Origin of the sequence: Enterobacter cloacae complex sp. GYL001 (assembly GCF_049237125.1) — a bacterium.
Taxonomy (GTDB): Bacteria; Pseudomonadota; Gammaproteobacteria; order Enterobacterales; family Enterobacteriaceae; genus Enterobacter; species Enterobacter hormaechei_C.
In genome coordinates, this window is record NZ_JBMKGW010000015.1 from 57,521 (window position 1) to 98,395 (window position 40,875).

A 40,875-nucleotide genomic window follows, 5' to 3' on the forward strand; every position below is an offset into this window, starting at 1 on the left:
GCAGTGCCCAGCGCGTGCGAGGCGGTACCCATCGCCAGACCGCGTGCCGCTTTGGTCCGAATTTTCATGATATTCAGCAGCGTATGACCAAACACCGCGCCCAGGATACCGACGAAAATCACGCACACGGCGCTGATGGCCGGAATGCCCCCGATGCTGCCGCCCACGGCCATGGCAATCGGCGTGGTGACGGATTTAGGCAGGATAGAGGCGGCGATCTGCGGCGACGCGCCCATCAATAAGGCCACCGAGGTACCGGTGATCATCGCAACAAGGCTACCCACAAAGCAGATGGTAATGATGGATTTCCAGCGCGCGCGGATCTGATGCAGTTGCTCATATAAAGGAAACGCCAGCGCCACCACGGCAGGCTGCAACAAATCGTTGAGGATCTTGCTCCCGGCGAAGTAACGCTCATAAGGAATGCCGGTGAGCAGCAGAAAAGGAATAATCACCACCATGGCGACCAGCAGCGGATTGAGCAACGGCATTTTGAAACGCACCGCAAGCTTACGCGCAGCAAAGAACACCACCAGGGTTAACGGCAGGGACCACCAGATATTCGCCATCATTTTTTTGTTTTCTCCCCGACGACCTTGCGTTCGCCATGCACAATGTGTGAACTCCAGCTGACGACCAGGAATACCACCAGCGTACTGATGGCGCAGGAGACCACAATCGGGCCGAACTGCGCTTTAAGCACATCGTAATACTGCATCACCCCAACGCCGATAGGCACAAAAAGCAGGGCCATATAGCGAATGAGAACGAAGCACCCCGGATTAACCCATTTCGCGGGCAGCACCTGTAATGCCAGTAGCACAAACAGGATCAGCATGCCGATAATGCTGCCGGGTATCGTAATCGGCAGCAGCGAAGCGATAAAAATGCCGGCGTACAGGCAGGCATAAATGAGGACGAAGGCGCGAAGGTATTGCCAGATAGTATTCAGTGATTTGCTCATGGTGAAAGTCCTTGCTGAGACGTATTCATCATACAATTAAACCTGAAAATGTGCCACGGATCACATCATGAATTTTGGGCATACCAGACATTCCGCAATGGAACGCCGGGCTTTCAACATACATAGAGAGCAGCTACTATAGCGCGTCTTTTTTCACAGGTACTCAGAATGCGTGTTTTACTGGCCCCGATGGAAGGTGTGCTCGACTCTCTCGTGCGCGAGCTGCTTACCGAGGTGAACGATTACGATCTCTGCGTGACGGAGTTTCTGCGCGTGGTCGATATGTTGCTGCCAGAAAAATCATTTTATCGTCTCTGCCCGGAACTGCATCGTCAGAGCCGCACTCCGTCCGGTACGCTGGTGCGCGTCCAGCTGCTCGGCCAGTATCCTGAGTGGCTGGCTGAAAACGCCGCCCGCGCGGTAGCGCTTGGTTCGTACGGCGTCGATCTTAACTGCGGCTGTCCGTCAAAGCTGGTCAACGGCAGCGGCGGGGGGGCGACGCTACTTAAAGATCCGGAGCTGATTTATCGCGGCGCAAAGGCCATGCGTGAGGCGGTTCCATCGCATCTGCCGGTGACGGTCAAAGTGCGTCTGGGATGGGACAGCGACGACAAGCAGTTTGAAATTGCTGACGCGGTGCAGCAGGCGGGCGCCACCGAGCTGGTGGTGCACGGGCGAACCAAAGAGGATGGTTATAAAGCCGAGCGCATTAACTGGCAGGCGATTGGCGAGATCCGCAAACGGCTTACGATCCCGGTGATTGCCAACGGCGAAATCTGGGATTACGAGAGCGCGCAGGCCTGCCTCAAAGAGACCGGCTGTAATGCCGTGATGATTGGCCGCGGTGCGCTGAACGTGCCGAACCTCAGCCGGGTGGTGAAATATAATGAGCCGCGGATGCCGTGGGCGGATGTGGTGAAACTACTGCAAAAATACACGCGGCTGGAAAAGCAGGGCGATACCGGCTTGTATCACGTCGCGCGCATTAAGCAGTGGCTGAGTTATTTGCGTAAAGAGTACGACGACGCGCTGGGATTATTTCAGGAGATCCGTACGCTACAGACGTCTGCGGATATTGCCCGGGTGATCCAGTCAAAATCCTGAGCGAAGTGTGAAGTGTTTGCCCGGCGTGGAGCCGGGCAACAGAATCAGAAAATCATCTTGAATACGCCGGTTACCACCAGCAGCCCTATCAGAAATATAATCAAAATAACCCACAATAATATTTTCATTCGCCTCTCCTGCGTATGTCTGTCGAAGTAAGTGTAGCAGTCAATTCATAATTAGCATGAATACATGAAATTAAATCATTGTCTTGGGGAATAAATTTCCGGATATGAAAATGTATAACAATATGCGGATTGCCACGCGTTACTAAAAAACGGAACGTTAGTAAGCGTAAGTTGCGCCTTTATTTTTTTGAGTTCATGGCGTAATGAAACGTTCTCTTACTTTATCTCTGAGTGCTCCTCTTGTTTTTATGCTGGCCGCCTGCGCGCCGGAACATGCCACGGTGTCTCCAGTAAAAACGCAAGCCGCCGCCGCAGCTGTAAATACCCAACTGCGTCATGCCGACTGGCCAAAAAGCGAATGGTGGAAAGACTTTAACGACCCCCAGCTCAACGCGCTGATCGACAAAGCGCTGGCGGATGCGCCGGATATGCAAATTGCCCGTCAGCGTATTACCCTGGCGGAAGCACAGGCGAAAGCCGCTGTCGCTGCTGAGGGTCCACAGCTGGATTTTTCCGCAGATGTTGAACGGCAAAAAATGTCGGCAGAGGGGCTGATGGGTCCATTTGCGCTGACCGATCCGGCGGCGGGGACAACCGGCCCCTGGTACACCAACGGCACCTTTGGTCTGACGGCGGGTTGGGATTTGGATTTATGGGGTAAAAACCGCGCCCAAATTGAGGCCCGCATCGGTCAGGTGAATGCGCAAAAAGCGGAGCTGGAGCAGACCCGCCAGCTGCTCGCCAGCAGCGTCGCGCGGCTGTACTGGGACTGGCAGACCGAGGCCGCGGTGGGTGACGTACTCGCGCAAATCAAACGGGAGCAGGAAAATATCATCGGTGCCGATCGTGAGCTTTATCAGCACGGCATTACCTCCTCGGTGGAAGGCGTTGAAACGGATATTAATGCCAGCAAAACCGATGAGCAGCTCGCTGACGTGCACGGCAAAATGAAGGTCATTGAGGCGCGTCTGAATGCGTTGACCCATACCCCTTCAGTCACGCTCGCCCGGCATGCCTTACCTGATGCAGAGGCGTCGCTGCCGTCAACGCTCGGTTATGAACTGCTGGCTCGGCGCCCGGATTTGCAGGAGGCGCACTGGTATATCGAAGCATCCATGAGCGAAGTGGATGCCGCCAGAGCCGCGTTCTACCCTGACATCAATTTGATGGCATTCTTGCAGCAGGATGCATTGCACCTGAGTGACCTGTTCCGCTCATCTGCGCAGCAAATGGGCGTAACCGCCGGGCTGACGCTGCCAATTTTTGACAGCGGTCGGTTGAATGCGAACCTGGATATCGCCCAGGCGCAAAACAACCTCTCCGTGGCGAACTACAACAAGGCCGTGGTAGATGCCGTAAACCAGGTTGCCCGGACGGCCAGCGAAGTGGAAACGCTGACCGCCAAAAATCAGCACCAGCAGCAGATCGAAAAAGATGCGGCGCGCGTCGTTGCGCTGGCACAGGCGCGTTTCAGCGCCGGGATCATTGCCGGCTCCCGAGTGAGTGAAGCAAAAATTCCGGCGCTCAAAGAGCGTATTACCGGGTTCATGCTGAAAGGTCAGTACGTGGATGCCACGCTCCAGCTCACCTCCGCGCTGGGTGGCGGATATCATCACGGCTAACATTGCGCATTATCTATACTTACCTCTTTGCAGATTATCAGGAGGTGAATATGACGCGAGTCGCAATTGTTACCGCATCGGATTCAGGAATTGGCAAAACGACGGCCCTGATGCTGGCCGAACGCGGGTTTGATGTCGGAGTAACCTGGCATTCAGATGAGAAAGGGGCGCTGGCAACCTGCCGTGAAATTGAAGCGCGCGGGCAGCGTGCCGAGGCCATTCATCTCGACTTAAGCAATTTGCCGGAAGGCGCAAAGGCCATTGAAACCCTGATTACGCGTTTCGGGCGGCTGGATGTGCTGGTTAACAATGCCGGGGCGATGAATAAAGCGCCATTTCTGGACCTGTCGTTTGACGACTGGCGGCACATATTCACCGTTGACGTGGACGGCGCGTTTCTCTGCTCGCAAATCGCGGCGCGTCAGATGGTGAAGCAGGGGGAAGGGGGGCGGATCGTGAATATCACCTCGGTGCATGAACATACGCCATTGCCGGACGCCAGCGCCTATACGGCGGCCAAACATGCGCTGGGCGGGTTAACAAAGTCGATGGCGCTGGAGTTGGTTAAACATAAGATTCTGGTGAACGCCGTTGCGCCCGGAGCGATCGCCACGCCGATGAATGATATGGACGACAGCGAAGTGAAAGAAGGCGCAATGCCGGAAATCCCGCTGGCACGGCCAGGGCATACCAAAGAAATTGCCAGCCTGGTGGCGTGGCTGTGTGACAGCGACGCCAGCTACACCACCGGGCAGTCGTTTATCGTCGACGGCGGTTTTATGCTGGCGAATCCGCAGTTTAAGCCTGCGAAATAAGCATTCCCCTCACCCCCAAGGGGAGAGGGTGTATAGCGTTTGGGGAGAGGGGTAGGGTGAGGGGCAGCAGGCCGAACTCACTCTTCATCCCGCCGCTTTTCGCGATGCTTGAGCCACAGCCGTACCACAATCACCACTGCAACAACCAGGATCAACCAGGCCCAGTGTTTAAGATGCTGATCGAGATTATGCAGCCACGGACCTATTACTTCGCCACCCACGTAGCCAAGCGTGGTGAAAATCAGCGCCCAGGCAATCGCCCCGAGAATGTTCAGCGGCAGGAAGATTTTCGGCGGTAAGCGGCTCGCGCCAATCAGTATTGGCCCGATGATGCGAAAGCCATACATAAAGCGGGTACCAATCACAAACAGCCAGGGACGTCGCTGGATAAGCCGCTGAGCACGGCGAATTTTCTTTTGATGCTTAGCAAAACGTTGCAAAAGCGTTGGGCCAAAGCGCAGCCCCAGAAAGTAGAGCAGCTGATCGCCAATCATACCGCCCAACGCGACGGCGGCGACCACCAGCGAGAATTTCAGCAATCCCTGATGTGCGGCCACCCCGCCCAGCAGCGTGATGGTTTCGCCTTCCGCGACGCTGCCGATCACCAGCGCGGCGTATCCATATTGTTCAATAAGACCGTTGATATCCATTACGTAAACGTCATCTCCCTTACTGTGCCTGCGTTAATCATATACCCCATCCATCAACCACGCGGCAATCAACGGAAATTTCCCACTGTACATAAAATAATCTAAAGCCTGCATTATACTTAAGCTATCGCTGACGGGCCGACAACAAGGGGGCGTTATGAACCATGTCTGGGGACTTTTCTCCCATCCCGATCGTGAAATGCAGGTGATCCGTAACGAGAACGAAACGGTCGCGCATCACTATACCCACCATGTCCTGCTGATGGCAGCGGTGCCGGTGGTCTGCGCGTTTATTGGTACTACGCAGATAGGCTGGAACTTTGGTGACGGCACCGTGGTTCAGCTTTCCTGGTTTACCGGACTGTACCTGGCCATTCTGTTTTATGGCCTGATGCTGGCCGGGGTGGCGGTGATGGGGCGGGTCATCCACTGGATGGCGCGCAACTATCCGCAGCGCCCGTCGCTGGCACACTGTATGGTCTTCGCCGGATACGTCGCGACCCCGCTGTTTTTAAGCGGTATTGTCGCGCTCTATCCACTGGTCTGGCTGTGCGCGCTGATCGGTACGGTTGCCCTCTTTTACACCGGTTATCTGCTGTATGTAGGGGTGCCAACCTTCCTCAATATCAATAAAGAAGAGGGCCTGAGCTTCTCCAGCTCTACGCTTGCCATCGGCGTGCTGGTCCTTGAGGCGCTACTGGCCCTGACAGTGATTCTTTGGGGTTATGGATACCGTCTCTTTTAAGTTCCCTGCATTGCTGGCGTAAATGCCAGCAATGCAGCATCTGGTTATGATTCTCCGCTGGCGACAACGCACGGTGACCGCTATGATGCCGAAGCCAGCCTGTGTTTATCCGTTGACACAGGCGGTGTACGTCATAACGTGCGTGAATCATTATCAGAAGTCTCATCATGCTGAAATTTCGAGTGTCACTCCTTAGTCTTGCGCTGCTGCTGGGCGTCTCCGCTACCGCGCCAGCCATCGCCAAAACGACCGCAGTCGCCACCGCTGCTGCGCAACCCCAGATTGCGTCCGGCAGCGCGATGATCGTTGACCTGAATACCAACAAGGTGATCTACGCCAGTCATCCGGATCTGGTGCGCCCGATCGCTTCCATAACCAAAGTCATGACCGCGATGGTGGTGCTTGATGCACGACTGCCGCTGGACGAAAAGCTGAAGGTGGATATCAGCCACACGCCAGAGATGAAAGGGATCTACTCTCGCGTGCGTCTGAACAGTGAAATCAGCCGTAAAAATATGCTGCTGCTGGCGCTGATGTCCTCTGAGAACCGCGCGGCGGCAAGCCTTGCCCACCATTATCCTGGTGGTTACGACGCGTTTATCCGCGCGATGAACGCCAAAGCCAAAGCGCTGGGGATGAAAAATACCCATTTCGTAGAGCCAACCGGTCTGTCGATTCATAACGTCTCGACGGCGCGTGATTTAACCAAGCTGCTGATCGCCAGTAAGCAATACCCGCTGATCGGTCAGCTCAGTACCACGCGTGAGGAGATGGCGACATTCTCGAACCCGGCGTATACGCTGCCGTTCCGCAACACTAACCATCTGGTGTATCGCGATAACTGGAATATTCAGTTAACCAAGACCGGATTCACTAATGCGGCAGGGCACTGCCTGGTGATGCGCACCGTGTTTAACGGTAAGCCAGTGGCGCTGGTAGTGATGGATGCCTTCGGCAAATATACCCACTTTGCGGACGCCAGCCGCCTGCGCACCTGGATTGAAACCGGGAAAGTGCAGCCGGTGCCGGCTTCAGCGCTGGCGTATAAAAAGCAGAAAGCGGAACAGATGGCGACGGCGCAGAACGACTGAGCCGCCTGTCTGTGCCGGGTGGCGGCTTCGCCTTACCCGGCCTACGGCCCTAAAGCGGCCCCGATACGTAGGCCCGGTAAGCGAAGCGCCACCGGGCGAAAGCGCCTACTCCGGCAGCGTCCAGTCACCATCGTTGAGTGGACGCTGCATGATCAACGTATCCCGCCAGTCGCCCTTCTTATACCCCACGCTGCGCAGTTGACCGACAACCTCGAAGCCATGTTTTTTATGCAGCCGTAACGATCCCGCATTATTGTTTCCGTCACCAACCACGGCAATCATCTGCCGCCAGGGTCCTTGTTCACAACGGGCGATCAGTGCCTGGAGTAAGGCCGAGCCAAACCCGCGCCCGGTAGTGCTGGCATCCACATAGATGGATTCCTCAAGGGTGTACCGGTAGGCCTGGCGTGGACGATAAAACGTGGCGTAGCAGTAGCCGACAACAATGCCGCGATACAGCGCAACCAGCCACGTTAAACCGCTGTCGGTCACGCTCTTCATCCGCTGACGCATCTCATCGACGGTGGGAGGAACTTCCTCGAAGGACGCACGGCCATGAAGCACATGCCAGGCGTATATCGCCGAGATGGCATGCGCATCGTCAGGAAGGGCGTCGCGCACCTCGATTTCAGTTTCGGGGAAAATTTCTACAGCCGACATGTTCTGCCCGCTCCTTGTTTGGAAAGCCAGAGAAACGTTTCTCTGGCAACAGGCAGATACTCTAGTACGTTTGAGGAGGGCTTAACAATCTCTTAAATTTGGCTATAAGAGTTCATCAGAGGCTTGCGTATTGTGTTCCTCTGTTTCGGCACTCTCTTTCCAGTATTTCTTCCGCGTTGTCTTACCAATGCCCGGGTTCATACTGTTTGTAGGGTCATTTTTGCGATAAAACTGTTTAAGCGTCTCCGGCGCTTTGTACAGGTGTCCTACGTTGTGCTCGGCAGGATATTGCGCGCCACGCTCGTGCAGCAGCGCCAGCATCTGTTCTTTCAGCGCGTGTGCATCAACCCCTTTTTTGACGATGTAATCCTGATGGAAGACATAGCACATAAAGTGGCCGTAATAGAGCTTATGCACCAGCTTGCTGTCGATCTCCGGCGGCAGATGTTCAAACCACTCGGTATCGTTGCGACGCAGGGCGATATCCAGTGCCAGAATATCCTCCACCTCTTCGGAATGCACCGCCTGATAACGGATGGCAGCACCCGCCGCGGCGAAGCGGTGCAGGAAGGCTTTGCTGCCTTCTTCCGGCGTACAGGCAAAGAAATCCCCGTCGGCGGTTTTGAAGAATTCGGTGAGCCAGCTCTGCGCTTCGGCAATTCCGTCCCCGGCCATTTTCAGCAGCAGATGGTGCTCATACTTGTCGCGCCAGGTCTTCATCCGCTCCGGTAAATGCGCCGGGAAGACGTTACCCAGCTTCTGCATAAAGCGGTCGGTGAAGTGCGGTTTGAACAACGATACTTTCTCCAGCATCGCGTCGGTGCGGCCCTTCATAGTGAAGAAGAACGGCATTTTGTCGGTGCCGAGCTTGTCGATCATCAGGAAGGTATCTTTGCCGTAGCGCTCTGCGATGTCGTAAATGTCCCGGTGCATATACTCGCCTGCCACCGGCAGGTGAGTGAACTCGGCCAGAATATGACGACGGATCTCCGTCAGCACCTCCGGCTGATTGGTGCCGATGTAAAACACCTGCTGCTTTTTCTCTGCCGGGAAGGTATCGAGGCGCACCGCAAAAACGGCCAGCTTGCCCGCGCAGCCGGAGGATTCAAACAGGCGATCCGGATCGGCGTTATAGCGCGCCGGCGTATCGGCATTGATATCGCGCACGCGGGTGATGTAATCGTGGTCATGCGCGTGACGGCCATCGTGCTGAACGTCTTCGTCCTTTACGCGGTCATCGTCGAGTTTGCTGAGGATCTGCTCTGGCGTTACGCCCAGATCGATCCCCAGATGGTTAACCAGCGTCAGCTTGCCGTTTTCATCGATACGGGCGAACAGCGACATTTCCGTGTAAGCCGGGCCGCGCTGCACCAGCGAGCCGCCGGAGTTATTGCAGATCCCGCCGATCACCGAGGCGCCAATGCACGATGAGCCGATCACCGAGTGCGGTTCGCGTCCCAGCGGCTTAAGCGCTTTTTCCAGCGAGTAAAGCGTGGTGCCGGGGAAGGCGAGCACCTGTTCGCCCTTGTCCAGCAGGTGCAGTTTGTCGAGGCGCAGGGTGCTGATAATCACGATGTCACGATCGTAATCGTTGCCGTTCGGCGTGGAGCCTTCGGTCAGGCCGGTATTCGCAGCCTGCATTAAAATAATCTTGTCTGCCGCAACGCAGGCGCTGAGCACGCGCCACAGTTCGAGCAACGTACCGGGGAAGACTACCGCCAGCGCGTCGCCCTGGCCGGAGCGAAAGCCCTTCCGATAGCGGGCGGTTTTGGCCGGGTCGGTAAGCAGGTGAGAGTGACCAACCAGGCGAGACAGTTCGTTAATAAATGTAGTGTTATCGTCAGTTCGAACAGAAGACATCTTCCACTCCTTGTGGTGGGGCAAATTTCTCGCTGTAAAGCATAGCGCGATTAGCCGTTGAGCGGTCGGGTATTCATGAGAAAAATCAGAGAATAACCCTGCAAGGTTTTCAGGCTTTATGGCACACTGCGCTTTTCGCACGGTCTGGCCGGGTGCTTCCCGCGGTTATTGATGAGAGAGAATAACAACATGAAATGGCTATGTTCTGTAGGTGTCGCCGTCAGCCTGGCGCTGCAACCTGCGCTGGCAGAGGATTTGTTTGGTAATCACCCGCTCACGCCCGAAGCCCGCGACGCCTTTGTCACGGATTTACTCAAAAAGATGACGGTCGATGAGAAAATCGGCCAGCTGCGCCTGATCAGCGTCGGTCCGGATAACCCGAAAGAAGCCATTCGCGAGATGATCAAAGACGGGCAGGTAGGGGCCATTTTTAACACCGTTACCCGCCAGGATATCCGCAAGATGCAGGATCAGGTGATGGAGCTGAGCCGCCTGAAAATTCCACTGTTCTTCGCTTATGACGTGGTGCACGGCCAGCGTACCGTCTTCCCGATTAGCCTCGGCTTAGCCTCCTCTTTTAATCTTGATGCGGTGAAAACCGTCGGGCGCGTTTCGGCATATGAAGCCGCAGACGACGGCCTGAATATGACCTGGGCTCCGATGGTTGACGTCTCCCGCGATCCGCGCTGGGGCCGCGCTTCGGAGGGCTTCGGTGAAGACACGTATTTAACCGCCACGATGGGCAAAACCATGGTGGAAGCGATGCAGGGCAAAAGCCCGGCAGATCGTTACTCGGTCATGACCAGCGTCAAGCACTTCGCCGCCTATGGCGCGGTGGAGGGCGGTAAAGAGTACAACACCGTCGACATGAGCCCACAGCGCCTGTTTAACGACTACATGCCGCCATACAAGGCAGGGCTGGACGCGGGCAGCGGGGCGGTGATGGTAGCGCTGAACTCTCTCAACGGCACGCCTGCCACCTCCGATTCGTGGCTGCTGAAAGACGTGTTGCGCGACCAGTGGGGCTTTAAGGGCATTACCGTCTCTGACCACGGCGCGATTAAAGAGCTGATTAAACACGGCACGGCGTCCGATCCGGAAGACGCGGTACGCGTGGCGCTCAAGTCCGGCATCAACATGAGCATGAGCGACGAGTACTACAGCAAATACCTGCCGGGGCTGGTGAAGAGCGGCAAAGTGACGATGGCAGAGCTGGACGACGCCGCTCGCCACGTGCTGAACGTGAAATATGACATGGGGCTGTTTAACGATCCTTACAGCCATCTGGGGCCGAAGGATTCAGACCCGGCGGACACTAACACCGAAAGCCGTCTGCACCGTAAGGAAGCCCGGGAAGTAGCGCGCGAAAGCCTGGTGCTGCTGAAAAACCGTCTCGACACGCTGCCGCTGAAAAAATCCGGCACCATTGCCGTGGTTGGTCCGCTGGCCGACAGCAAGCGCGACGTCATGGGCAGCTGGTCCGCCGCAGGCGTGGCGGATCAGTCCGTTACCGTGCTGACCGGCATTAAGAGCGCCGTGGGTGATAATGCAAAAGTGGTTTACGCCAAAGGCGCGAACGTCACCAACGATAAAGACATCGTGACCTTCCTCAACCAGTACGAGGAAGCGGTGAAGGTGGATCCGCGCACGCCGAAAGAGATGATCGACGAAGCGGTGAACGCCGCGAAGCAGTCCGACGTGGTGGTCGCGGTGGTGGGTGAAGCGCAGGGGATGGCGCACGAAGCCTCCAGCCGTACCGACATTACCATCCCGCAAAGCCAGCGCGATCTGATCGCGGCCCTGAAAGCCACCGGCAAGCCGCTGGTGCTGGTGCTGATGAACGGGCGTCCGCTGGCGCTGGTGAAAGAAGACCAGCAGGCTGACGCCATTCTGGAAACCTGGTTCGCCGGTACCGAAGGCGGTAACGCCATTGCCGACGTGCTGTTTGGCGATTACAACCCGTCCGGCAAGCTGCCGATGTCCTTCCCGCGCTCCGTCGGGCAGATCCCGGTTTACTACAGCCACCTGAACACCGGTCGTCCGTATAACGCCGACAAGCCGAACAAGTACACGTCTCGTTATTTCGATGAGGCGAACGGCCCGCTGTATCCGTTTGGCTATGGCCTGAGCTACACCACCTTTAAGGTCTCTGACGTGAAAATGTCAGCGCCTACGATGAAGCGTGACGGCAAAGTGACCGCCAGCGTGGAGGTGACCAACAGCGGCAAACGCGAAGGCGCGACGGTGATCCAGATGTACATTCAGGATGTCACGGCCTCCATGAGCCGTCCGGTGAAACAGCTGCGCGGCTTCGAGAAGGTCAACCTGAAACCGGGCGAAACCAGAACGGTCAGCTTCCCGATTGACGTGAATGCGCTGAAGTTCTGGAACCAGCAGATGAAATACGATGCCGAGCCTGGCAAATTCAACGTCTTCATTGGCGTGGATTCCGCCCGCGTGAACAAAGCCGAATTCGAGCTGCAATAATCTTACCTTCCTCCCCATCCCCCGCCTGGCGGGGGATGCCTCTCATCTTGTACGAAAAACGGTTAAATTCGCTGTTTTAAGCTACGCTTTTGTCTCAAGCCTATGAAAAAGGCCACAAAATAATGAGGAAATCAGAATGACGATTATTAAGGGGATAACAGGATCGGCGGTGCTTCTGGCGGCTCTAAGCCTGCCGCTACAGGCCGCAGAGCCGGTTAAGGTGGGTTCCAAAATTGATACCGAGGGCGCGTTGCTCGGCAATATCATTTTGCAGGTACTCGAAAGCCACGGCGTGAAAACGGTCAATAAAGTACAGCTTGGCACCACGCCTGTCGTGCGCGGTGCCATCACGTCCGGCGAGCTGGATATCTACCCGGAATACACCGGCAACGGGGCATTCTTCTTCAAGGATGAAAACGATCCGGCATGGAAAAATGCCAAAGCCGGGTACGAAAAAGTCAAAAAGCTGGACGCGGAAAAAAATAAGCTGGTCTGGCTGACCCCGGCACCGGCCAACAACACCTGGACCATCGCGGTGCGTAAAGATATTGCCGAGAAAGGCAAGCTCACCTCGCTTGACGATCTCAGCCGCTACCTGAAAGAGAAGGGCGAGTTTAAGCTCGCGGCCTCGGCAGAGTTTATCGAGCGCGCTGACGCCCTGCCAGCGTTTGAAAAAGCCTATGATTTCAAGCTCGATCAGGCACAACTGCTCTCTCTGGCGGGCGGCGACACGGCGGTGACCATTAAGGCGGCGGCGCAGCAAACCTCCGGCGTCAACGCGGCGATGGCCTACGGCACCGACGGCCCGGTCGCGGCGCTTGGCCTGCAAACCCTGACCGACCCAAAAGGCGTTCAGCCAATTTACGCCCCAACCCCGGTCGTGCGCGAGGCGGTGCTGAAAGCCTACCCGGATATTGCGGAATGGCTCAAACCGGTGTTTGAAAAACTGGATGCGAAAACGCTGCAACAGCTGAATGCCAGCATTGCCGTTGAGGGGCTGGATGCCAAAAAAGTGGCTGCCGACTTCCTGAAACAACAAGGGCTTGTGAAGTAACGGGACAAGGCTGTGCCAATAAAATGCCATAACCGCGTTCTGCTGCTGTTGGCCTGTGTGGCCATCGCGGCGGTCGCGTTACCTTTTGTGAATGTCGCGCCAAACCGTCTGGTGTCGGGCGAACCGCGCGCGCTCTGGCAGATCTGGGCATTTACGCCGCTGCTGCTGGGCGCGGCGCTGGCGAGTACCGTTGCCTTAGCCTTCTGGCCGGGGCGAACCGCCCTGTGGCTGACGCTTCTGCTCAGCGAAGCGCTGTTTATCGTGCTGTTCTGGAGCGCGGGACAGGCGGCAACGCAGATGGCCTCGGTTGAAAGCCCGCTGGCGCGCACGTCGATCGGCAGCGGGCTGTGGCTATGGCTGGCACTTTGTCTGCTGGTCTGTAGCGATGCCATTCGCCGTCTGACGCCGCTACCCGTCTGGCGCTGGCTGCTGAACGCGCAATTCTGGGTTATCCCTCTGCTGATCCTCTTCAGCGGCGATCTGAATCAACTCTCGCTGTTAAAAGAGTACGTCAACCGCCAGGAGGTGTTTGACGACGCGCTGGCGCAACATCTGACGATCCTGTTCGGGACGCTGATCCCGGCGCTGCTGCTGGGCGTGCCGCTGGGTATAGGGTGCTACCGACATCCCAGCCGCCAGGGTGCCGTCTTTACCGTGCTCAACGTGATACAGACTATCCCTTCCGTCGCCCTGTTTGGCCTGCTGATCGCCCCCCTCGCCGGTCTGGTGAAATCCTTCCCTGCGTTGGCCGCGGCAGGCATTGCCGGAACGGGGCTGACGCCCGCGCTGATTGCCCTTGTGCTGTATGCGCTGCTGCCGCTGGTGCGCGGCGTGGTGGCGGGGTTAAGCCAGGTTCCGCCCGACGTGCTGGAAAGCGCCCATGCGATGGGGATGAGCGCGCGGCAGTGTTTCTGGAAAATACAGCTGCCGCTTGCGCTTCCGCTGCTGGTTCGCAGCCTGCGGGTAGTGACGGTGCAAACCGTGGGGATGGCGGTGATTGCCGCGCTGATCGGGGCGGGCGGCTTTGGAGCACTGGTGTTCCAGGGGCTGCTCAGCAGCGCGCTGGATCTGGTGCTGCTGGGCGTTGTGCCCACGATTGCGCTGGCGGTCGTACTGGATGCCCTGTTTGCCCTGTGGCTCGCGCTGCTCAGGAGAAGAGCCAATGATTGAATTTCATGATGTGAGTAAAACCTTTGCGGGCCGTCCGGCGGCAAGCCACCTCAATCTGCATTTTGCCGAAGGGGCGTTCTCGGTATTGATCGGGACGTCGGGGTCGGGAAAATCGACGACGCTGAAGATGATCAACCGGCTGGTGGAACACGACAGCGGGACGATTCGCTTTGCCGGAGAGGAGATCCGCAGCCTGCCGGTGCTGGAGCTACGGCGGCGTATGGGCTACGCCATTCAGTCCATCGGCCTGTTTCCTCACTGGACGGTGGCGCAGAACATTGCCACCGTGCTACAGCTGGAAAAATGGTCCCGGGGGAAGATCAATGAGCGTGTCGACGAGCTGATGGCGCTGCTGGGCCTGGACGCGTCGCTTCGCGACCGCTATCCGCATCAGCTTTCCGGCGGACAGCAGCAGCGGGTCGGGGTGGCGCGCGCGCTGGCCGCTAACCCGCAGGTGCTGCTGATGGATGAGCCCTTCGGCGCGCTGGATCCGGTCACCCGCGGCGCACTTCAGGCGGAGATGAGCCGTATCCACCGTATTCTTGGGCGCACCATCGTGCTGGTGACCCATGATATCGACGAAGCGCTGCGGCTGGCCGACCGTCTGGTACTGATGGATCACGGCGAAGTCGTCCAGCAGGGAACGCCGCTTGAGCTGTTAACCTCGCCGGCAAACGATTTTGTGCGTGAATTTTTTGGCCGCAGCGAGCTGGGCGTCAGGCTGCTCTCGCTGCGCACCGTCAGGGACTATCTGCGTCCGCAGGATGCGCAAATCGGTGGTGAACCGCTGCACGATGGGATGAGCCTGCGCGATGCTCTGTCGGCGTTTGTCGCCCGGCAGTGCGAGGTATTACCCGTTGCGGACGGGCAGGGGACGCCATGCGGGACGATCCATTTTCGCGATCTGCTGGCGGGGGAGGTGACGCGTGAAGTGGGTCCGTGATCCGTTACTCTGGCTGACAGGGCTGTTTATCGCCTTACTCTACCTGATGCCGCACAGCGCGGCGCTGTTTAATGCGCTTATTCCCGGGCTGCCGCGTCCGGTATACCAGCAGGAGAGCTTTGTTAATCTCACCCTGGCGCACTTCTGGCTGGTGGCGGTGTCAAGCGTGATTGCCATCGTGCTGGGCACAGGCGCCGGTATTGCGGTGACGCGGCCTGCGGGCAGGGAGTTCCGTCCGCTGGTGGAGACCATCGCCGCAACGGGGCAGACCTTCCCGCCGGTGGCCGTGCTGGCGATTGCCGTGCCGGCGATCGGTTTTGGGCAGGAGCCTGCCATCATTGCGCTGATTTTGTACGGCGTGTTGCCCATTCTGCAAGGGACGCTGGCGGGGATTGCGGCGGTGCCTGCATCGGTGCTGAGCGTAGCGGAAGGAATGGGGATGAGCGCCTGGCAGCGGCTGGTGAAGGTCGAACTGCCGCTGGCCGCACCGGTGATTATCGCTGGCGTGCGAACGTCCGTGATTATCAACATTGGTACGGCAACCATCGCCTCGACGGTCGGAGCCAATACGCTGGGAACGCCGATCATTATCGGGTTAAGCGGGTTTAATACGGCTTACATTATTCAGGGGGCGGTTCTGGTTGCGCTGGCGGCGATTGTGGTGGATCGCCTGTTTGAACGCCTGGCCGGATACCTCAGCCAACACCGCCGCGAACAATAAATGAATAACCTGCAAGCATAACGCCACCGATACCGCTGACGGCCATCAGTGCAAAAAGGGTAATTACGGCCAGTTTCGTTGCCTTCATCATGTGCTCCTGTTGTTAACGGAACAATTATACGGTGAAGCGCAGCTGTTAATGAACAATTAAATGCCGTTACGACGCATTTGGCCCCAGCGAGTAAACGGGATAACCATGTTCGCGCCATTCCGTCAGGAGCTGCTGCTGGGAAGCGGAGGGGACTTCGCCGCACCAGACCAGCAGCGTCTGTCCCTCAAACAGTTCCGGCCTGAGCTGGGCCAGGGAGTGGGCAAGCACGTCAACGCGCCAGCCCTGCTGGGTGGCAATCCAGGCTTCGAGCCACAGCCGGGTGGTATCGTGTACGTTCCAGCCAATCACCAGCGCATCTTTGCTGTTTTTATTCCGCGCTGAGGCAAGACAGACGGAAATATAGTTAATCAGCACGCCATCAAGCATGCTAAGCAACGCCTGTAGGGTGGTTTGCTGACACTGAAGCCGACGCCGTAAGGGAATAAAAAGATGGGTGATCAGGGTTTGCGCCGGGTAGTCTCGACCCTGTTCTTTGATCCAGCCGCGCAGACGCTGCAAATTGCCACTCTGCAACAGCCTCAGCAGCGTTTCCTGCTGCTCGCGCCAGAGATGCTGCGTATCTGGATCGTCCTGGCTCAGAAGCGATTTTACCTTGCCGACCTGTACGCCATTGTCGATCCAGCTTTTGATCTCGCGGATCCGGTCAATGTCCGCATCGTTAAACAGGCGGTGCCCGCCGTCCGTTCTTTGCGGCTTAAGCAATCCATACCGTCGCTGCCACGCCCGTAGCGTAACGGGATTGATATCACACAGGAGTGCCACTTCACCTATTGTGTAAAGCGCCATTTTCGCCCCCAGGCTTGCGCGTCCCCAGCTTAACTGTAGACCCACTTTGCGGAACCAGGAAGATTTGATTCTTTTTTGTACAAATTATACGAAAGACAGGTTATCTCCGGCAAAAGGTGTGATGGCGGACACGATTTATCGCTTTTTTGGCACGTTTCAAAGAAAGTTAACCGCTATCAGTGTATGTTACGCGTTTTTAGAATGTGCGGTTTGTGAGTATGTACGAGTTTAATCTGGTGCTGCTGTTGCTTCAGCAGATGTGCGTGTTCCTTGTCATCGCCTGGTTGATGAGCAAAACGCGCCTGTTTATCCCGCTGATGCAGGTCACCGTCCGTCTGCCGCACAAATTCCTCTGCTACGTCGTATTTTCCATATTCTGCATTATGGGGACCTGGTTTGGTCTCCATATCGAAGATTCCATCGCCAATACGCGCGCCATCGGCGCGGTAATGGGCGGGCTGCTCGGAGGCCCGGTTGTCGGCGGTCTGGTGGGGTTAACCGGCGGCCTGCACCGCTATTCGATGGGCGGTATGACGGCGCTGAGCTGCATGATCTCCACCATCGTCGAAGGGCTGCTCGGTGGTCTCGTCCACAGCTATATGATTAAGCGCGGTCGCCCGGATAAAGTGTTCAGTCCCTTTACCGCAGGGGCGATTACCTTCGTGGCGGAAATGGCGCAGATGGCGATCATCCTGCTGATCGCGCGCCCGTTTGACGATGCGTTACATCTGGTCAGCAGCATTGCCGCACCGATGATGGTCACCAATACTGTAGGTGCGGCGCTGTTTATGCGCATTCTGCTCGACAAACGCGCCATGTTCGAAAAATACACCTCGGCATTTTCTGCCACCGCCTTAAAAGTTGCGGCGTCGACGGAAGGGATCCTGCGGCAGGGATTCAACGAGGAGAACAGTATGAAGGTGGCGCAGGTGCTGTATAAAGAGCTGGATATCGGAGCCGTGGCGATTACCGATCGCGAGAAGCTGCTGGCGTTTACCGGTACCGGCGACGACCACCATCTGCCGGGCAAACCGATCTCCTCGGCCTATACCCTGCGCGCTATTGAAACGGGTGAAGTGGTGTATGCCGACGGAAATGAAGTGCCGTACCGCTGTTCCCTGCATCCGCAGTGCAAACTCGGCTCTACGCTGGTCATTCCCCTGCGGGGTGAAAACCAGCGCGTCATGGGCACTATTAAGCTTTACGAAGCCAAAAACCGCCTGTTCAGCTCCATCAACCGCACGCTGGGGGAGGGGATCGCCCAGCTGCTTTCGGCGCAAATCCTGGCGGGGCAGTATGAACGGCAAAAAGCGCTGCTGACGCAGTCAGAAATTAAGCTCCTGCACGCTCAGGTGAACCCGCATTTCCTGTTTAACGCGCTCAACACGCTGAAAGCGGTGATCCGCCGCGACAGCGATCAGGCCGCGCAGCTGGTGCAATTTCTCTCGACCTTTTTCCGCAAAAATCTGAAGCGACCCTCGGAGATCGTCACCCTCGCGGACGAGATTGAGCATGTAAACGCCTATCTGCAAATTGAAAAAGCGCGCTTCCAGTCACGTTTACAGGTGTCGTTATCCGTCCCGGACGATCTGGCGTATCAGCATCTTCCGGCCTTTACCCTGCAACCGATTGTAGAAAATGCCATTAAGCATGGGACGTCGCAGCTGCTGGGAAGTGGAGAGATTATGATTTCCGCTTCCCGTTTTAACCACCATCTGGTGCTGGATATTGAAGACAACGCGGGGCTGTATGAAGCTTCCGCGTCAGGCGGTCTGGGCATGAGCCTGGTGGATAAACGCCTGCGCGCGCATTTTGGTGACGACTGCGGTATCACCGTCGCCTGTGAGCCAGACCGCTATACCCGAATTACCTTACGATTGCCGCTGGAGGAGAACGCATGTTAAGAGTGCTGATTGTCGATGATGAGCCGTTAGCACGGGAAAACCTGCGTGTTCTGTTGCAGGAGCAGAGTGATATCGAGGTTGTGGGGGAATGTGCCAATGCGATTGAAGGCATCGGTGCGGTGCATAAACTGCGCCCGGACGTGCTGTTCCTCGATATTCAGATGCCGCGCATCAGCGGGCTGGAGATGGTCGGCATGCTCGACCCGGAGCACCGTCCCTATATCGTCTTTCTGACGGCCTTTGATGAGTACGCGGTAAAGGCGTTTGAAGAGCACGCATTTGATTATCTGCTGAAGCCGATTGAAGAGAAACGGCTTGAAAAGACCCTGACCCGCCTGCATCAGGAGCGTACCGTGCAGGACGTGACGCTGCTGCCGGAGCATCAGCAGCCCCTAAAGTTTATACCCTGTACCGGGCACAGCCGGATTTACCTCCTGCAAATGGACGACGTTGCCTTTGTCAGCAGCCGTCTGAGCGGGGTATACGTCACCAGCGCTGAAGGTAACGAAGGCTTTACCGAGCTGACCCTGCGCACGCTGGAGAGCCGCACGCCGCTAATCCGCTGCCATCGTCAGTATCTGGTGAACATGGCGCACCTGAAAGAGATCCGTCTGGAAGATAACGGCCAGGCCGAGCTGGTGTTACGTGCCGGGCAAACCGTTCCCGTCAGTCGTCGCTACCTGAAAAGTTTGAAAGAGGCGATAGGGCTGTAAAACTGGTACACTGCGCGCCATTGCATCATCGACATTCGAAGGCTCTATGCTAAGTAACGATATTCTTCGTAGCCTGCGCTACACCCTGAAAGCGAACAATAATGACATGGTGCGCATTCTTGCGCTCTCCGACATGGAATCCACGTCCGCCGGGTTCGACACCTGGATGACTAAAGAAGATGAAGAGGGTTTTGTTCGCTGCCCGGACATTATTCTGTCGGGCTTTCTGAATGGCCTGATCTACGACAAGCGCGGCAAAGATGAATCTGCGCCTGAGCTGGCGCTGGAGCGTCGGGTAAATAACAACACGGTGCTGAAAAAGCTGCGTATTGCTTTCTCCCTGAAAACTGACGACATTCTGGCGATCATGACCGAGCAGAAATTTCGCGTGTCGATGCCGGAAATCACTGCCATGATGCGCGCCCCGGATCATAAGAATTACCGCGAGTGTGGGGATCAGTTTCTGCGTTATTTCCTGCGTGGGTTGACGCAGCGGGTGCATAACCAGAAGGGGTGATTTTAGCCGGATGGCGGCTTCGCCTGACCCGGCCTACAAAACCCGTAGGCCCGTGCAAGCGTAGCGCCGCCGGGCAAAAAAAAGCCGGATTCTCATCCGGCTTTTTTATTACTTCACCTGCTGACCCGGCTTCGCGCCTTCGTCAGGGCTTAACAGGAAGATATCTTTCCCGCCCGGGCCTGCGGCCATCACCATCCCCTCAGAGATGCCGAAGCGCATTTTGCGCGGCGCCAGGTTTGCCACCATCACGGTCTGACGACCAATCAGCACCTGCGGATCGGGATACGCGGAACGAATGCCGGAGAAGACGTTACGCTTCTCGCCGCCCAGATCCAGGGTCAGACGCAGCAGTTTGTCAGAACCTTCCACGAACTCCGCGTTTTCAATCAGCGCCACGCGCAGGTCGACTTTGGCGAAATCATCAAAGGTGATGGTCTCCTGAATCGGATCGTCCGCCAGCGGGCCGGTCACCGGTGCGGCAGCCGCTTTCACCTCTTCTTTGGATGCTTCCACCAGCGCGTCAACCTGCTTCATCTCGATGCGGTTATACAGCGCCTTGAAGGTGTTCACCTTGTGGCCGAGCAGCGGCTGCTGGATGGCATCCCAGGTCAGTTCGGTGTTCAGGAATGCTTCCGCGCGGGCTGCCAGCTGCGGCAGAACCGGCTTCAGCCAGGTCATCAGCACGCGGAACATGTTCAGACCCATGGTGCAGATCGCCTGCAAGTCGGCGTCGCGGCCTTCCTGTTTCGCCACCACCCACGGCGCCTGCTCGTCGACATAGCGGTTGGCCACGTCTGCCAGCGCCATGATTTCGCGAATGGCTTTACCGAATTCACGGCTTTCCCAGGCTTCGCCAACCGCAGCGGCGGCGTCGGTGAAGGTTTTATACAGCTCAGGATCGGCCAGTTCGGCAGAAAGCACGCCGTCAAAGCGTTTGGCGATAAAACCTGCGTTACGGGACGCCAGGTTCACCACCTTGTTGACGATGTCCGCGTTCACGCGCTGCACGAAATCTTCCAGATTCAGGTCGATATCGTCGATGCGGGAAGAGAGCTTCGCGGTGTAGTAGTAGCGCAGGCTGTCCGCGTCAAAGTGGTTTAGCCAGGTGCTGGCCTTAATAAACGTCCCGCGAGATTTAGACATCTTCGCGCCGTTCACCGTTACGTAGCCATGTACGAACAGGTTGGTCGGCTTGCGGAAGTTGCTGCCTTCCAGCATTGCTGGCCAGAACAGGCTGTGGAAGTAAACGATGTCTTTACCGATGAAGTGATACAGCTCGGCATCGGAATCTTTCTTCCAGTATTCGTCGAAGCTTACGGTGTCGCCGCGCTTGTCACACAGATTCTTGAACGACCCCATGTAGCCAATCGGCGCATCCAGCCAGACGTAAAAATATTTGCCCGGCGCGTTCGGGATTTCGAAGCCAAAGTAGGGCGCATCGCGGGAGATATCCCACTGTTGCAGCCCGGATTCGAACCACTCCTGCATTTTGTTCGCGACCTGCTCCTGCAACGCACCGCTGCGGGTCCACGCCTTCAGCATTTCGCTGAACGACGGCAGGTCGAAGAAGAAGTGCTCGGAGTCACGCATCACCGGCGTCGCGCCGGAGACCACGGACTTCGGTTCGATAAGCTCGGTCGGGCTGTAGGTTGCGCCGCACACTTCGCAGTTATCGCCGTACTGGTCCGGGGATTTACATTTCGGACAGGTGCCTTTGACGAAACGGTCCGGCAGGAACATGCCTTTTTCCGGATCGTACAGCTGAGAGATGGTGCGGTTTTTAATGAAACCGTTCTCTTTCAGACGGGTGTAGATCAGCTCTGACAGCTCGCGGTTTTCGTCGCTGTGCGTGGAGTGATAGTTGTCATAGCTGATGTCAAAGCCAGCAAAATCGGTCTGATGCTCCTGACTCATTTCGGCGATCATCTGTTCCGGGGAAATGCCCAGCTGCTGCGCTTTCAGCATGATCGGCGTGCCGTGGGCATCGTCCGCACAGATGAAGTTCACCTCGTGGCCGCGCATTCGCTGGTAACGGACCCAGACATCAGCCTGGATATGCTCCAGCATGTGGCCGAGGTGGATTGAGCCGTTGGCGTACGGCAGGGCGCACGTTACCAGAATTTTTTTCGCGACTTGAGTCATAGTAGGCATTACTTCTTTTAACTGTGAAAAGGGTTTTCGATATTACCAAAAGGGGCATTATTAAGTAAGCACAAACCGCGGCCTTTCAGGTAAACTTGTTTGTCTAAGGTCTTATTCACAAGAACAAAGGAGTCGGGATGAGTTCTCAATCCCAGGCCAAATCACCGGAAGCCTTACGAGCAATGGTCGCCGGGACGCTGGCTAATTTTCAGCATCCAACCCTGAAGCACAATCTCACGACGCTGAAAGCGCTTCATCACGTCGCATGGCTGGACGATACGCTGCACATTGAGCTACAGATGCCGTTCGTCTGGACCAGCGCCTTTGATGCCCTGAAAGAGCAAACCAGCTCTGAGCTGCTGCGCATTACCGGCGCAAATGCAATTGACTGGAAGCTAAGCCACAGCATCGCCACGCTCAAGCGCGTGAAAAATCAGCCGGGCGTTAACGGCGTGAAGAACATCATCGCCGTCAGCTCGGGCAAGGGCGGGGTGGGTAAATCGTCGACCGCCGTGAACCTGGCGCTTGCGCTGGCGGCTGAAGGGGCGAAAGTCGGCATTCTGGATGCGGATATCTACGGCCCGTCCATTCCAAACATGCTGGGGGCGGAAAACCAGCGTCCAACTTCGCCGGACGGCACCCACATGGCGCCAATCGTGGCGCACGGTCTGGCGACCAACTCCATTGGTTACCTGGTTACGGACGATAACGCAATGGTCTGGCGTGGCCCGATGGCCAGCAAGGCGCTGCTGCAAATGTTGCAGGAGACAATGTGGCCTGACCTCGATTATCTGGTACTGGACATGCCGCCGGGCACAGGTGATATCCAGCTGACGCTGGCGCAGAACATTCCGGTTACCGGCGCCGTCGTGGTCACCACGCCGCAGGATATCGCGCTGATCGACGCCAAAAAAGGCATCGTCATGTTCGAGAAGGTGGAGGTGCCGGTACTGGGTATCGTCGAGAACATGAGCATGCATATTTGCAGCAACTGCGGGCACCATGAGCCTATCTTTGGTACCGGTGGCGCCGAAAAGCTGGCGGCGCAATACCACACGCAACTGCTGGGGCAACTGCCGCTGCATATCACACTGCGTGAAGATCTGGATAGCGGTAAGCCGACGGTGGTCAGCCGTCCGGATAGCGAATTCACGGAAATCTATCGTCAGCTGGCGGGGCGCGTTGCGGCGCAGCTTTACTGGCAGGGCGAAGTCATTCCGGGTGAAATCGCCTTCCGCGCGGTGTAACGCCTCTGCGCGTTAGTGCCGGGTGGCGGCTTCGCCTTACCCGGCCTACCTCGATTTTGTAGGTCAGGTAAGCGTAGCGCCACCTGACTTTACCCAAGCCGATAGTGCATCAAATAATACTCTCCGTCCGGAGAATCTCCCGTCGCCTCAATGTGCCAGCCGTGGCGCTGGTAAAACGCAACCGCCCGCTCATTCTTCACCAGACACTTGAGTGAACCCGTGCTGGTAAACGTCTTCTGCACGTGTTCAAGCAACACATGTCCGACGCCCAGGCTCTGATAGTTCGGATCGACAAACAGGTTGTGCAGAAAATTATCGTTCGTCGAGACTGAGGCAAAGCCAAGTCGGTGCCCATCCTGCTCCGCCACCCAAATCCCTTCGTCCAGGGTTGCCGTGTCAAAATCTTCAAGCTGCCACGCAGAACTGTCCAGCCACGGCCAGGCTTCACGTCGGGCGTGAAGGAAGAGCGTGCGCAGGAAAGGGCGATCGCTCTCCTGCCACGGACGGATTAGGATCGTATCAGCGGTGATAGAAAATATCTCCGTTATAGGCTTTGTAGATTTTGCCATCGGCATCGCCAATCAGAACATAATTCTCACCCATGTAGGTCCAGTGTGTACCGGCATCGGGCGCAGGAAGGTTACGCAACTGGTACTGTTTGATGGTGTACTCAGGCGTCTGATACTGCGCGGGCGCGGTGTCGCCAATTTTGAACTTCGTAAAATCGGCAATAAACTCTTGTTCTTCATAGGCCTTGATGCCGGAAGGCGCTGTCGACGCTTGCGGTGCAGCGTGCGCGGCCCCCGCCAGTGACACTAATACACCCAGAAGCAACAATTTACGCTTAGCCATTTTTTCTCCAGTCATATCGTTACTGATACTTTTTGTGTGCAGATCCGCAAACGGATGGCAGACAGTTCATTTTAAGTATCCTCACAGGGTGAGTTTGCAAAAAATGTAACAAAAGCGCACGGTTTTGTGTAGTCGCAACCGTCATTAATTATTACTTCGACGAATAAATATGAGCTTATACAGATAACATAATTATTGGTTTATTAATTAATTCTGAAAAAACATTTTCAAGGCAAATTTACTAAGATTCAGGCATGCATTCAACAAATAGAACATTTAAGATTGCCTGAAACCCTCTTTCCGAAAGCCTGATTAAGACAATGCAGGGCTGTAAAGTCTGCCCAAAGGAATGTCGTGTGGTTTTATAAATACTCTTTGTGTTTCTGTTAATTCATTGAATAACAGCAACTTGTGCTTGAGTGAAATGTTACTGTTTTATCCTGTATACGATAATCACTACTATAAAAGATATTATGTAATAAATGAAAAACACAACAGTTGTATCGATATTATTTTTAATTATTACCCCCTTATCTGGCTGCGTATTTTACCCTGGCCAGCATCTCGATCTCGCTGGGAAAAAGATAATTGCCGCAGAAGATGCAAATGATCGTCTTGAGAAACGGATTGATGTTTATCCTCTTACGCCTTCGTTAATTGAAAAATTGCGGCCATCGGTTTTGAAATCTCAGGCAAATCCTAATCTGGATGAACAGGTCAAAAACTGGGAATACCGTATCGGCGTTGGGGATATTCTGACCGTCACCGTCTGGGATCACCCTGAACTGACAACCCCGGCAGGGCAGTATCGTAGCGCCAGTGACACCGGTAACTGGGTCAATGCCGACGGCACGCTTTTCTATCCCTATGTCGGTAAATTGCCGGTGGCTGGCAAAACGGTCGCACGGGTACGCGAGGAGATCACGGCCCGGCTGAACAATGTTATTGAAAGCCCGCAGGTGGATGTCAGCGTCGCCTCTTTTCGCTCACAAAAAGCCTATGTGACGGGCGAGGTGGTGAAGTCAGGGCAGCAGGCTATTACTAATATCCCGTTAACGGTCATGGATGCCGTAAACGCCGCTGGGGGGCTCTCTGCCGACGCGGACTGGCGCAATGTCGTGCTGACGCATAATGGGAAGGACACGCGCCTCTCGCTATATGCGCTGATGCAGCATGGCGATCTCACGCAAAATAAGCTGCTCTATCCCGGCGATATTCTGTTTGTCCCCCGTAACGATGCGCTGAAAGTGTTCGTCATGGGCGAGGTCGTTAAACAGAGCACGCTGAAAATGGATCGCAGCGGCATGACCCTGGCCGAAGCGCTGGGCAATGCCGGTGGGCTGAACCAGAATATGGCCGATGCCACCGGAATTTTTGTCATTCGTTCGCTGCCGAAAAGCGAGCGTTCAGAAAAAATTGCCAACCTCTACCAGCTCAATGCTCAGGACGCATCAGCCATGGTGTTAGGCACCGAGTTTCAGCTTGAGCCCTATGACATTGTCTATGTCACCACTGCACCACTGTCCCGCTGGAATCGTGTGATATCACAGCTTGTTCCGACCATCAGCGGGGTGCATGACCTTACCGAAACGGTTCGTTACATCAGATCGTGGCCGCAATAATGTTCAAATCAATACTCGTGGTTTGCACCGGAAATGTCTGCCGTTCTCCGATTGGGGAGCGGCTTTTGCGCCAGCACCTGCCCGACAGATATATCGCCTCGGCGGGCATATTCGGGCTTGAAGGGTGCCCGGCGGATGACAGCGCCCAGGACGTAGCCTGGCGGCATGGGATTTCCCTCGACGGTCATGTGGCGCGAAGGCTGACACGCAATTTGATGCAGGGATCCGATCTTATCCTGGTTATGGAGCCGGAACATCTTCGCTTCATTGCGGCCATGGCGCCGGAGATTCGAGGAAAGTCGCTGCTTTTTGGGCAATGGCTGGAGCCGCAGGAGATCCCCGATCCCTACCGTCAAAGCCGGGAAGCGTTTGAATATGTGTTTGGGCTATTGGGTAAAGCCAGTCAGGAATGGGCACGTCGTTTAGGTCAGAAAGGAATGAAGCATTAATGTCGTCTTACACAACAGACAATTATGGTGCAGCGGCACCCCAACAACATGAAGTCGATCTCGTTCGTTTGCTCGTCGAGATGATCGACCACCGCACGATGATTCTGTGCGTGACGTTCCTGTTCATCCTGTGCGCCGGTCTCTATGCCTGGATTGCGCCACCTGTTTATCAGGCGGATGCCATGGTGCAAATTGAAAACAAACACGATAACAACCTGCTCAAAGGTTTGAGCCAGCTGGGCACCGATGTGTCGCCGGATGTTGCCCCTGAAATTTTACTGCTGAAATCCCGCATGATCCTCGGCGAGACCGTTGACAAATTAGCTCTGACACAGCAGGCAAAGCAGCGCGTTTTGCCTGTGGTGGGGCGTCTCTGGCAGCGTCTGCAAGGGCGTGAGCAGGGCAAAATCACGTTAGGCGAACTCCAGATCCCGCAGGTGGAAGGCAACGCGCAAGAGCTCACGCTGACCGTACAGGAAGCGGGAAAATATCACCTGACGGGCGAAAACATTGAGGCCGACGGCCAGGTTGGGAAAACGCTGGTTACGCAAGGGATCGTTCTGCTGGTGACGTCGATTGAGGCTGAGCCAGGCACGCAATTTTCGCTTAAGTCGTTGACGCGGCTTGAGACGATCAACGCGCTGAAGAAGCGTCTCACGGTTGCAGAATCGGAGAAACAGAGCGGTATCGTGACCTTAACCCTGACGGGCGAAGACCCTGACAGCATCGCCCGGGTGCTGAATGCAATTGCTGAAAATTATCTCCAGCAAAATATCGCGCGCCAGGAGGCTCAGGATTCTCGTAGTCTGGATTTTTTACAGGCGCAGTTGCCGAAAATCAGCGCGGACCTTGATCAGGCAGAAGCGCGGCTGAATGCCTACCGGGCGCAGCGAGACTCGGTGGACCTGTCTCTGGAGGCAAAATCTGTCCTGGATCAGGTTGTTAACGTTGAGAATCAGCTAAATGAGCTGACGCTCCGGGAGGCAGAGATCTCCCAGCTCTTTAAAAAAAGTCACCCTACCTATCGTGCATTGCATGAAAAGAGACAGACCCTTGAGCGGGAACGGGAGCGTCTCAATAACCGTGTGTCAGCTATGCCCTCCACGCAGCAGGAGATTTTACGCCTGAGCCGCGATGTTGAGTCGGGTCGCACGATTTATTTACAGCTATTGACGCGCCAGCAGGAGCTGAATATTTCCCGCTCCAGCGCTGTCGGGAACGTGAGGATCATTGATGAGGCTGTTACGCTGCCGGACCCGATAAAGCCGCGTAAAGCGTTAATCATCGTTCTTGGCGCGCTGTTCGGGCTAATGCTCTCAATGGGGACCGTGCTGGTACGTCAGGCGTTCAAACGTGGGATCACGCTTTCCGAACAGCTGGAAGCGCAGGGGATGCCGGTTCTGGCTACGTTGCCACGTTCACAGTGGCTGTGGAGTAAAACGCAGTTGCGCAGAAAAAATCCGTTTTCTCGTCGCTGGAAACACAAAACCTCGGATGTGCCTTTCCTGCCCGTCGATCGCCCTGCTGATATGTTTGTTGAAGCAGTACGCGGGCTGCGGACCAGTCTGCATTTCACCATGATGGAGGCTGAGAACCGCATTGTGATGATTTCTGGCCCCACGCAGGACTGCGGAAAAACGCTGGTGGCGACGAATCTGGCGGCCATCGCCGGGCAGAGCGGTCAGCGGGTGCTGTTTATTGATGCGGATATGCGCCAGGGCTATGTTCATAATATTTTTGGTCTGGAGAACCGCCACGGATTGTCCTGCCTGCTCGAAGGGAAACGCGACTTAGCGGAGGTCATTCAGCATGCTGAAAAAGGGGGAATTGACGTCATCACCTGCGGCCCGGAACCCCTGCGCCCGTTAGAATTGCTGTTAAGCGAACGATTCCTTTCCGTCATGTCCTGGGTTAACGAGCAATATGACATTGTCATCATTGATACTCCGCCGGTCCTGGCCGTCACCGATGCCGCGCTGGTCGCCAGAGCAGCCGGAACAACGCTAATGGTTGCCCGTTTCGATAAAACCAGCGTGAAAGAGATGGAGAATACCGTTAAACGGTTACAGCACGTTGGCGTGAAGGTCAGCGGCACAATCCTCAACGATATTGTTAAATCCGCAGCGCTGTATTACAGCTCGGGGTACAGCCAGTATGAATACGGTTATGCTTCGAGGAAAAAAGGGGAAAGGCGTTAGCGCGGGAAAAACAATCCCTCTCCCGGGTGGGAGAGGGATAAGTATTACTTCGCCATCACTTCCTGCGCGGTACGCTCAACCAGGGACAGCAGGATTTTTACGTCCTCCAGCGTCACGGTTGGGTTCAGCAGGGTCAGCTTCAGGCAGGTGATACCGTTATGCTCGGTCACACCGACGTTTGCACGGCCAGACTCCAGCAGCGCATCGCCAATTTTCTGGTTCAGCAGGGCAATACCGGCGTCATCCATCTGCGCCTGCGGACGGAATCGGAACAGCACGCTTGCCAGCTGGGGTTGCATCACCAGTTCCAGAGCAGACTGCTCTTTCACGTAAGCCGCAACCTGCTGTGCCAGCGTCACGCCGTGATCGATGATTGCCGCGTATTGCTCCTGACCCAGCGCTTCCAGGCTCATCCACAGTTTCAGCGCGTCGAAACGGCGCGTGGTTTGCAGAGATTTGGAGACCAGGTTAGGTACACCAGCTTCTTCATCGAACTCAGAGTTCAGATAGGCCGCCTGATAGCGCATCAGTTCATAGTGACGCGCTTCTTTCAGCAGGAACGCACCGCAGCTGATGGTCTGGAAGAACTGCTTGTGGAAGTCCAGGGTGACGGAATCCACCAGCTCGATACCGTCCAGGTAGTGACGATACTGCTCAGACATCAGCAGCGCGCCGCCCCAGGCCGCATCAACGTGCACCCAGATATTCTGTTTCGCAGCCAGCTCAGCAATAGCACGCAGCGGATCGATAGCACCCGCATCGGTCGTACCGGCCGTGGCCACAATCGCCAGGATCTGCTCGCCGTTCGCGTTGCACTGTTCGATTTTCGCCGCCAGATCGGTGAGATCCATGCGGGAGAATTCGTCAGTTTTCACCTGCACCACGGACTGGTAGCCCAGACCCATCAGCGCCATGTTTTTCTGCACGGAGAAGTGGGCATTTTCCGAACACAGCACGCGGATCTTACGCAGATCGCCTGTCAGACCGTCCTGCTGAACCGAGTGGCCCTGACGCGCAAAGAACGCGTCACGCGCCAGCATCAGCCCCATCAGGTTACTCTGGGTGCCGCCGCTGGTGAAGACGCCTGCGTCGCCAGCCTGATAACCCACGCGGGTACGCAGCCATTCGATCAGTTTGATCTCAATGATGGTTGCGGACGGGCTTTGATCCCAGGAGTCCATACTCTGGTTAGTGGCGTTGATCAGCACTTCCGCCGCCTGGCTAACCACCAGGCTTGGGCAGTGCAGGTGCGCCACACACTGCGGGTGATGAACGGACAAACTGTCTTTCAGGAAGAACTCCACGGCGCGTTCGATCGCCGCTTCGTTGCCCAGCCCTTTCGGGTTGAAATCCAGCTTAATACGGTCGCGCAGCTCCGCGACCGTTTTGCCCTGGTACATCTCAGGCTGTTTCAGCCACTGCATCACAGCCTGAGTGCTTTGTTCAATCGCCTGCTGGTAAGCTTCAATGCTCTGCGCAGAGGAGAACAAAATTGGGTTTGAATCAGACATCGTATTCAACAACTCCGGTTACGCCGGGCTAACGCCCGCAGCAAGCAGTGCCTGCTCGAATTTATCCAGGAAGACTTTCAGCTCGTCATCGCTGATCAGCAGAGAAGGCAGCAGACGCAGAACGATACCGTTACGGCCGCCACGCTCCAGAATCAGGCCGGCTTCGAAGCATTTCTTCTGGATCAGGGCAGACAGCTCGCCATCGCCCGGGAAGCAACCCATGTGATCGGCGGCTTCATGTGGCTTAACGATTTCAATACCGATCATCATGCCCAGACCGCGAACGTGGCCGATCACCGGATAGCGTTTCGCCATCTCTTTCAGCTGGCCTTTCAGCCATTCGCCCTGTGCAGCTACTTTGCCCGCGATGTTCTGGTCTTTCAGGATCTTCAGCGTGGTCAGACCGGTTGCCATCGCCAGCTGGTTGCCGCGGAAAGTACCGGTATGGTGACCTGGCGCCCATGCATCGAACTGCTTTTTGATACCGAGCACGGCCAGCGGCAGACCGCCACCGACTGCTTTAGACATCACGATGATGTCTGGCTCAATGCCAGCGTGTTCGAAGGCAAAGAATTTACCGGTACGGGCAAAGCCAGCCTGGACTTCGTCGAGGATCAGCAGGATACCGTGTTCCTGAGTGACTTTACGGATGCGCTGCAACCACTCAACAGGCGCCGGGTTCACGCCACCTTCACCCTGAACGGCTTCGAGGATCACCGCGGCAGGTTTACGCACGCCGCTTTCGACGTCGTTAATCAGATTTTCGAAGTAGTAGGTCAGCGCCTTCACGCCCGCTTCACCACCGATACCCAGTGGGCAACGGTACTCGTGTGGGTAAGGCATGAACTGGACTTCTGGCATCATACCGTCAACCGCTTCTTTCGGAGACAGGTTGCCGGTGACGGACAGTGCGCCGTGGGTCATACCGTGGTAACCACCAGAGAAACTGATGATACCGCTACGACCGGTCACTTTTTTTGCCAGCTTCAGCGCCGCTTCAACGGCGTCAGCCCCGGACGGGCCAGTGAATTGCAGGCAGTACTCTTTGCCCTGACCAGGCAACAGAGAGAGCAGGTATTCTGAAAACGCGTCTTTCAACGGCGTGGTCAGATCCAGGGTATGTAACGGCAAGCCGCTGGTAATGACATTTTGGATGCTTTTCAGCACATCAGGATGATTGTGTCCAAGCGCGAGGGTGCCTGCGCCTGCTAAACAGTCAAGGTATTCTTTATTATCTGCATCGGTGATCCACACGCCTTCTGCTTTCGTGATCGCTAAAGGCAATTTGCGCGGATAACTCCTGACGTTAGATTCAAATTCGGCCTGACGGGCCAGATAGGTTTCGTTGCTTTTGTGGGCATCTACGGTGTCAATACGGACTTTATCCGTCATCATATCACTCCTACAACCGCCGCTTCGTTATGAGCAACGATTGAATAAAAAGTTAAAAAACAGATGGGGCCTGAAAAAAACGCCGCCAATATAGAGCCTTTTGTCACCGGGCTCAATGGTTAATTTGCTTACTGTTTTGTGACACAGGGCACAGGGCAGGGAAGAACGCCGTTTGTATGGGGGAGATTGCACTTTATGCTAAATAAAAACAGTAGCTTACGTATGATTTATCCGCATTGTAAAATCAGACAAAAGAGTGTGACAAATCGTGCGATTGTCAGGTGAAAAGGAGGCAGTGAGCCTCCTTACGCTGTTTATTTCTGGCTAACGCGTAAAATACCGTGTTCGCGTCCCTTCGTTTTATTCCACGACGCGTCCGTAATACCGTTTTCATCCAGGCTTAGCGATATCACAAAACCATTACCACGGATCTCATAGAAATTCGCATTCAGGCGTTTAACGCTGGCTTTCTTGCCGTTAACGGTGGCGCTAAAAAAGCCGTTAGAAAGCGTGGCGTTAACCGTGTCCGACGAGAACGAGGCTTCACGCAGGGGATCGTGAACGGATGTCGCTGGTTCGTGTTGTGCCGCGTTTTCCGCTTTGGTTTTGCTGATATCACAAGAGCCATCGCCAGCGCTCATTTGCGTGCATCCCGAACGCTCTAATTGAGCGCGATAATGGGCGTTTATGGCGTGCGCCGGCGAGACACAACCTGCAAGCACGGTGGTACTTATAACGAACATCATTACTTTTTTCATTTTATCGCCTTAAAAACGACACAAATACCATGAGACATACATCACGCCGATCCAGATCCCGACCGAAATCAGCATCAGATACAGGGCTACCGAAATAAAAATATATTTAGACATCTTTTTGTATTAACAAAATGCCCATCCGCTAAAATGAGGCATTCTATTTTTCCCGATGATTATTTTACGCGTTAAAAGCCCATTCCAATCCCAACCGAAGCGCCCATATTATTCGCGGTATCATCTGAGAAGCTCACTTTCGCGATGACATGGGAATTAAAGTTAACGGATGCACCGACAGCAAGCGCGCTCTCGCTGTTGTAAGTCGCGCCGGCATCGCCTTTATCACCTTTCTCTCCATCTGTGCCGTTAGTCGCCACACCCTGTAGGGCCGTCTCACATCAGCAAGCGCACCGGCAAGCAACGCTTTCTGATGTGCGTCGTTAGCCATTTTATCCACGACTAACACACCTGGTTTTGTGGACTGAAGGTCGTCATTAACCTGCGTTAAGCGGTTATCCGTTGCGATATCACGGTTAATGCTATCAGCTTTGTTTTGTGCAATCTGATCCTGATGGTCATTTACAATATTAGTGATTTGCTGATCGTCCCAAACCGTATTCGCGGCTTCAGCCAGGCTCGTTGTACCCGCTAAGACAACGCCCATTACAAAAATAGCAATAAAGGTTTTATTCATAGATTTCATTTGAAAAGCTCACATCATAAACTGTTGAAAAAATACTGAAGCTGAACAGATTTATTTTCGGGATTCAAAAACGGTTGAACGTTGTCTAAATATTATTTAGTAACGCGAGTAAACTATCAATTAAACGCAAACCAATGATTTTGATCTAAGTCATAAATATTATGAATAGTTCCGACGACGTAAAATCATGTTGCGGTTGTTATTAATGTAAGCATTAAGGTGAGAATAACGTAGTGAATGAGATGGTTAAATTAAGTGTTTGACAGTAATGAAATTATGCAAGATAAATGTTTACATTAATATACGGGTTTGTTTCATACGAAAGAAGATGGGCTGTCTTATAAAAGTACTCCCGGTGCGTCATTATGGATAAAAATAAAATTTCTCAGCATAGCGAGTGAATAATATTTTTCATGAGTTCTTAACAAATCTGGCGGGATAATTAACTGAACAATAATGTATACATATCAAGGGTAGTTAATATCTTGTCGTTTATTGTTCGTTACAGGGGGTTAACGGACAGCCCAAAACCCCTTGCACCCGGGTTACCCCCCGGTTACACTACATGACTACGAATTGCCATTTCGTAAGTAACTGTTTTATAAGTAATTTGACTCGGGGTGCCCTTCTTTGTGAAGGCTGAGAAATACCCGTATTACCTGATCTGGATAATGCCAGCGTAGGGAAGTCAGATGCCTACCCGGTCATCGCTTCTTCACGCACGGCAGGAGCGAAATCATGCAGCCTGACCTGCTAGACTCACACGTTTTACATCAATTCCGAACCCGTTCCCCGCTCACGCACTGTATGACCAACGATGTCGTGCAGACCTTCACCGCCAACGTTTTGCTCGCGCTGGGTGCTTCCCCGGCAATGGTGATCGAAGCCGAGGAAGCGGAACAGTTTGCCGCGCTTGCCGATGCCCTGCTCATCAACGTGGGTACACTCACCGCGCCGCGCGCCCAGTCGATGCGTCGGGCCATTGAGAGCGCGGTAGCCGCGGGTACGCCCTGGGTTCTGGATCCGGTTGCGGTTGGCGCGCTGGCGTATCGCACCCGATTTTGCCAGCAAATATTGTCCCTCAAACCTGCGGCCATTCGTGGAAACGCCTCCGAAATCCTCGCCCTTGCCGGAATGAGTGCGGGCGGGCGCGGGGTTGATTCCACCGATACGGCGGCGAGCGCGTTGACCGCTGCGCAGACGCTCGCCCGCCAGACCCACGCCGTTGTGGTCGTCACAGGAGAAGTGGATCACATCACTGATGGTCAGCGAACCCGTACGGTCGCGGGCGGCGACCCGCTGATGACCCGCGTGGTGGGAACAGGCTGTGCGCTCTCGGCGGTCGTCGCCGCCTGCTGTTCGCTGCCTGGCGACAGGCTTGATAATGCGACGGCAGCCTGCGGCTTTATGAAGCGCGCAGGGGCAGCTGCACTGACTCACAGCCGGGGCCCCGGCAGCTTTGCCCCGGCGTTTCTGGATGCGCTTTACGCGCTGGAGGAGCTGGTATGACACGCATTAATGCCCTGACTATTGCGGGAACCGATCCCAGCGGCGGAGCGGGGATCCAGGCAGACCTGAAAACCTTCTCTGCGCTCGGCGCTTACGGATGCTCGGTTATCACCGCGCTGGTGGCGCAAAACACGCGCGGTGTACAGTCGGTATATCGTATTGAGCCGGATTTTGTCGCCGCACAGCTGGATTCGGTATTCAGCGATGTACGCATCGACACCACCAAAATCGGCATGCTTGCAGAGGCGGACATTGTTGAAGCGGTCGCTGAACGTCTCAAACGTTATCAGATAAAAAACGTGGTGCTCGATACCGTGATGCTGGCCAAAAGCGGCGATCCGTTGCTCTCCGCCTCTGCCGTCGACACCCTGCGTAAAAAGCTGCTGCCGCAGGTGGCGCTGATCACGCCAAACCTCCCTGAAGCCGCCGCGCTGCTGGATGCGTCACACGCGCAAAACGAACGTGAGATGAAAGAGCAGGGCAATGCGCTGCTGGCGATGGGATGCAGCGCGGTGCTGATGAAAGGCGGTCATCTTGATGATGCAGAAAGCCCGGACTGGCTCTTCACCCGCGATGGCGCTCAACGTTTCACCGCCCCGCGGGTACAGACCAAAAACACCCACGGCACGGGATGTACGCTCTCGGCGGCGCTGGCGGCGCTGCGTCCCCGAAACGCGAACTGGGCGGATACGGTGCAGGAGGCGAAGATCTGGCTCTCGTGCGCGCTGGCAAAAGCCGATTCTCTGGAAGTGGGTCACGGTATTGGGCCGGTTCACCATTTTCATGCATGGTGGTAAGCCGTATACTGGCATAAAACCTTATGCCAGAGAAAAACAGAGATGGAACAAGCGCATACCCGGTTAATTGCTCAACTCAAGGAACGAATTGCCGCACCGGACAACACGCCGTTGTACCTGAAATTTGCCGAAACGGTTAAAAACGCGGTACGCAGCGGCGTGCTCGCGCACGGTAATATTTTGCCGGGCGAGCGCGATCTGAGCCAGCTGGCCGGTGTGTCGCGCATTACGGTGCGTAAAGCGATGCAGGCGCTGGAAGAGGCCGGCGTCGTCACCCGCGCGCGTGGATACGGTACGCAAATCAACAATATCTTTGAATATTCGCTAAAAGAGGCGCGCGGGTTTTCTCAGCAGGTGGTGCTGCGGGGCAAAACGCCCAACACGCTGTGGGTTAATAAACGCGTCGTGAAATGTCCGGAGGAGATCGCCCGCCACCTTTCCCTTGCGCCGGACAGCGATGTATTTCTGCTTAAGCGCATCCGCTACGTGGATGACGATGCGGTATCAATAGAGGAGTCCTGGGTACCGGTAGGATTAATCCCCAATCCGGACGACATCGGCGTCTCGCTTTACGATTACTTCCGCAGCCAGAATATCTTTCCGCAGCGCACCCGTTCCCGCGTCAGCGCCCGGATGCCGGACAGCGAGTTTCAGGCGCATATCAAGATGGACGATAAGATACCGGTGCTGGTGATCAAGCAAGTCGCGCTCGATCAACAGCACCGGCCAATTGAGTACAGCATCAGCTACTGCCGCAGCGACCTATACGTCTTTGTGTGCGAGGAGTAGGGCCTCGCGCGTGGGGGCGCAGTCGCCACCGCGATGGCTGACTACCCAGGCGGCTACGGCATTGCCAAGCTGCACCGCCTCTGGCAGTGACCATCCCGCGGCCAGCCCGGCAAGGGTACCTCCCGCATGGCTGTCACCCGCGCCGATGGTATCGACCACGGTAGCAGGAAACGCCGGAACGTGTCCGGAAGCGTCACCGTCGTACCAGACCGCCCCGTCTTTATCATGGCGTACGATCAGCGCAGCGCCAAACCTCTGCTGCCACCGTGTGCCGAGCTCTTCCACGTTTACGCCAAGCCATTCGGCGGCAAGTTCCGCCTCCTGACGATTGAGCGAGACGATTGGTTTGCAGGCCATGATCCGCGCCATCAGCGGGTCGGGAATATCCGCGATGCGCGGACCGAAATCGATAAAGAGCGTCGCATCCTGAAGACTTTCCAGCCAGGCCGTCAGCAGCTCACCGCTGGGGGACGCCAGCTGGTAGCCGGACAAAGAGATCAGGCTCCCTGCCGGCACGCTTAACCCGTCCAGCCAGCGCTGCTGCCACTGGTTCTCCACGCCGCTAAACGACATAAAGGTCCGTTCACCGTCAGGCTCCACCAGCGCCAGGCACCAGCCGTTATCGCCCGTTTCCGCTTCCACGGCGCTGTGCAGATCCTGCTTCGCCATGGCGTTACGGATAATATCGGCCCACACGCCGTGGCCGACGGGAAGGGCGTTTTGCGCAGCAATGCCGAGCCGCTTCAGGGCGATGGCGATATTCAGCGCGCAGCCGCCAATATTCACTCCCTGTTGCTTCAGCTCGATATCACACCCGCGCCAGGGCAGGGCGTAGGCGTCGGCAATCACGTCGATGACCGCCGCGCCGAGTACCGTTACGGGGCGCGTGGCGTGAAGGGTTTCGAGACGGCGGGCAAAAGCACTCATACGCCCTCCCTTTGCTCCCGGAAGTGCAGCAGTTTTTCGCAGTAGTGGCCGAAATCGAGCCGGTTTACGGCATCAAGTTCGTTTTTGAGTGCCGGATCAATGGCCTGTACACCGTGCAGCGCGCCGCAGATGGCCGTTGCCATCGCGCCGATAGTGTCAGTATCACCGCCCAGGTTGGCGCATAACACCGCGCAGCGGTTCGGATCGGTACCCGCGAGTTCGACCATCGCAATCGCCGCCGGAACGGACTCAAGGGTGCTCGTGCCCGCGCCAATAAGCTGATAGATCTGCTCGCTGGCGGACTCGGTACCGTTGGCTTCGCGCACGGTTTTCAGGGCCAGCTCAATACGAGCGGAAAGCGATGCGCTGAAGGTGGTCGTGTTCGCCTCCTGCGCCGCACGGGCAATACCCGGCAGGGCATCGGCGATGTGATGCCAGCGCTCGCCGTCGATAGCGCGTGAAACCGCCCAGGCGATCACCACCGCACCGGCGATGGCGAGATCCGATTTATGGGTCGGGCTGGAGGCTAACGCAACCTGTTCCACAAAGTGCGCCAGACGCGTGGCTGGCAGGAGGCATCCCAGCGGGGAGGCGCGCATCGCCGCCCCGTTGGTGACGCCGTTGTTTTCCAGCTGGCTTACCGGCTTGCCGTCACGGATGGCGTTCAGGGCAATTTTGGAGGTCGGGCCGAGCACATTCTTATTGAACGCGTCAAAATCCAGCGCCCAGTCCAGAATATGCTTACCGATAACGTCAGGGTTAATTTCCCCGTCGCATTCGATAATCGCGTCGGCCAGGCACAGCGCCATCGACGTATCATCCGTAAATTCGGCCTGCTTAAAGTAACAGGCGGCATTATTCTCAGCCGGGCCGGGTAAGAAACGGTCGATCCAGCCGAAGTGCGCCTTCACCCGCTTGCGCGGCCACAACTCCGACGGCATCCCCATCGCATCCCCTAACGCCTGCCCGTAAAGAGCACCGAGAATACGGTCTTGTTTCATTTAACTTCCCCTCGTGTCAGCGCGGTATCGCCATCAACCACCTCAATTGCGGTGATCTCTTTATCCGATTCGCGGAAAAACAGCATAAACAGCACGGCAATCACCACAATCATGATTGCACCAAACGTCCACATTCCGGCCCAGTTGAAGGTCAGCCCATTCACCGGCTCTTTATATGCGAACATTTTTTCCATCATCACGCCGCCGAGACGGTAACCCAGCAGGCTACCAAAGCCCTGACAGCACAGCGTGATCAAGCCCTGCGCCGCGTTGCGCATATGCACGGGCGCTTTTTTATCCACGTAGATGTACGCGGTGACGTAATAGAAGTCATAGCTTACGCCGTGCAGCAGAATGCCGAGGAACAGCAGGGCGTAGGTGAAGTATTGCTCGGCGCCGCCGTAAACAAAGAAACCGTAGCGAATGGCGGCGGTGATCAGACCCAGCAGCAAGACCTTCTTAATACCAAAGCGTTTGGTAAAGAACGGCAGAGCGAGCATGAAGAAGATTTCAGAGAACTGGCCGAGGGTCATCCAGCCGGTGGCGTTTTTCATCCCCACTTCGGTGAGATAGCCGTTGGCAAAGATGTAGTAGAAGGCCAGCGGCATGGCGAACAGGAACGAGCAGAAGAAGAACACCAGGAAGTTTTTATCGCGCAGCAGGATCAGCGCATCCAGCCCCAGCATCACTTTGAAATCCAGCTTGCCGGTACTCTTCGGCGGGGTATTCGGCAGGAGCAGCGCGAAGACGCCAAGCAGAAGGGAGCTGGCAGCGGTCATCAGCAGCGGGATATTGGTGTCAGAGATGTCGCTATAGCCCATCATCTGCGGCAGGAAGCCGCACGCCAGGCCGGAGGCAATCCAGCCGATGGTGCCCATCACGCGAATGCGCGGGAAATCAGCCTCCACGTCATCGACGTTCGCGAAGGCGATACTGTTGGTCAGCGCGATGGTCGGCATATAGGTCAGGGAGTAGGCCAGCAGCAGCGGGAAGAAGGTGCTGAACTGGGTTTGCTGTGCTGCGAAATACATCAGAATCGCGCCAGCGAACATCAGCACGGCCAGCACTTTCTGGGCGGCGAAGAAACGGTCCGTCAGCGAGCCGACAAGGATGGGAGAGAGGATCGCGGCAATCGCGGTACAGGCGTACGACCAGCCAATTTCCCCGGCGGTAAACCCGCTCTTACTCAGCCACAGCCACAGCGGCACAAACCATGCGCCCCAGATAAACCATTCAACGAACATCATGAATGACAGTTGGACTTTCGTTTTCATTTTTTAATCCTGCATGTCAGAGGTACGCATGTAACATACCATGTAATAATACCTTTTAAATACCTTTAAGGCGATTGTTTGATCAGTGTAACAAAAATGTTGTACACGAAACGAGCCAGCAGATTGTGCTTAAAAAAGTTGCAAATGGTGGAAAATAGGTTAAGTCGGTACCAGGCTTAGTCTGCCTGCAAAAACGTGGGCTTGGATCACACGCTCCGACATCATGTCGAACTTACGGGAGCATCACTATGACTGATATTGCGCAACTGCTTGGCAAAGACGCCGACAGCCTTTTACAGCATCGTTGTATGACCATTCCAGCCGATCAGCTTTATCTGCCTGGCCATGATTACGTAGACCGCGTCATGGTCGACAACAACCGTCCGCCTGCCGTACTGCGAAACATGCAGACGCTTTACAATACCGGTCGTCTGGGCGGGACCGGGTATCTCTCCATTCTGCCCGTTGACCAGGGCGTAGAGCACTCGGCGGGAGCGTCATTTGCTGCTAACCCGCTCTACTTTGACCCGAAAAACATTGTCGAGCTGGCGATTGAAGCAGGGTGTAACTGTGTGGCATCGACGTATGGCGTGCTGGCCTCCGTTTCCCGCCGCTATGCTCACCGCATTCCGTTCCTCGTCAAGCTGAACCACAACGAAACCCTGAGCTACCCAACCGAATACGACCAGACACTGTACGCCAGCGTCGAACAGGCTTTCAACATGGGTGCGGTCGCGGTCGGGGCGACTATCTATTTTGGCTCTGAGCAGTCGCGTCGGCAGATAGAAGAGATCTCTGCCGCGTTTGAGCGCGCGCACGAGCTGGGGATGGTGACCGTATTGTGGGCCTATCTGCGTAACAACGCGTTTAAGAAAGACGGCGTGGATTACCACGTATCAGCGGATCTGACCGGTCAGGCAAATCACCTGGCGGCAACCATCGGCGCGGACATCGTGAAACAGAAAATGGCCGAGAATAACGGCGGGTATAAAGCGGTGAACTTTGGCTATACCGACGACCGCGTCTACAGCAAGCTGACCAGCGACAACCCTATCGATCTGGTGCGCTACCAGCTGGCTAACTGCTACATGGGCCGCGCCGGGCTGATTAACTCCGGCGGTGCAGCAGGCGGTGAAACCGATCTGACCGACGCGGTGCGCACGGCGGTGATTAACAAACGCGCCGGCGGAATGGGGCTGATCCTGGGCCGCAAAGCGTTTAAAAAATCCATGGCCGACGGCGTGAAGCTGATTAATGCGGTTCAGGATGTCTATCTGGACAATAAAGTGACGATTGCCTAATCGCATGCATCTTCCTGCCGGGATAAGCGTGACCCGGCAGGAAAGTTCTCTCGCTTACTCCTTCAGCGTTTCAGGATGAGGAGTATTCAGCAGACCCGCCATCCCTCTCTTGCTGCTATTTGCTTTTTCTAAGCCCGGCTGCGTGACGCGGATAAAGGCACACAGAACAAAAGCCAGCAGATAAAGCACCGTATAGGCGATGACCACGCCGAGCGTGCTGAACCAGGGCAGCAGCACCACGGCAATCGCCGGCGCAAGGAAGTTAGACAGACCGGCTGACAGGTTATACACCGAAATCGCCGCCCCCTTGTGCCGCGGCTCCAGCGCCGGGAACACCGCCGCCATCGGTACGAAGGCCGC

General features: G+C 55.8%; 39 protein-coding genes and 1 riboswitch (1 of these 40 running past the window's edge). Of the genes, 21 read left to right on the forward strand and 18 right to left on the reverse strand.

What is annotated here, in order from left to right:
• Together ACOTWU_RS20555 and ACOTWU_RS20560 are read right to left on the reverse strand one after the other, a co-directional pair.
• Nucleotides 1–572, reverse strand: the 5' portion of a protein-coding gene (locus ACOTWU_RS20555) for a CidB/LrgB family autolysis modulator (RefSeq protein WP_015572322.1). Its footprint begins 124 nt before the window's first position; 572 of the gene's 696 nt are visible here — the first part of the coding sequence; it begins with the start codon at nucleotides 570–572; its stop codon lies beyond the left edge, outside the window.
• Nucleotides 569–964: a CidA/LrgA family protein gene (locus ACOTWU_RS20560; RefSeq protein ID WP_003859308.1), complete on the reverse strand. Its 396-nt coding sequence runs from the start codon at nucleotides 962–964 to the stop codon at nucleotides 569–571. Before ACOTWU_RS20560 ends, ACOTWU_RS20555 begins: the two co-directional genes overlap by 4 nt.
• Before the next feature lie 168 nt (nucleotides 965–1,132).
• Here ACOTWU_RS20560 and dusC point away from each other — a divergent pair, with 168 nt between their 5' ends.
• From dusC to ACOTWU_RS20575, 3 genes are all read left to right on the forward strand, one after another.
• Nucleotides 1,133–2,068, forward strand: coding sequence for a tRNA dihydrouridine(16) synthase DusC (gene dusC, locus ACOTWU_RS20565; protein WP_015572323.1), 936 nt, complete (start codon nucleotides 1,133–1,135; stop codon nucleotides 2,066–2,068).
• A 331-nt stretch (nucleotides 2,069–2,399) separates the two neighbouring features.
• Complete coding sequence (gene mdtQ, locus ACOTWU_RS20570; protein ID WP_026080616.1) at nucleotides 2,400–3,818, forward strand: multidrug resistance outer membrane protein MdtQ; 1,419 nt, start codon at nucleotides 2,400–2,402, stop codon at nucleotides 3,816–3,818.
• Between the two features lie 50 nt (nucleotides 3,819–3,868).
• Nucleotides 3,869–4,633, forward strand: a complete 765-nt coding sequence (locus tag ACOTWU_RS20575) for an SDR family oxidoreductase (protein WP_074173126.1) — start codon at nucleotides 3,869–3,871, stop codon at nucleotides 4,631–4,633.
• Nucleotides 4,634–4,710: 77 nt separating this feature from the next.
• On the opposite strand, the gene ACOTWU_RS20580 is transcribed toward ACOTWU_RS20575, so the two are convergent.
• Nucleotides 4,711–5,283 (reverse strand): DedA family protein, encoded by a 573-nt coding sequence (locus tag ACOTWU_RS20580; protein ID WP_015572327.1) that lies wholly within the window; start codon nucleotides 5,281–5,283, stop codon nucleotides 4,711–4,713.
• A 157-nt stretch (nucleotides 5,284–5,440) separates the two neighbouring features.
• On the opposite strand from ACOTWU_RS20580, the gene ACOTWU_RS20585 reads away from it, so the two are divergent.
• Together ACOTWU_RS20585 and pbpG are read left to right on the forward strand one after the other, a co-directional pair.
• On the forward strand, nucleotides 5,441–6,028 hold the full coding sequence (locus tag ACOTWU_RS20585; RefSeq protein WP_003859296.1) for a Yip1 family protein: 588 nt from the start codon (nucleotides 5,441–5,443) through the stop codon (nucleotides 6,026–6,028).
• A 167-nt stretch (nucleotides 6,029–6,195) separates the two neighbouring features.
• Nucleotides 6,196–7,119, forward strand: coding sequence for a D-alanyl-D-alanine endopeptidase (pbpG, locus tag ACOTWU_RS20590; RefSeq protein ID WP_015572329.1), 924 nt, complete (start codon nucleotides 6,196–6,198; stop codon nucleotides 7,117–7,119).
• A 105-nt stretch (nucleotides 7,120–7,224) separates the two neighbouring features.
• Here pbpG and ACOTWU_RS20595 read toward each other — a convergent pair whose 3' ends face one another.
• Nucleotides 7,225–7,779 carry a GNAT family N-acetyltransferase gene (locus ACOTWU_RS20595; RefSeq protein ID WP_045910728.1) on the reverse strand — a complete coding sequence of 185 codons (555 nt, stop codon included), beginning with the start codon at nucleotides 7,777–7,779 and terminating at the stop codon, nucleotides 7,225–7,227.
• Nucleotides 7,780–7,881: 102 nt separating this feature from the next.
• On the reverse strand, nucleotides 7,882–9,639 hold the full coding sequence (gene dld, locus ACOTWU_RS20600) for a D-lactate dehydrogenase (protein ID WP_015572331.1): 1,758 nt from the start codon (nucleotides 9,637–9,639) through the stop codon (nucleotides 7,882–7,884).
• Nucleotides 9,640–9,828: 189 nt separating this feature from the next.
• On the opposite strand from dld, the gene bglX reads away from it, so the two are divergent.
• From bglX to ACOTWU_RS20625, 5 genes are all read left to right on the forward strand, one after another.
• Nucleotides 9,829–12,126, forward strand: a complete 2,298-nt coding sequence (gene bglX, locus ACOTWU_RS20605; RefSeq protein WP_252049260.1) for a beta-glucosidase BglX — start codon at nucleotides 9,829–9,831, stop codon at nucleotides 12,124–12,126.
• A gap of 136 nt (nucleotides 12,127–12,262) precedes the next feature.
• Complete coding sequence (gene osmF, locus ACOTWU_RS20610; protein ID WP_023304109.1) at nucleotides 12,263–13,180, forward strand: glycine betaine ABC transporter substrate-binding protein OsmF; 918 nt, start codon at nucleotides 12,263–12,265, stop codon at nucleotides 13,178–13,180.
• A gap of 12 nt (nucleotides 13,181–13,192) precedes the next feature.
• The gene (locus tag ACOTWU_RS20615) at nucleotides 13,193–14,350 is read left to right on the forward strand and encodes an ABC transporter permease (protein ID WP_126498845.1); all 1,158 of its coding nucleotides are present in this window, start codon (nucleotides 13,193–13,195) and stop codon (nucleotides 14,348–14,350) included.
• Nucleotides 14,343–15,293 carry an ABC transporter ATP-binding protein gene (locus ACOTWU_RS20620; RefSeq protein ID WP_039270368.1) on the forward strand — a complete coding sequence of 317 codons (951 nt, stop codon included), beginning with the start codon at nucleotides 14,343–14,345 and terminating at the stop codon, nucleotides 15,291–15,293. Before ACOTWU_RS20615 ends, ACOTWU_RS20620 begins: the two co-directional genes overlap by 8 nt.
• Nucleotides 15,277–16,014, forward strand: a complete 738-nt coding sequence (locus tag ACOTWU_RS20625) for an ABC transporter permease (protein WP_017383373.1) — start codon at nucleotides 15,277–15,279, stop codon at nucleotides 16,012–16,014. The genes ACOTWU_RS20620 and ACOTWU_RS20625 overlap by 17 nt, the downstream gene beginning before the upstream one ends.
• On the opposite strand, the gene ACOTWU_RS20630 is transcribed toward ACOTWU_RS20625, so the two are convergent.
• On the reverse strand, nucleotides 15,989–16,102 hold the full coding sequence (locus ACOTWU_RS20630; protein ID WP_022648678.1) for a protein YohO: 114 nt from the start codon (nucleotides 16,100–16,102) through the stop codon (nucleotides 15,989–15,991). The genes ACOTWU_RS20625 and ACOTWU_RS20630 overlap by 26 nt on opposite strands.
• A 69-nt stretch (nucleotides 16,103–16,171) precedes the next feature.
• A complete protein-coding gene (gene mlrA, locus ACOTWU_RS20635) occupies nucleotides 16,172–16,912 on the reverse strand; it encodes an HTH-type transcriptional regulator MlrA (protein ID WP_003859273.1) in 741 nt (246 codons plus the stop codon).
• 218 nt (nucleotides 16,913–17,130) lie between these two features.
• On the opposite strand from mlrA, the gene ACOTWU_RS20640 reads away from it, so the two are divergent.
• The 3 genes from ACOTWU_RS20640 to ACOTWU_RS20650 are packed head-to-tail and all read left to right on the forward strand — an operon-like array spanning nucleotide 17,131 to nucleotide 20,046.
• Nucleotides 17,131–18,816, forward strand: a complete 1,686-nt coding sequence (locus tag ACOTWU_RS20640; RefSeq protein ID WP_017383370.1) for a sensor histidine kinase — start codon at nucleotides 17,131–17,133, stop codon at nucleotides 18,814–18,816.
• Nucleotides 18,810–19,529: a two-component system response regulator BtsR gene (gene btsR / locus ACOTWU_RS20645; protein WP_015572336.1), complete on the forward strand. Its 720-nt coding sequence runs from the start codon at nucleotides 18,810–18,812 to the stop codon at nucleotides 19,527–19,529. The genes ACOTWU_RS20640 and btsR overlap by 7 nt, the downstream gene beginning before the upstream one ends.
• A 46-nt stretch (nucleotides 19,530–19,575) precedes the next feature.
• Nucleotides 19,576–20,046: a DUF1456 family protein gene (locus ACOTWU_RS20650; protein WP_015572337.1), complete on the forward strand. Its 471-nt coding sequence runs from the start codon at nucleotides 19,576–19,578 to the stop codon at nucleotides 20,044–20,046.
• A 108-nt stretch (nucleotides 20,047–20,154) separates the two neighbouring features.
• Here the strand turns inward: ACOTWU_RS20650 and metG are convergent, their stop codons facing one another.
• Nucleotides 20,155–22,188, reverse strand: coding sequence for a methionine--tRNA ligase (gene metG / locus ACOTWU_RS20655; RefSeq protein ID WP_015572338.1), 2,034 nt, complete (start codon nucleotides 22,186–22,188; stop codon nucleotides 20,155–20,157).
• Nucleotides 22,189–22,325: 137 nt separating this feature from the next.
• Between metG and apbC the strand changes: the two genes are divergently transcribed.
• Nucleotides 22,326–23,435: an iron-sulfur cluster carrier protein ApbC gene (gene apbC / locus ACOTWU_RS20660; RefSeq protein WP_023295046.1), complete on the forward strand. Its 1,110-nt coding sequence runs from the start codon at nucleotides 22,326–22,328 to the stop codon at nucleotides 23,433–23,435.
• Nucleotides 23,436–23,524: 89 nt separating this feature from the next.
• Here the strand turns inward: apbC and ACOTWU_RS20665 are convergent, their stop codons facing one another.
• Together ACOTWU_RS20665 and ACOTWU_RS20670 are read right to left on the reverse strand one after the other, a co-directional pair.
• A complete protein-coding gene (locus ACOTWU_RS20665; protein WP_126498843.1) occupies nucleotides 23,525–24,004 on the reverse strand; it encodes a GNAT family N-acetyltransferase in 480 nt (159 codons plus the stop codon).
• Complete coding sequence (locus ACOTWU_RS20670; protein WP_003859260.1) at nucleotides 23,955–24,287, reverse strand: RcnB family protein; 333 nt, start codon at nucleotides 24,285–24,287, stop codon at nucleotides 23,955–23,957. Before ACOTWU_RS20670 ends, ACOTWU_RS20665 begins: the two co-directional genes overlap by 50 nt.
• A gap of 482 nt (nucleotides 24,288–24,769) precedes the next feature.
• On the opposite strand from ACOTWU_RS20670, the gene ACOTWU_RS20675 reads away from it, so the two are divergent.
• Genes ACOTWU_RS20675 through ACOTWU_RS20685 form a run of 3 tightly spaced genes read left to right on the forward strand, consistent with a single transcriptional unit; the run spans nucleotide 24,770 to nucleotide 28,556 of the window.
• The gene (locus tag ACOTWU_RS20675; protein WP_017383365.1) at nucleotides 24,770–25,909 is read left to right on the forward strand and encodes a polysaccharide export protein; all 1,140 of its coding nucleotides are present in this window, start codon (nucleotides 24,770–24,772) and stop codon (nucleotides 25,907–25,909) included.
• The gene (locus ACOTWU_RS20680) at nucleotides 25,909–26,358 is read left to right on the forward strand and encodes a protein-tyrosine-phosphatase (RefSeq protein WP_017383364.1); all 450 of its coding nucleotides are present in this window, start codon (nucleotides 25,909–25,911) and stop codon (nucleotides 26,356–26,358) included. Before ACOTWU_RS20675 ends, ACOTWU_RS20680 begins: the two co-directional genes overlap by 1 nt.
• A complete protein-coding gene (locus ACOTWU_RS20685; RefSeq protein WP_126498841.1) occupies nucleotides 26,358–28,556 on the forward strand; it encodes a polysaccharide biosynthesis tyrosine autokinase in 2,199 nt (732 codons plus the stop codon). Before ACOTWU_RS20680 ends, ACOTWU_RS20685 begins: the two co-directional genes overlap by 1 nt.
• Before the next feature lie 44 nt (nucleotides 28,557–28,600).
• Here the strand turns inward: ACOTWU_RS20685 and ACOTWU_RS20690 are convergent, their stop codons facing one another.
• The 4 genes from ACOTWU_RS20690 to ACOTWU_RS20705 all read right to left on the reverse strand — a co-directional run bounded on the left by ACOTWU_RS20690 (nucleotide 28,601) and on the right by ACOTWU_RS20705 (nucleotide 32,591).
• Nucleotides 28,601–30,067: a pyridoxal phosphate-dependent decarboxylase family protein gene (locus tag ACOTWU_RS20690; RefSeq protein ID WP_023304100.1), complete on the reverse strand. Its 1,467-nt coding sequence runs from the start codon at nucleotides 30,065–30,067 to the stop codon at nucleotides 28,601–28,603.
• Nucleotides 30,068–30,085: 18 nt separating this feature from the next.
• Nucleotides 30,086–31,462 (reverse strand): diaminobutyrate--2-oxoglutarate transaminase, encoded by a 1,377-nt coding sequence (locus tag ACOTWU_RS20695; protein ID WP_015572345.1) that lies wholly within the window; start codon nucleotides 31,460–31,462, stop codon nucleotides 30,086–30,088.
• Nucleotides 31,463–31,773: 311 nt separating this feature from the next.
• On the reverse strand, nucleotides 31,774–32,217 hold the full coding sequence (locus ACOTWU_RS20700) for a hypothetical protein (RefSeq protein ID WP_023304098.1): 444 nt from the start codon (nucleotides 32,215–32,217) through the stop codon (nucleotides 31,774–31,776).
• 185 nt (nucleotides 32,218–32,402) lie between these two features.
• Nucleotides 32,403–32,591 carry a YadA-like family protein gene (locus tag ACOTWU_RS20705; RefSeq protein ID WP_071788661.1) on the reverse strand — a complete coding sequence of 63 codons (189 nt, stop codon included), beginning with the start codon at nucleotides 32,589–32,591 and terminating at the stop codon, nucleotides 32,403–32,405.
• A 932-nt stretch (nucleotides 32,592–33,523) separates the two neighbouring features.
• A riboswitch (TPP riboswitch) is annotated at nucleotides 33,524–33,620 on the forward strand.
• 35 nt (nucleotides 33,621–33,655) lie between these two features.
• Here ACOTWU_RS20705 and thiM point away from each other — a divergent pair.
• The 3 genes from thiM to ACOTWU_RS20720 are packed head-to-tail and all read left to right on the forward strand — an operon-like array spanning nucleotide 33,656 to nucleotide 36,012.
• Nucleotides 33,656–34,426 carry a hydroxyethylthiazole kinase gene (gene thiM / locus ACOTWU_RS20710; protein WP_023295038.1) on the forward strand — a complete coding sequence of 257 codons (771 nt, stop codon included), beginning with the start codon at nucleotides 33,656–33,658 and terminating at the stop codon, nucleotides 34,424–34,426.
• Nucleotides 34,423–35,223 carry a bifunctional hydroxymethylpyrimidine kinase/phosphomethylpyrimidine kinase gene (gene thiD / locus ACOTWU_RS20715; protein ID WP_017383356.1) on the forward strand — a complete coding sequence of 267 codons (801 nt, stop codon included), beginning with the start codon at nucleotides 34,423–34,425 and terminating at the stop codon, nucleotides 35,221–35,223. Before thiM ends, thiD begins: the two co-directional genes overlap by 4 nt.
• Nucleotides 35,224–35,265: 42 nt before the next feature.
• Nucleotides 35,266–36,012, forward strand: a complete 747-nt coding sequence (locus ACOTWU_RS20720) for a GntR family transcriptional regulator (protein WP_003859242.1) — start codon at nucleotides 35,266–35,268, stop codon at nucleotides 36,010–36,012.
• On the opposite strand, the gene ACOTWU_RS20725 is transcribed toward ACOTWU_RS20720, so the two are convergent.
• From ACOTWU_RS20725 to ACOTWU_RS20735, 3 genes are read right to left on the reverse strand one after another with little or no spacing between them, the layout of a single operon-like run.
• Entirely contained in the window at nucleotides 35,986–36,939 is a 954-nt protein-coding gene (locus ACOTWU_RS20725) for a PfkB family carbohydrate kinase (RefSeq protein ID WP_023295037.1), read from the reverse strand. The two genes, ACOTWU_RS20720 and ACOTWU_RS20725, sit on opposite strands and share 27 nt — an antisense overlap.
• Nucleotides 36,936–37,940 (reverse strand): ADP-ribosylglycohydrolase family protein, encoded by a 1,005-nt coding sequence (locus tag ACOTWU_RS20730; protein ID WP_015572351.1) that lies wholly within the window; start codon nucleotides 37,938–37,940, stop codon nucleotides 36,936–36,938. Before ACOTWU_RS20730 ends, ACOTWU_RS20725 begins: the two co-directional genes overlap by 4 nt.
• Nucleotides 37,937–39,214 (reverse strand): nucleoside permease, encoded by a 1,278-nt coding sequence (locus tag ACOTWU_RS20735; RefSeq protein ID WP_252049261.1) that lies wholly within the window; start codon nucleotides 39,212–39,214, stop codon nucleotides 37,937–37,939. Before ACOTWU_RS20735 ends, ACOTWU_RS20730 begins: the two co-directional genes overlap by 4 nt.
• Before the next feature lie 248 nt (nucleotides 39,215–39,462).
• Between ACOTWU_RS20735 and fbaB the strand changes: the two genes are divergently transcribed.
• Nucleotides 39,463–40,515, forward strand: a complete 1,053-nt coding sequence (gene fbaB, locus ACOTWU_RS20740; protein WP_015572352.1) for a class I fructose-bisphosphate aldolase — start codon at nucleotides 39,463–39,465, stop codon at nucleotides 40,513–40,515.
• Between the two features lie 54 nt (nucleotides 40,516–40,569).
• On the opposite strand, the gene ACOTWU_RS20745 is transcribed toward fbaB, so the two are convergent.
• Nucleotides 40,570–40,875: MFS transporter (locus ACOTWU_RS20745; RefSeq protein ID WP_248045324.1), on the reverse strand; the 306-nt coding region annotated here is incomplete at its 5' end.

What these genes read in the sequence shown, in the direction of transcription:
- ACOTWU_RS20690 (WP_023304100.1), bottom strand. Translation starts at nt 30,067, where the DNA reads ATGTCTGATTCAAACCCAATTTTGTTCTCCTCTGCGCAGAGCATTGAA.
- ACOTWU_RS20685 (WP_126498841.1), top strand. Translation starts at nt 26,358, where the DNA reads ATGTCGTCTTACACAACAGACAATTATGGTGCAGCGGCACCCCAACAA.
- ACOTWU_RS20720 (WP_003859242.1), top strand. Translation starts at nt 35,266, where the DNA reads ATGGAACAAGCGCATACCCGGTTAATTGCTCAACTCAAGGAACGAATT.
- ACOTWU_RS20560 (WP_003859308.1), bottom strand. Translation starts at nt 964, where the DNA reads ATGAGCAAATCACTGAATACTATCTGGCAATACCTTCGCGCCTTCGTC.
- ACOTWU_RS20575 (WP_074173126.1), top strand. Translation starts at nt 3,869, where the DNA reads ATGACGCGAGTCGCAATTGTTACCGCATCGGATTCAGGAATTGGCAAA.
- ACOTWU_RS20680 (WP_017383364.1), top strand. Translation starts at nt 25,909, where the DNA reads ATGTTCAAATCAATACTCGTGGTTTGCACCGGAAATGTCTGCCGTTCT.
- ACOTWU_RS20730 (WP_015572351.1), bottom strand. Translation starts at nt 37,940, where the DNA reads ATGAAACAAGACCGTATTCTCGGTGCTCTTTACGGGCAGGCGTTAGGG.
- thiD (WP_017383356.1), top strand. Translation starts at nt 34,423, where the DNA reads ATGACACGCATTAATGCCCTGACTATTGCGGGAACCGATCCCAGCGGC.
- ACOTWU_RS20595 (WP_045910728.1), bottom strand. Translation starts at nt 7,779, where the DNA reads ATGTCGGCTGTAGAAATTTTCCCCGAAACTGAAATCGAGGTGCGCGAC.
- ACOTWU_RS20630 (WP_022648678.1), bottom strand. Translation starts at nt 16,102, where the DNA reads ATGAAGGCAACGAAACTGGCCGTAATTACCCTTTTTGCACTGATGGCC.
- dusC (WP_015572323.1), top strand. Translation starts at nt 1,133, where the DNA reads ATGCGTGTTTTACTGGCCCCGATGGAAGGTGTGCTCGACTCTCTCGTG.
- ACOTWU_RS20695 (WP_015572345.1), bottom strand. Translation starts at nt 31,462, where the DNA reads ATGATGACGGATAAAGTCCGTATTGACACCGTAGATGCCCACAAAAGC.
- mlrA (WP_003859273.1), bottom strand. Translation starts at nt 16,912, where the DNA reads ATGGCGCTTTACACAATAGGTGAAGTGGCACTCCTGTGTGATATCAAT.
- ACOTWU_RS20585 (WP_003859296.1), top strand. Translation starts at nt 5,441, where the DNA reads ATGAACCATGTCTGGGGACTTTTCTCCCATCCCGATCGTGAAATGCAG.
- ACOTWU_RS20640 (WP_017383370.1), top strand. Translation starts at nt 17,131, where the DNA reads ATGTACGAGTTTAATCTGGTGCTGCTGTTGCTTCAGCAGATGTGCGTG.
- ACOTWU_RS20665 (WP_126498843.1), bottom strand. Translation starts at nt 24,004, where the DNA reads ATGGCAAAATCTACAAAGCCTATAACGGAGATATTTTCTATCACCGCT.
- dld (WP_015572331.1), bottom strand. Translation starts at nt 9,639, where the DNA reads ATGTCTTCTGTTCGAACTGACGATAACACTACATTTATTAACGAACTG.
- apbC (WP_023295046.1), top strand. Translation starts at nt 22,326, where the DNA reads ATGAGTTCTCAATCCCAGGCCAAATCACCGGAAGCCTTACGAGCAATG.
- mdtQ (WP_026080616.1), top strand. Translation starts at nt 2,400, where the DNA reads ATGAAACGTTCTCTTACTTTATCTCTGAGTGCTCCTCTTGTTTTTATG.
- bglX (WP_252049260.1), top strand. Translation starts at nt 9,829, where the DNA reads ATGAAATGGCTATGTTCTGTAGGTGTCGCCGTCAGCCTGGCGCTGCAA.
- fbaB (WP_015572352.1), top strand. Translation starts at nt 39,463, where the DNA reads ATGACTGATATTGCGCAACTGCTTGGCAAAGACGCCGACAGCCTTTTA.
- metG (WP_015572338.1), bottom strand. Translation starts at nt 22,188, where the DNA reads ATGACTCAAGTCGCGAAAAAAATTCTGGTAACGTGCGCCCTGCCGTAC.
- ACOTWU_RS20580 (WP_015572327.1), bottom strand. Translation starts at nt 5,283, where the DNA reads ATGGATATCAACGGTCTTATTGAACAATATGGATACGCCGCGCTGGTG.
- ACOTWU_RS20735 (WP_252049261.1), bottom strand. Translation starts at nt 39,214, where the DNA reads ATGAAAACGAAAGTCCAACTGTCATTCATGATGTTCGTTGAATGGTTT.
- ACOTWU_RS20670 (WP_003859260.1), bottom strand. Translation starts at nt 24,287, where the DNA reads ATGGCTAAGCGTAAATTGTTGCTTCTGGGTGTATTAGTGTCACTGGCG.
- thiM (WP_023295038.1), top strand. Translation starts at nt 33,656, where the DNA reads ATGCAGCCTGACCTGCTAGACTCACACGTTTTACATCAATTCCGAACC.
- ACOTWU_RS20620 (WP_039270368.1), top strand. Translation starts at nt 14,343, where the DNA reads ATGATTGAATTTCATGATGTGAGTAAAACCTTTGCGGGCCGTCCGGCG.
- pbpG (WP_015572329.1), top strand. Translation starts at nt 6,196, where the DNA reads ATGCTGAAATTTCGAGTGTCACTCCTTAGTCTTGCGCTGCTGCTGGGC.
- btsR (WP_015572336.1), top strand. Translation starts at nt 18,810, where the DNA reads ATGTTAAGAGTGCTGATTGTCGATGATGAGCCGTTAGCACGGGAAAAC.
- ACOTWU_RS20675 (WP_017383365.1), top strand. Translation starts at nt 24,770, where the DNA reads ATGAAAAACACAACAGTTGTATCGATATTATTTTTAATTATTACCCCC.
- ACOTWU_RS20650 (WP_015572337.1), top strand. Translation starts at nt 19,576, where the DNA reads ATGCTAAGTAACGATATTCTTCGTAGCCTGCGCTACACCCTGAAAGCG.
- osmF (WP_023304109.1), top strand. Translation starts at nt 12,263, where the DNA reads ATGACGATTATTAAGGGGATAACAGGATCGGCGGTGCTTCTGGCGGCT.
- ACOTWU_RS20725 (WP_023295037.1), bottom strand. Translation starts at nt 36,939, where the DNA reads ATGAGTGCTTTTGCCCGCCGTCTCGAAACCCTTCACGCCACGCGCCCC.
- ACOTWU_RS20700 (WP_023304098.1), bottom strand. Translation starts at nt 32,217, where the DNA reads ATGAAAAAAGTAATGATGTTCGTTATAAGTACCACCGTGCTTGCAGGT.